The organism is Mesorhizobium sp. YIM 152430 (assembly GCF_029210365.1).
Taxonomy (GTDB): Bacteria; Pseudomonadota; Alphaproteobacteria; order Rhizobiales; family Rhizobiaceae; genus Aliihoeflea.
This window is the reverse complement of record NZ_JARGES010000032.1, coordinates 1-57411: the sequence shown is the minus strand read 5'-3', so window position 1 is coordinate 57411 and position 57411 is coordinate 1. Positions and strand designations below refer to the sequence as shown.

Sequence of the window (57411 nt, the reverse complement as noted above, 5' to 3'; positions counted from 1 at the left end):
GGATCTTGACACTTCGTTGAAAGAGGCGATCACCAAAGCCTTCATCGACCTTAAAGACGAAAAGGTATTGGCATCCTTCAAAGCCGATGGGTTCGCTCCGATCGATGACAAAGCCTACGACGTCGTCCGTGAGCTCGGTAAAGTGCTGAACTTGGACCTGAGTCAGTAAGGCGCGTTCGAGACAGTTTCTCACCTTTCGACGCAGGCGCTGGCCTGCGTCCTTTCTTCCAGGATATGTGATGACACAGCCGTCGGCCGACTACGACTCTATCCTTCAACATCAAAACAAAGCTTGGACCAGAGCTGGCGTGATCGCGTTGGCAATTGCGTGTGTGATCATTGTTAGCAGTTATCACTCCGGTCTTCTTGATCTGGAGCGTCTGGGATCTGGGTTTCCTGCGCTCTGGCAGCTCGGTACGGAAATGTTTCCCCCGGATTTCAACCGAGGCTTGGAGTGGATCAGCCCTCTCATCGACACTCTGGCGATGAGTATAGCTGGGACTGCGATCGCGGTACTGATATCACTTCCAGTTGGCTTTTTCGCCTCAGGGAAAACAGCACCCAACGCTGTCATCTATATGATCTCGCGTGGATTGTTGAATGGTCTACGGTCGATCCCGGAGCTGATTATGGGCATCGTCTTCGTGGCGGCAGTGGGATTTGGAGCGCTCCCAGGCGTGCTGGCTCTTGGTCTTCACTCGGTTGGCATGGTGGGCAAGTTCTTTGCGGAGGCGATCGAGCATTGCGATAATGCGCCTATAGAAGCCGCACGCGCAGCTGGTGCGTCGCCGTTCCAGATCGTGACGCGGGCGATCTTGCCACAAGTTCTACCGCAATTGGCCGATGTGACCATCTATCGGTGGGAGTACAACTTCCGCGCCTCGACAATCCTGGGCACTGTGGGAGCTGGTGGTATCGGTTTCGAGTTGATGACATCCCTCCGGATCATGAATTATCAGGAGGTTCTTGCGATCATGCTCGTTGTCCTTCTGATGGTCACCATCGTTGACCAGGTCGGCGCTCTCCTCCGCCGCCAGCTGCAATAGAAGGATAAATTAAATGCTCCCAAAGGTAGTAATCACCCATCGCGTCCACGAGGAGATTATCTCAAAGCTATCTCCCCACGCTCGTTTAGTTTGCAACGATACTGATGATACATGGCCCCGCGAGAAACTGCTCGCAGAATTGAGCGACGCCAAGGCGATGATGGCGTTCATGCCGGACATGATCGACGCGTCTGTACTCGCGCACGCTCCCGATCTTCAACTTGTGGCATGTGCGCTGAAAGGCTTCGATAACTTCGACATCGAAGCCTGCACGCAGCGTGGAGTCCACGTCACGATAGTGTCCGATCTTCTCACTGACCCGACAGCCGAACTTACAATCGGTCTGATGATTGCTCTTGGGCGGCACATTCTGCCAGGCGACAAGAGCGTCAGGAGGGATTACAAAGGTTGGCGCCCTCGGTTTTACGGCCTTGGGCTGCAGGGCACAGCAATCGGCATTTTAGGGATGGGAGCGATCGGAAAAGCTATAGCACAGCGCCTAAGTACCTTCGGCGCCATTGTGTCGTACTGGGATCGTCAATCCCTGGACAAAGCCGATGAGATCAGACTGAACGTAAAGCCTCTTGAATTTGACCAGTTGATCTCGTCGTCTACCTTTCTTGTGTGTGCACTCCCGCTTTCGGCCGAAACGAAGCATCTCCTCGGCGCTGAACAACTCGCCAAAATGCCCAAAGGAGCACTTCTTATTAATCCTGCACGCGGAAGCGTGGTTGATGAAGAGGCTGTTGTCGCTGCATTGCAGGCGGGGCGCTTGGGAGGCTACGCCGCTGATGTTTATGAGATGGAGGACTGGGCCAGACCCGACCGGCCTGACAAGGTCCACGGGGGTCTCCTCAATCGCGAACATGATTCGATCTTGACACCCCACATAGGCTCAGCAGTGGCGAAGTCGCGTTTGGCTATCGAGCACGAGGCTGCTGACAACATTATAGATTTTGTCCAAGGCCGAAGACCTCGTGCGGCAATTAACGAGGTTCAACTAATTCCTTGATTAGAGAAAGTAATGTTTAGCCTTTCGCATGTCGCAGCATTCATAGAGGTAATCGAAACTGGCAGCTTTCACGAGGCGTCGCGACGGCTTCAGATATCCCAACCGACTGTCTCACATAATGTGAAACGATTGGAGGATATACTAGGGGTGCGGCTGGTCGAGAGGAGGAAGGACAAGTGTGTGCCGACTCGGCAAGGGCTCGTATTCTTGCCATTCGCACGCAGCCTTTTGACCGTCACGAAGAGATCTCTGGACCGCCTGCACAGCGGCCGGATTACGTTGGGTGCCAGTACTAACATCGGTACCTATATTTTGCCAGTCCACTTGAAGCGTTTACAGGATGCTCAAGGCCGGCCACCTGAGGTGGCCGTTGCCTCAAATCCTGAAATCATCGAAAAGCTCTTGAGGAAGGAGATTGATCTAGCCTTTACCGAATGGTGGGACGATCGAAAAGGATATCAAGCCCGCCTTTGGCGGAAGGAAAAGCTGGTAATAATCGTATCCCCACAGCATAATTGGAGGACGCGAAAAACAATTGAAGCGGCAGAGTTATTTCAAGAGTCCCTCATTGGCGGAGAACGTGGAACCGGTACCGGATCCGTGCTCCGCGAGGCCTTCGGCCAAGCGGCAGAGCAATTCCCAATCTCATTCAATGTCGGGAGCACTGAGGCTGTGAAGCATGCAGTTCGAGCTGGTCTCGGCATTTCGATCGTGATGAGGAGCACTGTCCTCGATGAGCTCGCGTCGGGTAGGCTTTATGAGGTTTCTGTTGAGAATGTGGTTCTCGAAAAGTCTGTGTGGGCTGTACATCCCGTACATATGGAGGATGGTTCACCGGAAGCAATCGCGCTTAAGGTTATACTCGATGCGAGCGCCCCTCTGGGTGACCTAGAGCACGTCCACATTACTCGGGGTCATATCCGCAAGATTTGAAGTAGTTGGCGCATTCCTGCGGCTCGAACATGGTAACGGCCTGGCCGACCGCATCCTTTGGTATCGCCGCCTCAATTCCCGGAGTATCCCATACAAGGGGGACAAGATCGGGGACCGCCCGATTTTCGATGCGTAAGGTTCCCTGCTCCATGTCGCGAATATTCGGCCGTCAGACACATAGTTGGTTTCCATGGATCGTTTGTCATAAACGAGGGTTTTTGAGCATGCCATAGCGCATGCCGTCACGCCCCTTGAATGGCGCGATGGAATCTTCTCAAAACTGTTATAGAAACGGTTGTCGCAAAATGCTATGTGTCCAACGACTTTCAAGAACATTTGGATGGCTATGCGGGTCGGGTACGCCAGGGTCAGCACGATCGATCAAAATCCGGAGCTTCAGCTTGAGGCGCTGAGACGCGCCGGTTGCGAGAAGGTGTTTACCGAGCGCGGGTCAGGCGCTCGCGATGACCGCCCGGAATTGGGCCGAATTCTCTCCGACGTGCTTCGCACTGGTGACACGCTCGTTGTCTGGAAACTCGATCGGTTGGCGCGATCGCTAAAGAAGCTCATCGCGACGGCGGAAGAGTTGGAGCGCGCGAAGATCGGGCTCGTGTCCTTGACCGAGAGCATTGATACGACGACGCCGGGCGGCATGCTGACCTTCCATGTCTTCGGTGCGATCGCCCAGTTCGAACGTGCTCTGATCCGCGAACGCACGACGGCTGGACTGGTCGAGGCGCGGCAACGTGGCCGCAAGGGTGGCCGCCCGCCCGCGATGCGCCCGGGCGATATTGCCGCGGCGCGCGCCCTGATGAAGGAAGGCAGCATACCGGTACGCAATATTGCGCAGCGCATGGGGGTTTCTGTTGCAACCCTCTATCGTCATATCGGCAAGAAGGGTGGCTCTCCCAAAACAGTGGAATCCGAGGACGTCCATGGCTGAGCGGAGAAAGCGGCCGCCCGGAGAGGCTCTTGTCGATCTTCGACGCCGATTGTCGCTGCTTTCTCCCCGTGATCCAGGCCGTACCGAGATTGTTGCTCGTGCCGCCGATGCCTACGGCATCTCGATCTGGACCCTGTATCGGGCGCTGCGGGAGTTGAACCGCCCGAAATCCGTACGGCGCGCCGATCACGGAACCTCCCGGATCGCCCCGCAGCCGGAGATGGAAACCTATGCCGAAATCATCGCGGCCCTGAAGATCAGAACGGCGAACCGGAAGGGGCGGCATATCTCCACGGCGCGCGCCATCAAGCTGCTTGAGGAAGACGGCGTGGTGACGCCCGATGGCCTGGTCCGTGCACCGCCCGGCATCTTGAAACGCGCAACGGTCGATCGGCTGCTGCGTGTTTCCGGCCTGGATTATGCGCGCGTCACCCGCCCGGTGGCTGCCGTCCGATTCCAGGCGCGGCGTTCCAACGAACTCTGGCACTTCGACATGAGCCCGTCCGACCTGAAGCAGGTGGAAGCGCCGCTTTGGGTCGAGGAAGGGCGCGGCCGGCCGACGCTGATGCTGTTCTCCGTGGTCGATGATCGCTCCGGCGCGAGCTATCAGGAATACCGCTCCGTCTACGGCGAGGACGCGGAGTCCGCCTTGCGCTTTCTCTACAATGCCTTCGCCGCCAAGCCTGAACCGGAACTGCCGCTTCAGGGGATTCCAACGACCATCCATATGGATAACGGGCCGGTGAGCCGCTCGCGCGTTTTCCAGTCCGTCATGGGTAGCCTTGGTGTCCGGGTTCTCACGCATATGCCCCCGTCGGACAGCGAGCGGCGCACGCCGGCGCGAGCGAAAGGCAAGGTCGAGCGGCCGTTTCGCACGATCAAGGAAGTGCACGAGACCCTCTATCATTTCCACAAGCCGAAGGACGAAGAGGAAGCCAACCTTTGGCTCAGGCGCGCCTTGGTCACCTACAATAACGGCGACCATCGCACAGAGTCTCATGCACGCATCGAGGATTGGCTGCGGCATCTTCCTCCTGACGGGGTGCGGGCGATGTGCTCCTGGGAGCGGTTCTGCGCCTTTGCGCGCGAACCGGAACGACGGACGGTTGCTGGAGACGCGACCGTATCGGTCGAAGGCGCATCCTATGAGGTCGAGCCCGAACTTGCCGGCGAAACGGTGACCTTGCTCTGGGGCCTGTTCGATCAGGAACTGTTCGTCGAGCATGAGGGCAAGCGCTTCGGTCCATTCCAACCTTCGCGCGGGGCGGTTCCCCTCTTTCGCTATCGCAAATACCAGAAGAGCAAGCTCGAAGAGCGGCTCGACAAGGTGGTGCGCCTGGCAGACCAACTTGGGCTCCCCCGCGCCGCGGTCACCGGCGGGGATCGTCCATTGCCTTCGCTGCCCCCGACCACGGCTGGGCTGAGTGTACGGCGGACACCGTTTCCGGAACCCGCAATAGAGACCGCTTATCCAAATGGCCTCGCAGCCCGTGGGGCCATCGCCGACCAGCTCGGCCGGCCGATCGGCGCGATGAATGCCGGTGACCGCGCCTTCATCAATGAACTGCCATCGAGCACGATGTTGGCGTCGATGGTTTCCGGCACGAGACAACCAGCCAGAAGCACTGCAACCGCAACCGTCGCGGCGGCATTGCGGGCGAGCGAAAACAGCTCAGCCATCAGCGATAGGCTCCCGGGAAAATGATGTCCTGCTCGACAATGATGTTGAACCCATAGCCCGGGCGGATGGTGAGGGTCGGCTGGACATTGAGATTGCGGGAGATGGTTTGGTCCGCGACCCGGCCGAAGCTTTCCGCGAAATTCCGCCGCGCTGCATCCGAGGCGGTATCCTGCGTCGCAAGCGTCGAGCTTTCCGGCACGGCCATGTCGATGCCGGTACCGATCAAGGCGATGAGAATCGCCGAGCCGAAGGTCTGCAGGTATTTGTTGTCGACCTGGTCGCGGAAGCCGCCATAGCCTTGCGCGTCGACGCCGGCCATGCCGCCGATCTGCAGTGTCGATCCATTCGGGAAAATGAGATCGGTCCAGATCACCAGCACGCGACTTTGCCCGAACGAGACGTTGGAATCGTATCGGCCGAAGAGTTTGGCCCCTTGCGGCACCAACAGCCGGTGGCCGGTGGCACTGTCGTAGACGTTCTGGCTGACCTGAGCGGTGATGCGGCCAGGAAGGTCGGAGTTGATGCCGGTCACAAGCGTTGCCGGGATTACCGAACCGCGTTTGAGCTCAAAGGGCGACTGCTGCGGCACGACGCGGTTCGGCAGATAGCCGAGATCGGCGATGTTCTGATTGAAGAAGTCGGTCTTGCCGGCCTGGTTGTTCGGATCGGCTTGTTGCCCGGCGCCGCCGGCGCGCAGCGCGGCCGCATAGAGATCGGCCATGCCGGCGCGATCGCCAAGCGCCCCCTGCCCTGTCGTCGCCTGTGGCGTTTCCGCTTGTGCCGCTTGCCCAACGTTGCCGATATTGACCGCGATCGGGCTGTCATAGGCGGCATCGTCGGCCTGGAGCCGGGCCATACGCTGCTGATGCAGCAAGCGAAACATCTGCTCGTCCTGTTCCCTTTGCAGCCGCACGCGCCAGTCGACCTCGCTTTCAACCGGCGTTGCCTGTTGCTGTTGCGGTGTTGTCGGCTGGCGCTGGAAAGGATTGGTGGACTGCGGCTCTTGTTCCGTTTCCTCGACGGGCTGCACCACCTGAATCTGCTGCGCGGGGCGCGGCTCCTCGATCACGCCATCCGAAACGCCGCGCTTGAGCTGGTCAGCGAAATCGGTTGCCGGTGCGCCGGTCGAAGTATCGATCGCGCCGCCGCTCCGGTTGAGCCCTCGGATTGACAACCCCCAAATGATAACGCCGAAGAAAAGGACGACCAGGCCGATGAAGAGAAAGACCGGCAGCTTGTTCAGGCGCCGGATCCTGGGCTTCTCGTCGCCGCCTTCGGCGCCGGGGGAAAGATCGAGCGAACTCATGGGCCCTCCCCTCAGCTCACACGCTGCATCACGGAAAGCGGGCTTGTCGGCGTGGCGCCGGTCGCCGACATCGCATAGGTGCGGGTCAATTCGACCGAGGGTGTCGAAATCCGGGTCATGACCGCGCCCTCGAACGTGTCGAGGACATAGGCTAGCGGGATCATATTGTCGCCGGGAGCCTCCTGGTTCGAGGCGACGGCATAGCCCCAGCCGCGCAGCGACTCTTCGAGCGCCAGGCCGAAGGCGGAATCGTCGGGTTTGATGACGATCGTGCCGGTGCCCGGGCCGACATGCTCGGCGAGCTTGGCGACCATGTCGCCGGCGACGGCCGAGGCTGCGACCGGCGAGAGATTGGCGGCATCGGCACTCACGGTCGGCGTGAAGTATCCCCCGCCCGTGGTGGTGCATGCGCTCGTTGCACCTGTGAGAAGAACGAGTGCCAGAACATGGGAAAGTCGGTGGATGGCGCGCATGGTCAGCCCTTCCTCGAAATGGTGATCTTCTGCTGGCGGGAGCCGACGCCGGAAAGGAGCACGGCGCGATCGAACACATAGTCGACGATCATCATCGTGCCGTTGAGCCGGTAGTTGACGATGCGGTTTTCGCCGCCCGATACGACGAACAGCACCGGTGCATCGCCGCTCATCATCTGGCCGGGGAACTGGATGTAGGTTTTGACGCCATCGGTGTAGACGCGGGTCGGGCGCCAACGGGCTTGCCCGCTGATAGCGAAATTGAAGCTCAGGTTTTCGGCCGGGATGCCGGCGCCGGGAATGATGCTCGCCTCGACGCGCGCGTTGAGGGCATCGAACTTGGCCTGCACGTCTTCGGGATACTCGAAGGCAACGCGGGCCATGTAGTCGCGATGATGTGACCTGAGCCGGATGTGGTAGGTGCGCCGCGATGTCGTCACCACCATGGAGGTCTCGAGCCCGGGCTCCGAAGGCTTGACGATCAGGTGGATTTTCTGGCCTTCGGCCGAGCCCGAGGTTGCCGGCTCGACCTTCCAGCGAACCGTGTCGCCCACCAGCACGTCACGCACGGCTTCACCGGCCTGCAGTTCGATTTCGCAAAGCTGGAGAGGCGAGCAAACGACGGAGGGCTGCGTTTGGCCGTAGAGGTAAATGACCTTGCCGTCCGGCCCGCGCGTCATTACCGCGGCCGTGCCCTGCCACTGAGTGGAAAGGCCGGTCCCCCGCGCTTCGTTGCTGCTGAGGCCCTGCTGATCGGCCGCAACGGCGACATTGAGGGCGAACGTACCCAGCAACAGGGTTGCCGCACACACGCCCGCGTGCATTTTCTTGAGGTTGAACATTACTCTGACTCCGCGAGCGTTTCTCAAAGCTGGGCCGTCCAATCGAAATCCTTGAGGTAGAGGCCGATCGGGTTCAGACGAATGACCGCCTCGTCCTGGGGCGGCGAAAGGGTGACGGTGGCGATGCCGCGAAAGCGGCGGGTGCGCAGTTCCTTGCCCGCGCGGTCGCGCTCGATCTCGCTCCAGTCGACCTGGTAGCTCTGGTTCGAGAGGGCGACGACGTTGTTGACCTCGATCGAGACCGTCATGGTGCGCGCGCGATCGAAGGGTGAGTTGTTGCGGAACCAGTTGTTGACCTTCTCGGTCGCCGGGTCCTGCTGTTTCAGCATCGCGTAGGTGCGATCGATATAGCCCTTCTGGACAGTGGCATCCGGAGTGATCGACCGGAAGTTCGACACCCATGCGCCGAGCATCGAGCGCACAACGCGCTCGTCGGCATATTCGATCTGCGCGGGGAAGCCGGCCAGGACAGCCGCCCCGAGCTTGTCTACCTCGACCACATAAGGAACAAGCTTGACTTGTGTGGACTGATAGAGGGCATAGCCGAACCCGATCACCGCCATGCTCATCGAAAGCAGGCCGACGGTGCGCCAGGCCGAGGCCGCGCGCATATAGCTGCCGTAGCGCTCGTTCCACTCATAGCGGGCGGCCAGATACGGATTGTCGGGGTATTTGCGCTTCGCCATCTAGCCTCGCCTGATCGATACGGCCGGCCGACCTCACGAGTCGGCGTCCATCTTTTTGTTTGAACTTCTCGAACTGGTGCCCGGATTGTTGCCTTGCCGCAGCTTTTCGTTGGCGAGGCCGAGGGTCGAACCCATCCTGGCGCCGGGGATCCCCATCAGCTTGTCGGTCGCCGCAGAGCCGACCGCGCCACCCGCGGCTCTCAACCCGGCCATTGCAGCCGCGCCACGCGATGCGCCGGCTTGCGATGCCGCCGAGGCGGCAGCCATCCCACCTTTGACGACGCCGGCGCCGCCGGCCGCCATGCCAGCACCGACCGCCGCGAAGCCGGTAATCTGGCCACCGCTGCGGATGGCTTCCATGCCATTGCCGACGGAAACGCCTTGGACGACGCCCTGAATGATGTTCGGCACGTACATGGAGATCATGAAGACGACGACCGAAATGCCCGCGATCGTCAGGGTAGTGAGGAATTGATCGTCGGAAGCCGTATCGTTCGAAAGGCCGATCAGCACCTCGGAGCCGATGCGCGCGATCATCACGAGGCCCATCAGCTTCATGCCGACTGAGAAGGCATAGACGAGGTACCGGACCGCGAAATCCTTGGTAAAGGACGAGCCGCCAAGGCCAAGCATGATCATGCCGGCGAGCAGACCGACGTACATTTCGACCAGCACGGCCACGAAGATCGCCGCTACGAGGGCAAAGCAGATGACAACGACGATCATCGCGAAGACCGAGGCCATGGCGAGGGCATTGTCCTCCCAAAGACCGAACCGGGCGTTTTCTGAAAGTTCGGATGCCACTTTGACGCCGGCATTGAAGACGTCGGCCGGCGAAGCCGAACCACCATCCGCGCCGAGCTGAAACAGGCTATCGACAACCGACTTGGCCAAGTCCGGACCCTGCTGCAGAACAAAGAGGAAGAAGCCGATGAAGAGGATTCTCCGCACAAGCTCTGCAAACCATGTGTCGAGCGACGGAGCCTGGATCGCGAGCCAGATCGCCGCGATACCCACTTCTATGCCGGCCAGTATCCAGAACAGCGAGGTTGCCGCATTGATGACGGTGTCCTGCCAGCCCTGCGATGCGCTGGCGACCTGGTTTTCGAGATCGGTCAGGATCGAACCGTCCTGCGCAAAGGCCGGATCGACCATGGCAAGCGCGGCGATCACCAGTCCAGCCAATCTCAAAAGCATCGAAGCGCGCATGACTCAGGCCTTCAGTTGTCGCCCCAGCGGGGGGCCATCTGTTGGCCTCCCGACGTGGGGTAGTCGTCGGGATTGGCGTTGAAAAAGTCCTTTGCCCGCTCGGCGGCTTCCTCGCGTGCCGCCGCTTCTTGCTCGGCAAGTTCGACCTGGCGCTGGAGGAGCGCCTTCGTTTCTGGATCGGTGTTCGTGATGAACACATAGGACGCCGCGCCGCCTGCAAGGGCGGCAACGATCGCGATCACGACGACGATGGGGAGTTTGAGCGTTGCCATGGGTCACCACCGAGGCTGCATTTGTTGGCCGCCGGAGGTGGACGGAGCCGTAGAGCCGAAAAATGCGTCGCGGCGAGCCTGAGCGAGATCCTTTTCAGCCTGCTCCGACTGATACCAGGTGCCCATCATCGTCATCTGCTGAGAAACGAGGCCGCGAAGCTTCTGCATCTGCTCGACCTGTTGGGTCGCGATCTGATGCCCGACCTGCAAGGCCTTCATCTGGCCATCAGCCGACTCCGATTGGGAGCGTAGTTGCGCCATGGTGGATTCTTCGGTTGAGAACAGATCGGCCGTGAGGCCAGCCGCCGCCAGCGTTCCACCGATGGTGTCACGGTTGGTGTCCGACCAGGACTGATAGCTCGACGAGAAATCCTGCCCGTTCGGAAGACCGTTCTTGAAATCGGCATAGCTCTGAAAACGCTGCTTGAGCACATCGTCGAGGTTGCCCATCGAGAAGGCCATGCCCTGCCCCTGCTGCACAATGCCTTGCAGGCTGGCGAGGTCTTGTTGCGCCTGCCCCCACACGTGATCCGGAAGCTGCATAGTGTTCTGCAGCATGTTCTCGTAGATGCGGATCTGGTTGGCGATCTGCTCCACCTGGTTGGAGATCTGCGTCACCTGATTTGCGATCTGCTCGGCATTCTGCCCGCCGAGCGCGATCAGTTCCCCATTGTTGAGGATCTGCGTGAACTCGGTCGCGCCGGTGAGCGCTCCGCTGGCTTGGGCCGGCGCCGCAAGGCTGACAGCGATCAGGACGCTTGCGAGCGAACTACGCAAGAAGAGCTTCGGCATTTTCGATACCTCTTTGCTTGAGCCAGTGGACGGGCCATTCGTCGCCGTGGTGGACGCGCAGCTCATCGATGCGCTTGATGTCGTCCTTTCCGGACGCGCCGATGAAAGACAGGGTCATCGGCCCGAGGGCCATGTCGAACAATCGTCGGCCGTCAGGCGAGGCGACGTAATATTCGCGCTTGGGCAGAGCGGTGGCGACGATCTCGATTTGCCGCTCGTTGAAGCCGATGCGCTCATAGAACTCGCGCGTGCCGCTTTCGCGCGCCGCGCCATTAGGCAGGCAAATCTTGGTCGGGCAGCTTTCCTTGAGCGCGTCGATGATGCCGGACTTTTCCGCGTCAGAAATCGACTGCGTTGCCAAGACGACGGCGCAATTGGCCTTGCGCAGCACCTTCAGCCATTCGCGGATCTTCTCGCGGAAGGCTGGATGGCCGAGCATCAGCCAGGCTTCGTCGAGGATGATGAGGCTGGGAGCGCCGGTCAGGCGCTTTTCGATGCGACGGAACAGGTAGAGCAGGACCGGCACGAGATTGCGGTCGCCGAGGTTCATCAATTCCTCGACCTCGAATGTCTGGAAATCCGAGAGGGTCAGGCCATCCTCCTCGGCATCGAGCAGATGCCCCATGGGACCGTCGACGGTGTAGTGGCGCAGTGCGTCCTTGATCTCCCGCATCTGCACGCCCGACACGAAATCGGAGAGCGACCGGCGGGACGATGCGGCCATGAGCTCGATTTGCTTGGCGATCGCATTGCGATGGTCGGGCGTCACCTTCACACCCTGCAGTTCGACAAGGGTTTCCAGCCATCCGGCCGCCCAGGCCTTGTCGCCATCATCCTCAAGTTGGGAAAGCGGGCAGAAGGTCAGCGCCTCCCCTGCCCCGACATCGTAATGATCGCCGCCAACAGCCACCGTCAGCGGGTACATCGACTTGCCCTTGTCGAAAGCAAAGAGCTGCGCGCGGCCGTAACGGCGGAACTGTGCCGCGATCAGGGCCAGAAGCGTCGACTTGCCCGATCCGGTGGGACCGAAGATCAGGGTATGGCCCACGTCGCCCGAATGGAGGTTCAGACGGAACGGCGATGATCCGCTTGCGACCTGCATCAGCGGCGGTGAGCCATCGGGATAGAACGGGCACGGTGCAACCGGCGAGCCCGACCAGACCGAGTTGAGCGGCACCAGATCGGCAAGGTTGCGGGTATTGATCAGCGGTTCGCGGATGTTGGCGTACCAGCTGCCGGGCAAGCTCCCAAGGAAAGCCTCGGTGGCGTTCAGCGTTTCAATGCGCGCGGCAAAGCCTTCGGCCTGGATCAGCCGGCGCACGCCTTCGGTCTTTTCGCGAAGACGCGCCTCGTTGTCATCGAACATGACGATGACCGGCGTATAGTAGCCATAGGCGACAAGCTGTGAATTGGTCTCGGCAATGGCGTCCTCGGTCTCCGCCACCATCAGCGCAGCGTCCTGGTCGATCGCGCCCGAATTGGTCTGGAATAGCTGGTCCATGAACGGCCGCACCTTTTGCAGCCACTTTTTGCGCGTGCGCTCGAGCCTTTGGCGGGCCTCGATCGGATCGAGAAAAACGAAGCGGCTCGACCAGCGATAGGTGAGCGGCATCAGATCCAGAGAGTTGAGAATGCCTGGCCAGCTCTCGGCCGGAAAACCGTCGATTGCCACGACCGCCAGATAGCGGTTGTCGACCAGCGGCGAGAGACCGTGGTGGAATTCGGCCGTGACGACGAAATCGAGATACATCGGAATGTCGGGCAGGCGGACCGGATGGTTTTCGCCGACAATGCAGAAGCGGGCGAACTGCAGCAGATCGTCATATTTGGCGATACGGGTTCCGCCGCGTTCCTCGGTCTCCTGTGTGACCATGCGCCGGATCGAGACGACGTTTGCCATATACTGCTCGAATTCGCGGATCGAACGCCGGAAGTGATCGAGCGCGCGATCGGCAAAGGTTGTCGCGCGGGACTCATCGTCGGAATAGACATATTTGACGAGGCCGGACTTGCGTTTCTCCGGTTCGCGATAGGTCAGGATGATGGCATGCTGGCTCTCATAGTGCCCGTCCGCCGCCTCGAAACGCTTGCGCCGCTCCTCATCGATCAGCGCGCTCACCTTGTCGGGGAAGTGGCAGTTTTCCCGTGTCGGATAGGCCGTCGCCGGCACGCGCACGGCCTCGACCTGGATCATCCAGCCCGATCCGAGGCGGGCGAGAATGGCATTGATCTGGCGGCTGACCTCGTTGCGCTCGAAATCGGTCGAGCTTTCGCTATCCGGACCGGCGAAATACCAGCCGGCCATCAGGCTCCCGTCCTTGAGCAAGAGCGTACCGTTATCGACCAGGGCCGCATAGGGCAGCAGGTCGGAGAAGGACGGGCCGGAATGACGAAATCGCTTGAGCGCAACCATGAGTCAGAACGTCCGCCAGGGAGTGGAGGTCGGCCGGTAGTAGGGCCGGTATTTGATGTGGCGTAGGTAGACGCGGCGCATCAGCGGATCGGCTTTCGCCATCATGCGTAAGAGCCCGACAACCACGATCCAGATAACCGTGCCGAGCAGCGCCGATATGGTCGTCAAAACGACGAAGACGAGAATGATCGCGGCGAGCCCGGTCAGAAGCACGAGCTCACGGTCAGCCCCAAAGAGAAGCGTCGGACGCGAAAGGGCGCGGTGTATCCGCGCCGTCGCCAGCCGGCTTTCCCTTTCAGCCATGCGGGGCAACCACCGACGCTTGTTCGTGCGCCTCGAGCGGCACGCCGATGGATGAGCCGCTGGACCCGAAGAGACCGACGATCTGCGTTGCGCCGAGCAGGATGCCGGCGACGAGCACGATGTAGCAAAGCCGCCGGGCGAAATCGTTCAGCTCGCCGCCGAAGATCAACATGCCGCCGGCAATGGCGACCGCCGCGAGCGCGATGGCGCCAGCAACCGGGCCGGTGATGGATTCCTGAATTTGCTCCAGTGGCCCTTCCCAAGGCAGGCCCCCTCCCCCGCTGGCGAGCGCCGGTTCGATCATAACGAGGGATGCGGCCGCGAGGCCGAGGAGAAGTGTGAGAGCCTTCTTAGACGACATGAAGATTTCTTCCCTGGATGGATTCCGATTTCGACGCGCCGACCGGCATGGTGAGGTATCGCCCGTCGCGAAAACCTTCGACCCTCAGGATCTCGCGAACGGTTCGCCCGCCAGGAGCGCGTTCGATCGAGACGATCAGGTCGACCGCCTCTCCGATGACTTCCGGCATCGGCTGGGAGCTGAGTTCGGCAACGAGCTGTTCAAGGCGGGTAAGAGCGGCGGCGGCCGAGTTCGAGTGAACCGTCGCGATGCCTCCCGGATGGCCGGTGTTCCACGCCTTCAAGAGAGTGAGCGCAGCGCCGTCGCGGACCTCGCCCACGATAATGCGGTCCGGACGCAGCCGCATTGTCGACTTCAATAGACGGCCCATATCGACGGTGTCTGTGGTGTGCAGGATCACATGGTTTTCCGCCGCGCACTGGATCTCGGCAGTGTCTTCCAGGATCACCAGCCGATGTTCTGGCGTCGTCTCGACCAGCTCCGCCAGGATTGCATTGGTGAGCGTGGTCTTGCCTGTTCCAGTGCCTCCCGACACCACGATGTTGAGGCGGTTGACGATCGAATCGCGAATCACATCAACCTGCTCGGGCGTCATGATGCCATCGGCGACATACTGATCGAGTCGGATCAGCATCGAGGCGCGCTTTCGGATCGTGAACATCGGCGCGGGCGAGGCCGGTGGCAAAATCCCCTCAAAGCGATGTCCGCCAAGGGGCAATTCGCCGGAAATAATTGGTCGATCCTGGTCGACTTCGGTCTTGAGGGCGTGGGCGACCTTGCCGATGACGGTCTCGGCGTCATGGGGGGCCATCCGCCCCGCCGACGCTATCCCCTGCCCTACCCGCTCGATGAATAGATTGCCGTCGGGGTTGAGCATGACCTCCACAACGTCCGCGTCATGCAGCGCTGTCGTAACCGCGGCGCCAAGTGCGTCCTGCAGACCGAGGATCAGCCGTCGTTTCGACTCGCTCATAGACCGCCCCCTTCCTGGCTGCTGGTTAGGCCGCGGCTTCAACAGCGGTCGGGAAGAGGGGGACGTAGCTCGACGGCCGCACCAACTCGAGACTGAATTCGTCGGCAGGTAAGAGACCCGCGACAGCAATGGTATTGCCAACAGGATGTGGAGATCCTAGCCGCTCCAGCGGCCATTTCGCCCGGTTGAGAATGCGCTCGAACCGAACGTCGGTAACAGTGACGATCCGGTCGAACCCATTGGCCATCGACCATTCGATGATGCCAGCAAATAGAGTGTGCGTGGCGTCGCGCAGGCCGCTCGCGGAAACGATGTCGCTGCGTTCGGTGTCGATGCAAAAGCGCGAGCTCTCGACAACGCGGCCCGATTGGGGCACGCGAGACGCGCTAGCCAAGAACGGAAATGTCTGGCCGAGCATCGTTGGTCCGGTGGACGGCAGCAGCCGAGCGCAACCGACCACCTGGCCATCGTTGCCGACGAGCACAAGATAGGTCGGATCGAGTCGGTCGTACTCGTCCTTTTCCTGGTTGTGCTCGACGTGGACGTCCCAATCCAGCCTGTGCTTGAAGACCCTTGCGCGCAGCTCGTGCATGCGCTCGAGCAGACGTTGCTCAGTTCTTGAGGCACTCGTACGGCAGATGGCGACGACGCGCATGACCAAATCCTCAACCCGTTGAATTGCGGTCTCTTGAATCCGGTACGGCTGCGCACCGCCAGCTGTGAAAAGTCACAGGGGATGGAGAGTCGTCGCTGTGATAGACAGTTGAGATTCCGAGGCGCCGCTGCCGCACTTATGGCTGAATTGCCATGCAACTCGGAATTGAAACCACTCGACTTGAGGACGAAAACACCCGGAGAGGACACTTGCCGAGCAGAGCCTTCGACGAACTGCGAGACTCACTAGAAACAGCCCGAGGCATAGCCCCGGTCAAAGCCGCGGTGAAGGAATTCGCCGGCGAATTGGGATTTGACTGGTTCGCCTATCTCTCGGTTTGTGGGCCGGAGATCGACACGTTTTCGACGTACCCGCGCGCATGGCAAGGCCACTATATCAACAAGAAATACGCGACGATCGATCCCGTCGTGCAGGAAGCCCGCCGTTCTGAGCGCTGCTTTGCGTGGTCCGAACGCGACCTTGCACGGGCATTGTCGCCGGACCAGGTGCGCTTCCTTGGAGAAGCCGGGGATCATGGCATCGCATCGGGGATATCTGTGCCGGTGTCGGCCGGATTCGGCAGGACAGTATTGTTCACGCTCGCGTCGTCTAGCCGGTGTGACAATTGCCTGGTGGAATGCCCCTTCCTAGCCGCTTCGATTGCATCGCACGTGGATGTCTATGCGCGGCGCTGGATGCTTGAGGCAATGCCTGCTGTCGCCGTCAAGCTAAGCCCCAGAGAGAGGCTCTGCCTGAGCTGGATGGCAAAAGGCAAGCGCATGTCCGAAATCGCGCAAATCGTCGGGACCAAGGTCCGGACGGTCGAGTATCACCTGCAAAATGCTCGGCGGAAGCTCGATGCCACCAACGTCACCCACGCCGTCGCGCTTGCAGTGCGTCAACAGTTGATTTGATCCCGTTCGCCCGGCGAGAGGGCCTTTCCGCCTCTACTCAGCCGTGTAAGTTGTGCTTTGCCGGCGGTAGGGAGTTGTCCGCGATGGCGCCGACGCCCCCTACCCTGCCCGTCCGGCCGTTTGAGGCTTATTCGGTTCGCGTCCTGATCGGCGGCCGATATCGGCAGGGGCGATCGGCAACTAATATCGGCAATTGTGCTGACTCGTTGCTTCCAATGCCTTACATTGCAATCCGTTGAGGCACGATTGAGATCGGCAAAAAAATGCTTGAAACCCCTGCCCGCATCGAGCCGCTGTTTTTTGACGACGCGGTGCCGACCGTTCTGGCCGATCTTGCGATCGAGCTGCAGAAGGCTGCCGATGAACTCGGCCGAGGTCTACATCCGGAGTCGGCTGACGAATTGGCCGATCTCGTACGAGTCATGAATTCTTACTATTCGAATTTGATAGAAGGCCACAACACACGACCTCGGGATATCGAGAGCGCCCTGGCCGGCGCCGAGATAGATCCCGAACGTCGTCCCCTCGCCCTCGAGGCCAAGGCCCATGTCGAAGTTCAGAGGATGATCGACGGTCTCGGGTTGCGCGGCGAGTTGCCGAGCCCGACTTCGATCGATTTCATAAGGTGGGTTCATCGCGCCTTTTACGATGAGATGCCCGACGAATTCCGGTTCATCTACAAACCTAACGGCACCAAGACCGAGATTGTGCCCGGCGAGTTCCGGTTGTCCGCGGATCATGATGTCGCTGTCGGCCGCCATCAGCCACCGTCGTCTGACAGGGTGGTGACTTTTATGGAGTATTTCCAGAAGCGGTTTGCCATGGCCGAAAAGCAGGCTAGCCTGCGGATCATCGCGATTGCGTCAGCTCATCACCGCCTCAACTACATCCACCCGTTTCCAGACGGCAACGGCCGCGTCAGTCGGTTGATGTCTCACGCCATGGCGCTCAAGGCCGGTATTGGAGGCAACGGCCTGTGGTCGATATCTCGTGGCCTCGCTCGTGGCCTGAAAGATCGTGGCGAATACAAGCGCATGATGGATCACGCCGACAGTCCTAGACAAGGCGATCGTGATGGACGAGGAAATCTTTCGGAATCGGCACTCAAGGATTTCGTCGAATGGTTCCTTACAGTCGCGCTCGACCAGGTGCGGTTCTCGACCGCAATGTTCGACCTCGGACGGCTCGATGCTCGCTACCGCGCCCTAATAAAAGATGTCGTCGACGATAAACGAGCACCTGATCTGGTGGCGGCCGTGTTGCGGCACGGCAGGTTGCCCCGTGGCGAGGCCAATTTCGTGCTGAAAACATCCGAGCGCACGGCACGGAGCACGCTGTCGGATCTCGTCGAGCGCGGTTTTCTGAAATCTGAAACTCCGAAGGCACCGGTACGTATTGCCTTCCCCCTCGATTTCAGGGAACGGCTGTTTCCGAATCTCTTCACCGATGTCGAACCCAATGTCCCGGAACCGCCCTCACTGTCTTTCAGATGAGTGGAATTTCAGGGGTGACAACCGGAACGACTCCGGCCGTCCCCGCTCAGAGTGTAGAACACTGCCTTCGGTCAGCCGAATATCGACAATGCCGGTCCTATGCTGCTGTGCAAGCCCGTTGTAGCCGCGGCAACAATTGCCGTGATTATAGGCCCCTGGACTGGAATGTGACCTTGGCAGTGACGGGCGTGTAGCCCCGTCGGACCTTACGGGCGAGCCAGGCCTCGAGCGCTTCGCCGGCTTCAGCGGCCGACGCATAGAGGTCAAGGCGTTGTCGGCCGAGCGAGCCGATCCGCCCCCACGCGCGCATAAGCGCCGCATCACCGTACAGTGACGGTTCTATCGCGAGTACATAAAACCGCGCAACGTTGCGAGCGCAATCGCGGCGCTGAAGGACAACTTGGAGCTTCGGCTCGACCATGTCTGATTGTCACCGACTCCGGTACCCACGTCCAATTCATTGGCTGAATCGTTTGGGCGTGAGGGATTCACGTCGATGATAATTGCCTCTCTGCCGGGAAAGACGATCAACCGGAGGGAACTCTGGTTCTAGTCACTTCCGTTTCCCGTCGGCCCATGGACTTGTGGCAGCCTGACAAATACGCTTTGGGCAATTTGAGCCACCACGCTGGGCGCTGCATAGCCGGCTAAGAGCCATCTGTTCATGCGTGAAGGTGAGTCGCCCCAAAGGAGCGGTAGTCACGCCCACTCACTCGATTTGACGCCATCCACCACTGTGAAACTTCTCAGGGTGCTGCATGGACCGAGCCGGCGGCATGTGGCATTGAAGGTTCTCGCGGAACGACCAACCGCGGAGCAACTAAGCGATTGAAAAATCGATGGAAAATGTACGCGCCGACGCCGGGATTCCGGACTGTGAGGCTCCGCTGAGTGATCTTGTTGGCGTGGACCTGAGCATGGCGTTAAGGTTTCGTTAACCTAAAATCCCTTGCCAGAGAACGGGAATCGCTCATACTGGCGCCAGATTGGCCGAAAGGTCGAATATGGCGCTATTTTCTCGTTCGGGGGACAAAGCGGAGATGGCATTTCTCCCAAGTTTTGAGTTTGACGACAAGATCCTTGCCCAAGGGGCCGAGATTTCGCGCAAGCTCGACCAATTGCGCGTCGAGAAGTTTCCGACCGAGGGGCAGAAGACCCTTCGGCGGTTCTCGATGGCCGAGGTCGCCCACTATCTTGGTATCAGTCCGAACAATCTGAAGCGCCTCCATCTTGAAAAGAAAGGTCCTGAGCCTTTCGTCGGTGCCGGCGGACGGCGCTTTTACGCGGCCGAGCAGATGACCGAGCTTCGGGACTATCTCGACAAGCACGGGCGATCGGATTCCAAGAAGTATGTGCCCTACCGCAAACCTGGCGAGAAGCTGCAGGTCATTGCGGTCGTCAACTTCAAGGGTGGATCGGGAAAGACCACCACCACGGCACACCTCGCGCAGCATTTGGCGCTCACCGGTCACCGGGTCCTGACGGTGGATCTCGATCCGCAGGCTTCGCTTTCAGCCCTCCATGGCTTCCAGCCGGAGCTCGACAAGAACCCCTCGCTCTACGACGCGATCCGGTACGACAACCCTGCCTCGACCGAAGATGTCATCCGCAAGACGAACTTTCCCTTGCTCGATATCATCCCGGCGAACCTGGAGCTGCAGGAATATGAGTACGAGACTCCGCTTGCCATGCAGTCTCCGTCTCAGGAAGGAAAGCGGTTCTTCACGAGGGTCGCCCGGGCGTTGGATTCGGTCAGCGAGCGCTACGACGTCGTGGTCGTCGATTGCCCTCCGCAGCTTGGCTATCTGACGCTGTCGGCACTGTCGGCCGCCACCTCGGTTCTGATCACCGTCCACCCGCAGATGCTGGACCTGATGTCCATGAGTCAGTTTCTGCTGATGCTGGGCAATATCATGAAGTCCATCAAGAATGCTGGCGCGAAGGTCCAGCTGGACTGGCTGCGCTATCTCATCACCCGATACGAGCCCACGGACATTCCCCAGGCGCAGATGGTCGGCTTCATGCAGTCGATGCTTGCCGAGGAAATCCTGAAAAGCCCAATGCTCAAATCCACGGCGATTTCTGACGCCGGCCTCACCAAGCAGACGCTCTATGAGGTCGAGCGATCGAACTTCAATCGCGATACCTATGATCGGGCGATCGACAGCATGGATGCCGTGAACTTCGAGATTCAGGGACTGATCCACCAGGCATGGGGGCGGTTGTGATGTTGACTGCCGTCAAAACCGCCAAAAAACCCCACGGTTTCAAGCGCATAAGCCGCATAAGGGGGTGCTAGTCAAATGGCGCGAAAAAATCCCTTTGCCAGCATTATGGACAACGGCGACGCTCCCGCCGAGCGCCCAGTTGCACGAGACTACACCTTCAAGGGGGCATCACGCTCGCTCATAAGCTCGATCGACGAAATGGCGGCCCAGGCAGGCAAGCTGCTCGAGGGTGAGACGATAATCGAGGTTGACCCCGACCTGGTGGACCAATCTTTCGCCAACGACCGGCTCAACGTCGATCAGGAAGATTACGAGGCCGACTACGCTCAGGTGATGGAGTCGATCCGCAGTTCCGGCCAGAACTCCCCGGCGCTCCTTCGCCCTCACCCGCAGCGGCCCGGCCGCTACATGCTGGTCTTCGGTCGCCTCCGCTGGCGCGCCGCAAAAGAGCTTGGTCTCAAGCTTCGCGCTGTCATCAAGGATATCTCCGAGCGCGATCATGTGATCGCCCAGGGACAGGAAAACAACGCGCGAGCGAACACGTCCTTCATCGAGAAAGCACTGTTTGCCGCCGACATCGTTCAGCGGAAATTCGACGAGGACAACGCCACAGCCCTCGCCGCAATCGGTGTCGATCGGCCGACGCTTTCAAAGATGCTCTCTGTCGCCTCGATGCCCAAGGATCTACTCGCAGCGATCGGCCGCGCGAAGGCTGTCGGTCGTGATCGCTGGTATGAGCTCAAGCTCCTCCTCGACAAGCCGGGCAATGTCGACACTGCCTTGGCTCTGGCATCGAGTTCCGATTTTCATGGGATGCCAAGCGAAGCGCGGTTCGATGCGGTCGTCGCGAAGCTGAAGGCATCCAAGCCGCGCCGCCGTGCCGCGCAGGCGCCATCCAAACGCAGCTGGGCGCCGTCTGATGGGCGTGTCGCCGCGGAGATGGTGGCCAGTGGCAAGAAATTCACCATCGCCCTCAAGGCGAAGGGGACCGACGCAGCAGCGTTCGGTGACTACCTCTCGGAAAATCTCAGCGAGTTGTATGAGGCTTTCCGTCGGGAAAAACGAGCAACCACGAACGGAGATTGAGCGCAAAAGAAAAAGGCCCCCGAAACGGCAATTCCGGAAGACCTTCTCTTTAAGTTTGGCGACTGAGAGAATCCCACTTCCGCGAATCATAGTCAAGACCATTCAGGTCGGTTTGAGCGCCGATTCGGTGAGCCGGTTTCTTTTGCCTAGCGATAGGTGAAGGACAATGCAGACGCATACCCCAACGACGCCCTTTGGGCGGCGAACGATGTCGCTTGGCATGATGGCAAGCCAGGCCGTGGCGAAGGCAGTCCCGGAAGGGGCGCAGGTCCAGAAATGGAAAGTGTTCCAGACGATCCGGGAAGCGCGCGAGCTGATCGGCGCTACGGACCGCGCACTCGCCATTCTCAACGCCCTGCTCTCCTTTCATCCGGAAACGGAACTCACAGGCGACGGCGAACTGATTGTCTGGCCGTCGAACGAGCAGCTCATGGCCCGTGCAAACGGAATGCCGGCGACGACACTGCGGCGCCATCTGGCCGTCCTGGTCGACTGCGGGCTGATTATCCGTAGAGATAGTCCGAACGGCAAGCGCTTCGCCCGCAAGGGCAGGGGGGGACAAGTCGAACAGGCCTATGGGTTCGACCTGTCCCCGATCGTTGCCCGGGCCGAGGAATTCAAGGAGCTGGCGGACACCGTCCGGGCCGAAAAGAACGCCTTTCGGATCGCCAAGGAGCGTCTCACGCTCCTGCGCCGCGATATCGTCAAGCTCATCGAGACCGGCATTGAGGAGAACGTTCCAGGTAATTGGGGCAGGGTCCACCAGACCTATCAGGCCATCGTCGGCCGGTTACCGCGCTCAGCGCCGAGGCAACTCATCGAGGATATCTGCTGCGATCTCCACGGCCTCTACACAGAGATCCTCGAGGTACTGGAATCATTTGTAAAAACACAGAATTCGGACGCCAATGAGTCCCATTCCGGTCGCCACATACAAAATTCAAACCCAGACTCCATATTTGAATCTGAAGAAGGCTCTGGAAAAGAAGAGGAAGCGGGCGGCAGCGCCGCGGAAACCGACAACGTACGGAGCTTGCCGAAGCGGGAATTGCCTTTGGGCATTGTGCTGGATGCCTGCCCGAACCTGCGAGAATTGGCCCAAGGCGGCGAAATCCGTCACTGGCGCGACTTTCTGGCCGCAGCGGAACTGGCGCGGCCGATGCTGGCGATCAGCCCCAGCGCGTGGCGAGACGCCTGCGAGGTCATGGGCGAACAGCATGCGGCGATCACGCTCGCTGCGATCTACCAGCGATCAGACCAGATCAACAGCGCTGGCGGCTATCTACGCAGCCTGACCGACAGGGCAAGGGACGACAAATTCTCGACCTGGCCAATGATCATGGCGCTGCTGCGCGCCAAGCTGGACGCCGACAAATCGGCGGTGAAGGCTGGCCACGAACCGCCAAGCGGCGGCGGGGAAGGGCGGCTTGAGGTCTCGGAAGCCCTTCTGCGGTCGCTGAACAAGCCCAGATCGTGATGACTGTTCGATCTGAATTTCGCGGGTGGCACCTCGGTCAGTCGCTGTCGTCGTCGATCAAACCGTCAAAGGTTTCGAGTAGTGCATCGATGATCGCCTGGCCGAGGGCGTTTGCAGCTTCGCCCATCCGGGCATTGTCTCCGCATCGCGCCGCGGAAGCGAGATCCGAACCCTGGTCGGTCAGGATCGACCTGGTTCGCTCGATGGCCCATTGCGCGAAATCGTCTCGGCTGTTGACGGTCATGGCTTCCACTGCTGCGCGCTCCATATTCTGGCTACAATCGAGCCCCGCGAATTGTACTTCGTACGGGCCATAATATCAGTCCTCGGTTGCGTGTTCAGGCCACCTCAAGCAAGCCGCTGCGCTTTGCCCTGTCGATGAGGTTCTTGACGGACGATGGTGCCCATTTCGTACCGCCACGGGGCGTACGCTCATGAAGGCGTTCGAGCTGGTTGGCTATATCGCGCAAGGTCAGCTCCGGATTGGAGGAATGGATGCCCGCCACGAGGGTCATCAGACGATCCTCGGCTGGCCGAGGCGGCGACTTCCTCAGAAGCGACTTGTCGGCCATTCCCTCGCTGACAATCCATTTCACCGCGCGCCGTAAACGCTCGGGAGTCCAATCGAGACCACGTTGCCTGAGAACGCGGGAGATATCGTCCCATGTGTGGTCGGGTCGCATGCGCCGCACAATGGGAAGCCACTGGTTCGCGGATGACTGGAGACGCGCTCCATAGGCTGCCTTTTGCGCGGCCGTCATCTTGGCCAGCGCGTCCGGCCGACGTTCGCGGATCCCTGGATTGCCCGGCATCCGGCCTTTTGCCCTGGCGGCTTTGATGCCTGCCTTGGTCCGCTCGGAGTTGAGAGCCCGCTCCAGCTGGGCCACGGCGCCAAGAATCTGCAGGGAAAACATGCCCTGCGGCGTCGTGGTGTCGATCGGGTCGCTGAGCGACCGGAAATGCGCACCTTTTGCCGTCAGGTCCTCAATGACATCGAGCAGATGGCTTACCGAGCGCGCCAGGCGGTCGAGCCGAACGACGACAAGCGTGTCGCCGGCGTCGATCTCGCGGACAATCTTGGCAAGGGCAGGGCGGGCTCGTGAGGCCCCGGAGCCGTGCTCCCGGACGATTGTCTCACATCCGGCCGACCGCAACTCCATCTCTTGGGCTTCTGTAGCCTGCTCGTCTGTCGAGACTCGCGCATAGCCGATTTGCCGGCCCTGTGGTCGACGGGAGGAGTGGTTGTGCGGTGTTTTGGCCATTTGGAGCGCCTGAGAACCGTATCGGAGACGAAATTACAAACGTAGAAGATACGGATAACCGATCGTTTGTAAACGTCGCTTGAGGGCCTTTCTGACAACCGAACGCTCCAAAAACCCCGGAAAAACAGGCTCTCTCGTCGATCTGAGCGCTGAGTGCCGTGTCCCTTGTTCAATCCTGAAGGCCGCAGCGCTCATTATATATAGAGGCGCCAGAAAATTACCGGTGTGACAGAAGCGAAACGCATGATAGCTTCCGTATCGAATTCGAATCACCGTGTTTTCAATGGCTTATGAAATCGGAAAATTGACCCATGAGACCCTCCTGGGGCCGATCGCGGCCGCGGAGGACGCGCTTGCCCGGCTTGATGAGCGCGTGGCCCGGTCGGAGGTCGGACCGGGCTTTTCTAAGCGGGCAGATTTCTTCGATTCCGTTTCCAGTATGTGGGTCGGCGGCGAACTCGTCCATATCGAGGACCTGGTTCTCCACGATGCACAGATGGACATTCGGGCGCCCAGCCATGAGCTTGTTATTGCGCACCGCATTGTCCGGGCGCGGCGCCGCGTGTCACGGAACGATCCCGGCTGGTCGATTTCCCGGGCGGGGATCATGGCGCTGGCTGGCGTCGCGGAGGAACCTTCCGCCGAAGCCGAACCGGCCGATAGGGGAGGGGAGGGAGTGGAGCTCGACTTAGTCGATCACGATGCACTATCGCCCGAGCTGGCGGAGATCGACGAGGTACTCGCTCGCACCCAATGGCTGGTCAATGGCAATGCGGCTGTCGAACAAAGGAAGCGGGTATCGGAAACAAGCGTCGGAGAGCTGGTCATTCGCGATCCGGATTGGGATGAGGGCGAGCGGATCGGCGAGTGGCTCGATCTGGTCAAGAAGGTTGAAGGGCTTCCGGCCACACTCGCCGCAGCGGTTCTCTGGGATGCATGGGAATATCTCGAACCCCTACAGCGCCAGCACTGGCTCGGGCAGGTGCTCGTTTCGGATTTCCTGCGATCGCGCGGAAAAGTGCGGTCTCACCTGCTGGCCTATGCGGTTGGGCTGCGTGACATACCGCGCGAGCGTCGGCGAGCCCGTGATCGGACGACCAGGCTGATTGCTTACCTCGACGCGATGAACGCAGTTGCCGCCGCCGGAATGAAGGACATCGATCGATTGACACTCGCCAAGCGTCAGCTAGAGCGCCGCGCGATTGGCAAGCGCTCAACGAGCAGTCTCCCTACTGCTATTGATCTTCTCCTTTCGCGGCCAATCGTGTCTGCTCATATGGTTGCAAAAGCCGCGAAGGTCACGCCGCGCGGGGCCTTGAACCTGGTTAGCGAGCTCGGCGTGCGGGAGATGACGGGGCGAGGGCGGTATCGGGCGTGGGGGATCCTGTGACTGGTTTGCGCCCTCCTTCCGGTCGTTGGGTAGTCTCAAATGAATTCCCAAGAACTGCTGGTCCGGTTAGTGCCTCATGTGGATCATTGAGCTTTGGGGTGGCTGCGCGACTGTCGTTTCTGGTTGGGATGGGCGCCGGCGGCCACGGAGCGGAGTCTTCTACTGGAGGGCTCGGCGATCGCGGAGATGATGAGCGACTACGCGGTATTGCGGGAACAGGCGCGGGTGTGCTGATCCTCCGGCACTTGTCGCGGATTACGCGTCGCGCCCGGCGCCGAACCCGGGGCTATCGGTCGGCAAAATGAGTGATGCCTCGAAACCGGAAGATGCACCAGGCCGCGGCGATCTCAGAACGAGAGAGCTTCCGATCCGGTTCGCGATGGCCGCGACGATGGCTAGGCCAAGCCCGCTGCCATCGGTGCTTGCGTTCGCCCGTTCAAAGCGTGCCGTCAGGCGGTCGAGCATCTCGCGCGCCACGACGGGACCATCGTTCGCGACAACAAGGCGGCCGTCCGCAGTCAGCGTCACCTGGACAGCCAAATCTCCGGCTCCGTGCCGAAGGGCGTTTTCGACGAGGTTTCGGCACAGAATCCCGAATGCGTCGGGATCGAGGTCCGACATCACTGGCACGTCGGGCAGGCTCAGAACAATTCGATGTTCAACACTTGTTTTCGCCAGCTCATCGGTCACGACGCGGGCCACGGGGCGCAGATCCGACAGTTGTTCCTGTCGAAGACGCCCGCCTTCAGCCCGGGCAAGCTGCATGAGGCGTTCGGAAAGCCGGGTCAGGCGCTTGAGCATCGCCTCGATTTCGGCGGCCCGCGCTTCGGTGGCCGGCTCCTGTGTCTCCGCCCTCAGCCGCTGCGCCTGAGCGAGGGCGCCGGCCAACGGCGTTCTCAACTCGTGAGCCGCGTTCGCAGCAAAGCTGCGCTCGGCCTCGAACGCCTCGCGCAAGCGGGCCAGAAGGCCGTTGAGCGTCTTGGCCAGAGGACTGATCTCCGTCGGCAGCCCCTCGGCAGGAACCTCCGACAGGTCGCGGGCGCCGCGCGCCTCCAGCCGAGCGCGGAACCGACGCAGCGGATCGAGGCTGAAGCGAACGGCAAGAATGATCACCATCAGCGCGATCGGCAGCATGATGAGCAGCGGCAGGCCGAGGCCCATCTGGATCTCACGCGCGACCGACGCGCGATGGGCCAGCGGCTCGGCCACGGTGATCCGGATCGTGTCCTGAAGCGCTGCGTCGCTGTAGAACCGGTGGGTGGCGGTCTGCCGGAACCCGGGTCCGTCCCAGGGCGGGAATACCGCCGCATCGGCCGCGTGGGATTGCAGCAGGATGCGCCCCTCGGCATCCCGCACGAGGTAGGTGAAGAACTCGTCGTGCTCCCGGATGGGCGCGAGCCGCTGCGTCACGCCCTGATCTTCCCGCCCGACGATATCGGTGACGGCCAGCGGCAGGATCCGTTCCGCAGTCTCTCGCAGAGCGCTGTCGAAGACCTCGTCCAGCTCGCCCCTGACGATGACGGCCGTCACCGTCGCCGCGACCAGCCACAACACCGTTAGCGCCAGGCCGAGCGACAGGCCGAGTCGGCCCTGAAGGCTGGCCGGCCATCTCATGGACGGCCCAGCCTGTAGCCCATGCCGCGCTCGGTCTCGATCACCGTGCTCCCGAGCTTCTTTCGCAGGCGGCTCACATGGACCTCGATGGTGTTGCTCTCCACCTCGGCGTCGAAGGCGTAGAGCTTTTCCTCCAGCTGCGCCTTGGACAGAAGCTGACCGGGGCGCGCGAGAAAGGCTTCGAACAGCGCCCATTCCCTTGCGGTCAGTTGCACCGCCTTGCCGTCGCGATGGACGCTGCGGGCGGAGAGATCGATGTCCAGCGGCCCGTGTGTGACGATGGGGTTCGGGTTGCCGCTGTAGCGTCGAGCGACAGACCCGATCCGCGCGGACAACTCAGCGAGATCGAAGGGCTTCACGAGATAGTCGTCGGCGCCCGCGTTCAGCCCCTCGATCCGGTCCGACACCTGGTCGAGCGCAGTCAGGATGATGACCGGCGTTACGTCTCCGCGCGCGCGCAGGCTCTTCAGGAAGCCGATCCCGCGACCGTCCGGCAGCATGAGGTCGAGCAGGATCAGGTCATAGGCCGTGGTTTTCACAGCGTCGCCGGCCGCATCTAGGCGCATCACCCAATCGACCGACTGCCCATCGGCCGCGATCTGGTCGCGCACCGCAGCCCCCAGCACCGTGTCGTCCTCAATCAGTAGGATGCGCATGCTCGTCCCCGTCCTCTTGCGATGACCCTCCATGATCCGTCTGGCTGACACGAAGCTGAAGCGGCGGGGTACGTCCCTTCAGGCTACCGTCAGCTTCGCCGCGCATGAATTGCGTCACGATGGCCGTAGCGAGGAGTTTGGCCCATGAAGAAGACATTGACAATTCTCGGCTTTCTCGCGGTCCTTCCGGCCGGTGTCGCGCTGGCTGACGACGACTGCTTCGTGCCGATGGCCGACTGGCAGCCGCGCGACGCCGTCGCCCGTCTGGCCGAGGAGAACGGCTGGACGGTGCGCCGGATCAAGATCGACGACGGCTGCTACGAGATTGACGGCCGGGACGCCGGGGGGCGCCCGATCGAGGTGACCGTTCATCCGGCGACGCTGCAGGTGATCGAGTTCGAATACGAGGACGACGAGGGCGATCGGCGCGACCGGGACCGAGAGGGAGGCGACGATGACTGATGCAGTGCATCGCGCCAGTGATGTCCCGGCGCCCGGCTTTCCGACACTGCCCATGATGGGCCCGTTGCTCGTGGCGTTGCCATGCCTGCTGGCCGCACTGCTCGGGTTCAACAGCTATTCGCCCTATGGCGCGGATGCCGCGCTCGGCATTGCCGTTGGGGCCGCGGCGGTCGTCGCAATGGCGCAGACCCTGATCCTCGCCGCACGGCCGCCTCTGGTGGAGCCATTGTTCGGCGGACTCGACCGCATGTACCGGGTCCACAAATGGCTGGGCATCTCCGCGATGGTTCTGATGATTTTGCATCAGCAGATCGAGCCGGACTTCGAGCGGACAGTTCGTGAAACCGGCCTTGGTGAACTGGGTGAGGAGGCGGGCGAGTTCGCCTTCAACGCGCTTCTCGCGCTGATTGCTGTCAGCTGGTTCCGGCGGTTGCCCTTCATCGGGCTGGAAATCCCCTATCAGATCTGGCGGTTCAGCCATCGTTTCATGGGCGCCCTATTTGCCATGGTGGTCTTTCACCAGTTCTTCGTCGACATGCCGACGGGGGTAGATCCATCGCTCTCGATGCTTCTGAACACATTCGGCATCGCCGGAGTGATCGCGTGGATCTATACCGAATTGATCGCCCCACGCCTGCGGCGTCGGGCGTTCACCATCACAGAGATCAGCCAGACCGGGGACACCACCACGGTGACCCTCCGCCCCGAGGGGCGGGCCATGCGGTGGCGGCCGGGGCAATTCGCCTTCGTCCGTGCGCCGGAGGCGGGGCTGTCCGAGCCTCATCCTTTCACGATCGCCAGTGCCCCGCGTCCTGACGGCACATTGGCGTTTTCGGTCCGGGCCCTCGGCGGCTGGACACGGGATCTGCCTCGGGCGCTCCGCGCCGGGACGCGCGTGCAGATCGAGGGCCCCTATGGACGGTTCGACTTCCGCAAGGGTGGTGCGCGCCAGATCTGGCTCGCCGGCGGTATCGGCATCACACCCTTCCTCGCCTGGGCGGAAAGCCTGACCGAGGCGGAGAGGCGCGACATTCACCTCGTCCATTGTGTCCGAACGCAAGAGGACGCGATCGGGGTAGAGACGCTGCGCGCTGCGGTCGCCCGCAACCCGAGGTTCAGTTTCGAGGTGGTCGTCACGACGCGCGATGGCCGGCTCACGGCCGAGCGCCTGATCGGCGCGGCGCCGTTCGCGGTCAAGGATGCCGATCTGTGGTTCTGCGGCCCGACCGGCCTGAAGGACGGGATCCTCAAGGGCCTGAAGGCACAGGGCCAGATGCCGCGGCGGGTCCGCTTCGAGCAGTTCGAATTCGTCTGAGTAAGGGCCTGTCACATCGCCACGCCAGCCGTGTGGCTCTCGCCTGCGCCTTTTGGCCCCGCTCTCACCCGCGGGGCCTTTTCTTCCTGACGGCAAGCTGAAGCGGGAATCGCCGACGCGTCAGGAAGCCCTCAGGTCGGATCTCCAGATTGTCTCCAGCAGACAAAAGGAGACCCTGCCATGAAGAAGACCCTGACACTTCTGGTCGCGTCCACGGCGCTGACCGCCGCGATCGGCGTCCCCGCCTGGAGCGCGATGCAATCCCCGCCCGACGTCCTTCGGTCCGTCGCCGCTCTCTTCGATGACGCCCCGCAAGCGATGCCGCTCGTTCTCGCAAGCGACGATGACGACAACGATGACGACCGTTGGCGGGACGGTTCTCGTCGCGGCCACGACGACGACGATGACGATGACGACGATGACTGCGACGACGACGATGACGACGACGACTGCCGCGGTGGCGCTCGCAATCCAGCGCCCGCCGGCACGGTCGCCCCTCCGCAGAACGGCCTCTTCGGGAACGGCGCTCCGCCGCAGGTTCAGGTGAACTGAACCGCTCTCGAGCTCCTCTCCAAAAAGGATCAACCCGATGAAATCGCTTCTTGCAACGCTCGCGCTCACCACCGCGCTGACGCTCCCCGGCCTCGCCATGGCGAGGCCTGTGACGCTCACCACGACCCTCAACAATTACGGCGGCGACGGGGCCTATCTCGCGCTCTACGTCACCGACACCTCGGGCGCCTATGTCGGCAGTCTCTGGATGGCTGGCGGCAAGTCCAAGTACTACGAGCATCTGAGCGACTGGTACCGAGCCACCGGCGGCGACACTGCGCAGGTCAACGGCATCACCGGCGCCAGCGTCGGCGCGGGCCGCACGCTCGAGATCACGCTCGACCTCGCCGACGCGCTCTTCGACGCGGGCTACACGCTGCACATTGACGCCGCCGTCGAGGACATGCGCGACAGTCCGAACGAGGTGGCGGTGCCGCTCACGACCGATGGCGCGGGCACGCCGGTGAGCGGCCGCCGGTACATCGCCAGCTTCGCCTACGACATGTGAGGATCGGGGCCATGATCCGTGCACTCCATCGCTGGCCGGGTCTTCTGGCCCTCGCGCTCGTCACGATCCTCGCGCTGAGTGGCGCGGCACTGTCGGTCTTCCCTGCGGCCGAACGGCTTGCCGCCCCGCAGCCGGAGACCGGGCTCACGGTCGCCGCCCTCGCGGACCGCATCGAGGCCGTCTATCCGGGCGTCGAGCAAATCCGGCGGTCGCCCTCCGGTCGGATCACTGCCTACTGGTTCGATCAGGGCGCGCCGGGTGCCGCCGTGATCGACCCGGCGACGGGTGAAGGCGTGGCCTCGGCCGACCCGAACCAGGCCGAACGCTGGCTCACCAACCTTCACCGTTCGCTGTTCCTCGGGGACGGCGGGCGCATCGCCACGGCCGCAGGGGCTGCCGCGATGCTGATCCTCTCGCTCTCCGGCGCGGCGCTGGTCGCGCGGCGGGCGGGCGGCTGGCGACACTGGTTCGCGCGCTTGCGCGGACCGCTTGCCGGGCGGCTGCACGTCGAGATCGCCCGGATCGCCGTCGTCGGCTTCGTTCTGTCTTCCACGACCGCCCTCTGGATGACGGCGTCGACCTTCGATCTCCTGCCGGATGGCGGCGCCATCCCGGCCATACCGACCGAGGTCAGTGGAGCGACGGGGTTTGCGCTGGACCGGATGGCCACGCTGCAGCAGACGCCCGTCGCCGAGTTGCGCGAACTGAGCTTTCCCTATCCCGGCGACGCTACGGACGTCTTCACGCTGAAGACCGACCGTGGGACCGGGTATCTCGATCAGGGCACCGGGGCGCTGCTGGCCTGGACTGACCTGACCGGGTGGGAACGCGTTTCGGAAACCATCTACATGCTGCACACCGGACAGGGTGCGGCGACGCTTGGCCTCGTTCTGGGCCTGATGGCGCTCGGCGTCCCGGCCATGGGCGTGACTGGCGTTGTCGTCTGGCTCGCGGGACGGAGGGGGCGGCCGCGCATCCGAAGCAATCAGCCCGCGGGACGTGCCGAGACGATCCTGCTCGTCGGCAGCGAGGGCGGCAGCACCTGGGGATTTGCGGCCACGCTCCACACCGCACTGACGCAAGCCGGGCAGAAGGTGCACACAGCACCGATGTCGGCCTTCGCGCCAGAACGCTACGCTACGGCCCAGCGGATCATCCTGCTCGCCGCAACCTATGGCGACGGCGCGGCGCCCGCCTCGGCGAAGGGCTTTCTCGACCGGCTGAACGCTTCCGACCGGGCGCCGGACATTTCTCTGGCGGTGCTCGGCTTCGGCGACCGCAGCTTTCCGGCCTATTGCGCCTTCGCAAGGGACGTCGCGGCAGCGGCGCAGGCGAAGGGTTGGCCCGAGCTTCTGCCGCTCGACACAATCGACCGGCAATCGCCGCAGGATTTCGCCCGTTGGGGCCGTGCGCTGGGAGACGTTCTCGGCATTGCGCTCGAACTGTCGCATCAGCCGGTTCTGCCGAAAACCGAGACGCTGACCCTCGTATCGCGCCGCGACTACGGCGCTGAGGTGCAGGCCCCGACGGCGATCCTCCGTTTCGCGCTTCCGCACGTCTCACTCTGGCAACGGCTGCGAGGCGACGGCTTCGCGCGGTTCGAGGCCGGTGACCTGATCGGCGTCCTTCCGGAGGGAAGTCTCGTCCCGCGGCTCTACTCGCTCGCCTCCGGACGCCGCGACGGCTTCATCGAGATCGTGGTCAAGAAGCTTCCCGGCGGCCTCTGCTCGGGTCAGCTCACAGCGCTGGAACCTGGCGACACGGTGAGCGCCTTCTTGCGCCCCAACCCCGGCTTCCGTCCGGGCCGAAGCCGGGCGCCCCTGATCCTGATCGGCGCAGGGACCGGCATCGGGCCGCTCGCGGGCTTTGTGCGCGGCAATACGCGCCGCAGGCCGATCCATCTGTTCTTCGGCATGCGCCATCCCGATAGCGATTTCTTCTACGGCGAGGAGTTCCCCGGATGGCAGGACGAAGGGCGTGTAAGCCGGCTGGTCACGGCCGTCTCGCGCGGGGCGCGTCCCCATTACGTCCAGGACGCGCTGCGCAGCGAGGCCACTCAGGTCGCAGAGCTCATCCGCAATGGCGCGCGCGTGATGGTCTGCGGCGGACGGGACATGGCCGCCGGCGTGGCCGAGGCGCTGGCCGAGATCCTCGCGACCTCCGGGCTGACGCCGGCGGTCCTGAAGGCGGAGGGGCGGTATGTCGAAGATGTCTACTGAGCTGACGAGGCACGCCCTGAATGGGGCGACCATGGGCACGCGCTGGTCGGCGCTATTCTTCGCGGAGCCGGACTTCGACCCGGCCCCGATCCGCGCGGCGCTGCAGGCGGCTGTGGACGAGGTGGACGGACAGATGTCGACCTGGAACCCGGGCAGCGACCTGATGCAGCTCAATGCGGCGCCGGTGGGAGAATGGGTGACGGTTCCAGCCCGTCTCGCCGAGGTGCTGCGCCTCGGCCTCGAGATCGGGCGTGCCTCCGGCGGAGCCTTCGATATCGGCATGGGCGATGCGGTGACAGCCTGGGGCTTCGGACCGGAGGCCGCCGCGCCGGATGGCATCCGCGCCGCGATGGAAACCTCGCGCCGCCCGGCACATGAGGTGCTGGAGATGGACGACGCCCGCGTGCGCAAGGCCGCAGTCCTGAAGCTCGACCTCAACGGCATCGCCAAAGGCTATGGCGTCGACCGGCTCGCCGAGACGCTGCGCGATCATTGGATTTCCGATGCCCTCGTCGGGATCGATGGAGAGATGCGTGCAATGGGCCTCCGGCCGGACGGTGAGGCGTGGACCATCGCGGTCGAGGCGCCGGACGCCGAGCGCCGGACGCCGCATTCGATCCTCGCGCTGCAGGATGCCGCCGTCGCCACCTCGGGCGACTACCGTCACTGGGTCGAGGTGCAGGGGCGCCGCCTGTCGCACACAATGGACCCGATGCGGGGAGTGCCGCTGATCGCGTCGCCGGCCTCCGTCACCGTCGTGGCCCGCACCTGTGCCGAGGCCGATGCGTGGGCGACGGCCCTCATGGTGCTTGGGCCGGACAAAGGTGCTGCGCTCGCAAGACGAAGCGGGCTCGACGCCCTGTTTCTCTTGCGCGATGATGATGCCAGCGCACGGGGCGTGGGAGTCGGACGACTATTTTCCGAAGAGCCAGCGGCAATCGCCTCAGCCGAGGGGAGATGAGCCGCATGGAAACGACACGGACCGACCGCTTCAAGACCGCTATCCTGCTCATTGCCGCGACCGGCCTGATTGCGGGACTTGCCTTCTACTTTTCCGGCCGACCCGAAGCAGCGAACCTGATCTGGATCGCCGGCGTCGTTCCCGCGCTCGCTGCACTCGTGGTCGAGATTCTGCGCAGCCTGCGCTCCGGCGAGGTGGGCCTCGATATCGTCGCAGCGCTGTCGATGTCGGCGGCGCTCGTCTTCGGCGAGACCCTCGCCGCGGCGGTGGTCGCGGTGATGTATTCCGGCGGCACATTCCTCGAAGCCTTCGCCGAAGGCCGCGCCCGGCGCGAGATGCACGACCTCCTCTCCCGCGTGCCGCGGACCGCGACCCGCCACCGCAACGGCGGGCTGGAGGAGATCCCGCTCGACCACATCGCGCCCGGCGACCGCCTCCTGATCCGTCAGGGCGACGTGGTGCCGGTGGACGGCACGGTGGCCTCGGAGACGGCCTTCGTCGACACCTCCGCGCTGACGGGCGAGTCCCTGCCAGTGCGCCTCGCCCACGGCGCCGAAGCCATGAGCGGCTCCACAAACGCAGGCGAGGCGTTCGATCTGACGGCGACGAGAGAAGCCAAGGACAGCACTTATGCCGGGATCGTCCGGCTGGTCGAGGAGGCGCAGGCCTCGAAGGCGCCGATGTCGCGGCTGGCCGACCGTTGGTCGCTGGGGTTTCTGGCGGTCACGGTCAGCATTGCCTTCGCTGCATGGTGGTTCACCGGCGACCCGATCCGGGCCGTCGCCGTGCTCGTCGTCGCCACGCCCTGTCCGCTGATCCTGGCCGTGCCTGTGGCGCTGGTGGCCGGGCTGTCGCGTGCCGCGCATTTCGGGGTGCTGATAAAGGGCGCGGGACCGCTCGAGACGATGGCGCGCATCCGAACGCTGATCCTCGACAAGACCGGCACGCTGACGGACGGCCGGCCGCAGATCGTCTCGATTGATAGCCACGACGGGATGGCGGAGGACGACATACTGCGCCTCGCTGCGGCGCTCGACCAGGCGTCCAAGCACCCCGTGGCGCAGGCCATCGTTGCGGCCGCGAAGGCGCGCGGCTTCACGCTGCCGGTTCCGTCGGACGTGGCTGAGATCCCGGGTGAAGGCGTCGTGGGCCATGTCGAGGGCCGGAAGGTCATCGTCGGCGGCGATGCCTTCGTCGCCTCCCGCGTCGGACGGAGGCCCGGCGATCATTCGGCCATTGCCGCCGGGTCGGTCCTCGTCGCGGTCGCGGTCGACGGGCGCATGGCGGGGCATCTCGTGATGTCCGATCCCCTGCGCGACGGCGCGGGCGCCATGCTCGACGGGCTGCGCGGCGAGGGGATCGCGCGAATCCTGCTCGCCACCGGCGACCGCGCCGACGTGGCCGAGCGCGTGACCGAGGGGCTTGGCCTCGACGGGCTGCGCGCCGGGCTCACGCCCGACCAGAAGGTTCTGCTGGTTCTCTCCGAGCGCAAGCGCGGGCCCGTGATGATGGTTGGCGACGGCGTCAACGACGCGCCGGCCCTCGCGGCGGCCGATGTGGGTGTCGCGATGGGCGCACGCGGGGCCGCTGCATCGGCGGAGGCGGCAGACGTCGTGCTGTTGGTCGACCGTATCGACCGGCTCGGGCCGGGGATCGAGATCGCGCGCGGCGCGCGGCGCATCGCTGTTGAAAGCGTTGTCGCCGGGATCGGGCTGTCGGTCATGGGCATGATCGCGGCGGCTTTCGGCTATCTCACTCCGGTGCAGGGTGCGCTCCTGCAGGAGGTCATCGACGTTGCAGTTATCCTGAACGCCCTCCGTGCGCTGCGCATCGCGCCCCATGAACCCACCCCTCCGAAACCAAAGGCTGTCTCCTCCGGGCAGGACGACATCGCGCAAGGAGCCACGCCATGAGCCGCCTCTCGCATTCCGAAATCCACATGGTGCATCGCATCGGCTGGCTGCGGGCCGCCGTTCTCGGCGCCAACGACGGGCTCGTCTCGACGGCAAGCCTCGTGGTCGGCGTCGCCGCGGCAGGATCGGGAAAGCCGGAGGTCCTGATCGCGGGGCTGGCTGGCCTCGTGGCCGGTGCGATGTCCATGGCCGCAGGCGAATACGTCTCGGTCAGTTCGCAGACTGATGCGGAACAAGCCGATCTTGCCCGCGAGACCCGCGAGCTGGCGGAAACGCCTGAGGCAGAGCTCGAGGAGCTCACCCGGATCTACGTAGAACGGGGGCTGGATCGCGACCTGGCGGAAAAGGTGGCCCACCAGCTGACCGAACGCGACGCGCTCGGATCGCATGCCCGCGACGAACTCGGCATCTCCGAGACCGTGACGGCACGCCCGATCCAGGCGGCGCTGGTCTCAGCTCTCACATTCGCCGTGGGTGCGGTCGTTCCGCTGATCGTCGTTCTATTGGCGCCTGAAACGTCGATTGCGCTGTTCGTGGCGGCATTGACGATCGTCGGCCTCGCGGTCCTCGGCGGTCTGGGCGCATCCGCCGGCGGCGCTGGTATCATTCGGGGCGCTGCGCGGGTCACCCTCTGGGGCGCTCTCGCAATGGCTGCGACAGCAGCGGTAGGAGCGTTGTTTGGCGTCACGGTTGGGTAGCAAGTATTGGGTTTCTGGGTGGAGAAGGTTGGATATCAGGCCCTTCCTTTCCACCGATTGAGTGACCGTATTAGGTCAGCTTTCTCATGTTTTTCGCTGAAAAGCGGACGGTCCGCGAACGGCTCCAAATGAGCCGGACAGGAATGCGCCCCCGGTTCAGCCGTTCACTATCCTGGACTTAGTTACCGGAAGCAGTCACTCGTTGCACTAAGCAGCAAGGTCCTGACAGGGCGGAGAACGGACATTTGCTGCGGTCGGCACGAATGACCGAAGAGGGGCCGCTTCCGGACGGTCAGCTTCTGTACGCGGAGCTGGGATAGCAGCCGCTCACCACAGCTGGATGTACGCTAGTGTGCGACCAAGGCATTGGATGGGGACCTAGAAATAGTTGTTCCGCTTGCCTTCAGTAAACAACGCGTGACTTGACGAGCGCGATGCCACAAATGAGACGGGCATCCTTGCCCCAATCTTCTAAGCTGGCAAGGGCTTGGGTTTCACCCTAGCGGCTGGCTTTAGTTTTTGGGCGCGGCCTTCTTCGCAGACGTCTTTTTAGGCGGCTTCGGCAATTTGGGCGGCCGCGACAGGTCGAGCACAACCACGTCAACCCGCGCCTTCAGCTCATCCGTCATCTTATCGAGAATGCGCGCCTTCAGATCGCCGGCCGATGTGACGCTCGCATCAACCAGACCGTTGACCTTTTCGCCGTTGCCAAACCACAGTGCGATATAGACGCCCTGACGCGCAGCGTCGGGGTGAATCGCGTATCGCTGATCCAACTGTGCGGCGGCAGCCGAGTATAGCTCGTCGTTCCACTGGCCCTTCACCTCCGTCACGAGAAGGCGATTGCGTCCTTCCAGAATGGCGGACGCGGTGATGTCACAGCGATTGCCGCCCGCCATGTAACGCTCGATCACGATCGACAAGCCAAGGGCCTTCATTTGCCCTTGCAGTTGATCCACGATCCTGTTGCGCGCGGTGTTTTCATCGACGCGCTTGTCGCCGTAATAGAAGGAAACAAGCGGATCGGTCTCCGAGCCGTTGAGCCAACGCTGCAGCTCTTCCAACTGCTCGACCATCAAGGCCCGAAGGTCCTCGACCGACGCCACGTCGTTTTCTTCGAGCATCTTGTATATCTCCAACGGACGCGGCGCCCTGAAATCTTGAAGTGCGAGTTTTCGCTGGGCTTCGGCCCGCATCGTCAGCATCGCCTCGTGGTAGTCCGCAAAACGCGCATCGGGAAGCATGCGGTCGAGCACCTCTATCCTGCGCTCCGGCGCATCCTCCGCGATCCTCCAGATGCAATCCCGCAGGAAACGATAAGCCGTCTGGTCTTCGGGATCGCCTGTGCCCCAGCTGCTCGGCAGATGAACCTTCGGCCAAACCGGCACGAACGCATCCATGACCTTGTAGATGGTCTCCGCCGTTATAGGCGGATGGTCGTCGTCTTCCCGCTCGTACATTCGGCCAAGGCGGCCTTCGAAACCGAAGATTGCCTGCGGATCAGTCTTGAGTTCCTGCCACGCGGCGTCATGACCGGGCGTCCGATAAAGCACGGCATTGAGCTGCCAGAATTTTCGGCGACCGCGTGCGCGCTTGTCTTCCTCTGTTTCCTTGCCGCTATCGACCAGTGGATCACCGCAACGCCGATCGATGAGCGCAATCAGATCTTCCCGCCGCCCGTACTGCGATGCCATGCCGAACAGCGGCCGCATTGCCTCCTGGGGCATCTGCGGGAAGCGCTCCAGCCATTCCATCGGCAGCGTCGCGCGCAAATCGTGGAAGGCGGGCTTGTTATTTAACCAATAGACATGCTGCGGCGCGTTCTCGGGCTCGGCCAGCTGAGGCTCGATGTAGGCGCGTAAGAACGTTTCCGCCGATCCTGGCTCCTTGAACAGCGCTGCGTCGAGCGCCGCCTCGAACGCTTCGCCATCGGCCTCACTGTCCTTGAACACAGGGTAGGACGATGTTGCTTCGGTCTTCGCCGCCGCCAGTATGCGCGGATCGAGAATCGTCAGGTCGACACCGTCGCGATACAGGACAATCAGGGCCGCGAGCAAAATCTCGGCAATGTTGGTACTCTTGCGCTGGCCCAGCTGTTCGACAGTGGGGATGTGCGGCTCGACGAAAGGCAAACAGTTTCGGAGCGCGCGCAGCGGCGTTTGCGGATTGTCGACCATGCACTCTAGTTCATCCGGGTGATAGAGAAAAGCGCGGGTAAATTCCGTGAGCCACCATCCATGGCGTCCCGCCTCGATTTCCGCGAGGTTGGCGCGAAGATGGGCCCGGTTATTGGCCTCGACCGCCGCTTCCTTCTCCGCCCGTTTTTTCCGGCCGCGTATGTGGGTCACGCGACGCTCGTCGCGCCAGTATTCGCGTCGGGCCCGCTCTCGTCTCGCCCACAGTCGCATGAAATCGGGTGAGAATTGGCTTTGCGCACGCTGCGTCGCGCGAAGCGCCTTCGGCCCTTTCTCCTTGCCCCATAAGTTATGGCCGGAGAGAAGCGATCCCCAAACGTCCACCATGTTGTGGTCGAAAGCGTACTGGCTGAGCGCGTCCGGGTCGCCGACATGCATATGCAGGCCAGAGTGCGCGTGGCTCGAATACAGCTCGATAACCGCGTTCTGCGCCTGCTCGCCGCGTAAGCCCTCGACGGCACGCCGCTGAAGGTCGCGCCTAAGCTCGTCATTGGCGACGAGATGCTTGACCGACGCGCTCCGCTCGGTCGTTGCGTTGCTCTGGAAATGGAGCGATCTGATCCACTGCCAGATGCGAGCCGGGTCGTGCGTTCCTGCTTCCGCAAGCTCGAAATACCGATCAAGGAGCCGACCGAGGATTTTGCTTTTTCCGTACCGGCACGTACACGCATAGGCGTGCTTGGGCGCGCAGGTACAGACGAGGCCCGTCGTCAGGGCATCGAGAAAGTTCGTGACTTCGGCGAGCGTGAAAGACTGCACTAGGCGGTCGATGAAATAGCGCGACGTCCCGTCACGATGCCTGCGGTTTGGCGTGCCGTACAGCACCGAGAGCTTGTCCAGAAGGTCTGCAACCTTGGCCGCGCCGACCGATTCAACGCCGCGCTTGGTGACCCATCGCGCCACGATCTCAAGCGACGTCGCCGAGCCCTCCGCGACCAGAGCATCGAACTCGACCGCAGGATCAAAGGTGCCGGCGGCCAGCAGGACCTCGCCGACCCACTTCCGGGTATCGCTATCGGTCGCCGTATTGAGGACCAATACCGACAGTTCCGGCAATAGACTGGCCGCCGCGTCCGTGTCGATCAGTAGCTCAAGGACAAGCGTGCGAAACTGCCCCGGCTTCCTCAGGATCGTGCGAACCGGACCTAGAATGTCCGGCGTGAAAAACTGACCGACGTTGAAGCGTCGCCAGGTGTCGCTGCGACGGAACAGCGGCTCCAAATCCGCGAGCTTATCCAAGGCCGACAACAGAGCGCGCTTTGCCGCCGTCGTCAGCTGGCTTGGATCGCCGTTCGCCAGCACCGCATAGGGATCAAGCTCGATCAGGCGCAACTGTAGCGGCTGATGTCCCAGCGCCGCCATCCAGCCAGCCATACCGCGCAATTCGTCGCGGGTCACGCCATTCGGTGCGACGACGGCAAGGACCCGTTCCAAGGAGAGTCGGTCCTTCGGATCTTCGATCCGACCCACCAGATACGACGCAGCACAATATTCTGCGACGATCCGATGGATCGGTTCGTGCTCGTCCGGATCGTCCGAGGGCTTCAGCAACCGCGTATCGATCAGGAAGGGTGCGTTCGATGCGTCGCGGCACAGGGCATTGATGTAGGGAAAATCGCGGTCGCTTAAACTCTCGACCGTGGCGATGCCGGTCGCGCCGGACAAGAGGAGCTTGGCGAACACCTCGCCTGCAACTGCGATGATGGCGTCAAGCGGCGGCTTCAATTTCGGTATTGGCCGTTCGGTGTTCGCCTCGTGCGCGAGACGACGTATTGCATCCGAGAAAATCTTCGCCTTCGACGTGAAGACGCGCCCGCTCTCGATGTAGGCCTCGCCGAACAGGATCAGAAACTGTGGATTGCCAAGCAACGGGCCTAACCCAAACTGATGAACCTCCGCAGCGAAGGCCTCGAAATGCTCGCTGGGAAACTTGCTCTCGAAGAGCTGGCGCTGCTCGTCTTCGTTGAAGGGCCGCAGATGCACGACGACGGGCTTCGCACCGAAGCACTGCTCGACATACGCCGTGCGGCTGCGGTCCCACTCCGCCGACCGGCTCGCGAAGACGACCGTCGCCGCCGGTGTCTCGCTCGCCATCGCGATGATCTTGTCGGTCGCGACGGTGTCGATCCGCGCGACCTCGTCCATCGCGTCGATAACGAGCGGGCCGGTTCCCGCGAGCCCCGGCTTGTTCTGGAAGATGCTGGCGCGAGTCCGGTTTGCCTGGAGCAGCCCGGCAAGCGCCTTAAGCAGCTCGGTCTTGCCCGCACCCGGTTCCGCCAAGACAACGAATACCGTCCCCACCTGAAGCAGCTCTTCTTCAGTAAAGGTCTTTTCGTCTACGACGAGCGCGCGGGAAATATAAACTGTTAAGCCTCCCCCGATGGTCAAATTGCGCAGAGACCATACAGTCCACTCGACCGCCAGCCAATCTAGGGACTCAATATTGGCGACCGCGAACAAGCGATTAGCTGTTTAGATCCGCGGGTCATTGCGACGTAGAGGTTCCGTGCGTCTAAGGCATCGGCGTTCAGGATGACGACGGCCTCCGCTTCGAGGCCTTTCAAGAGCAGGGTGCTGCCGACGGCACGTTTGGGGAGGGGGCGGCCAACGAGGCGGTTCTGTTCCCGCATGCGAATGGCTGCATCGTAAAAGGACATGCCTTCCGTGCCGTCGCAGAGCTGGAGGGCCTTGATGCAGGCACGGAGCACGGCAGGACGGTGGGGCGTGATACCACCCTGCTTGCCGATCTCGACAAGGACGTCGACAGCCCGTCGATGCGACGGATCACGGATAAACGCGAGGGCGATCCCCTCGACCTCGGTGGGCTCGGTTCGCGCCGTGCCACGCTGGAGTGCCGAGACGCGCTGGACGAAATCTGCTGCGCCCACGTTGCGCATCACGCTTTGCGCGAACTCGGCGAGGTGTTGCAGCGCCTGTGGCGATGCAAGGTCGAAGCGCCTTGCGAACGCGACGAGGTCTTTCAAGTCGACCGCTTCCACAGTCACCGCTCCGGGCGTCTGACTTGCGAACCGCCGCTGACTGTCGGGGCTTGTGCTCTCGCCAATTATCAGCACGCGGCCGTCCGCGCCGGGCGGTCTGACCCGCGCGGCTTCAAGGCGTCTCTCATGGTCGTTCGTTCCGTCGAGGTGGACCCAGGTCACACCGTCAGGCGCGGTGCGGAGGTCGACCGGCTCTCCCCTCAAATGCTTGCCGCGGACGTCCAGCAGCCATTGCCCCAGCGGTTCGGCGCCTGCGTTGATCCAGCGCCACGGCATCGCGAGCTCTCCCGCCAGCGGAAAGTAGCCGCAGACTTGGTCGTCCCAGGTCGCCAGATTGTCGCCGCCGAACCCGAAGATCGCCTGCATGGGATCGCCGAGTACACAGGTCGGAAGCGTCTGGGCAGCGAAGGCGACGACGGCATGCTGGCGGATCGAACAGTCCTGATACTCGTCTACGATCAACCGCGCATAGCTGGCTTTGAGCACATCGGCGACGTGACCAGCCTTCAGCAGCCTTGCGGCCGCGACGCGAATGTTTGGGTAGTCGGTCCCCGGTCGAGCCAGCTTGAGAAGGTCCGGATCGTGGCCGCTGCGCGTCGGGAAGCTCGAAATGAGCCGCATGGCCCATCCGTCGATCGTCGAAAGCCGATATGCCTTCGACGGCACACCGGCTTTGTCGAGTCGCCCCCGCAAGGCAACGACACCGGCGTTCGTGTGGGTCAGAACAAGGACAGGTTTATCGGCGCTGTGCCGCGTCAGCGCCTCTGCAATCAGGTGCGTCTTTCCGCATCCGGCCGGGGCGGTCACGGTTCCGCGGTCGATGGCGAGCAAATCGATCTCAGGTGCTGGCATTGGCGCACCACCCGAAGATGCTCTCGACAAGATCGCGAAAGCCAGCGTCGGCATGCGCGAGGTCCGGGCCAACGACGTCCCGCGCCACGTCCTCCATCCAAGTCACCGACTTGAACCACCTAGCTCGCTTCGTTCGCGCCGCCGCGCCGAGGGCAGTCCGGCTATCCGGGGAAATCCCACCCGCTTCCGCCTCTGCCAAGATCGCTGCGAGATCCTTTGCGTTTTTGGTCGCCGACTTGATGTGCTCATTCACCAAGTCGTTGCCATGGAGCTCGATTGCGCGGGCCAGCAGCTTCTTGACCCCGTCATCGGACAGGGTCTGAAAGAGCTCGTCCTCCAAAGCCCGACCGTCACGCCAGGCAATCACCTTGCCGCCTTTCGCGATGAAACCGTCTTCGATGGCGGCCGTCGGCTTCTTATCGTCGTCACGGATGACCGCAGCCCGGTACCCCAGCGCGTGAAAAGCGTCCGCTCTTGCGAAAGGTCGGTCAGAATCTCCGCCACCGCAATCGACCAAAGCCGTCCCCAACGCCGTGATGGCGTCCCTCCCAATTGCCGTCCTGTACTGGTCGAGACCCCGGACGAGACCGACCTCGCTTGCTCCTTCACAAACGATCACTGACGGGGCGAGGAAGGCATCGGGATAGAGGCGGATCGTGCTCTGCACGCCGTCAGAGATGCCCACGTTCAACACCTCGTGGCCACCGGGCGACCGGCGTGCCACGAACAACTGGCTGCCCGAAAGCTCGCGCAAAGCAACCGGCGAATGCGTCGTCATGAAGACCTGGAGCGGCGGCGACTTTTCCTTTGCGCCGAGCGACGCGAGAAGCCGGAGTATGCGGTGCGGTTCAAGCCCGTGTTCCAACTCGTCGATCAGGATGACCGTCGACTGCGCAGCAGCCTTTCGCTGAAGGCCGGCGATCAACAGGCGGGTCGAGCCGATTCCCAATCCCCGAAGTGGAATGCCGCCTTCGTCGTGCAGAGAGATCATCCCGCCGCTGAACGACACGGAGTGCGCGTCCAGCATCGCCTTGATGTTCTCGCCGACCGGTATGCCCAGCTCCTTAGCAGTCGTCGCCACGATGCCGAGCGTCTCGCCCAGCTGGCCTTGGGCCTCTTCGCCAAAGGCGGCCCGTGCATCCCGCGCGGCCTTGGCCAGGGCGGCCGAGGCGTCCGCACGCTCCTCAGAGACACGGTTCAGAACCGAATCGCGCCGCCAACCCAGATGGTAGTCCGCCAGAGCTCCGATCCGGGTCGGCGCCAGCCGCACCCGATCGCCCCAACTGAGATTTCGGTCAAGCCCTTGGGCTTCCGCCCTCTCCGACACCAGCGTCCAGCTCGGTTCCAGATCACTGGCGACCGTTAGCCGCAGGCTCAGGACGGTTTCCGCATCCTTTTCCGGTTCATCCTCGATCTTCCCGGTCGCGGGGTCGAAGCTACGGACGAACATCCCGTACGCGTCGAGGTTCTTCAGACCATCATCAAGCTCGCCCAGGGTCACCGTGATGGTGATCGGCGTCTCGACATCCAGCCGATGAAAGTCCGCGTCGGTGAACTGGACGTTTCGGCGCGGGCCCAGACAGAAATCGACGGCGTCGAGGATGGTCGACTTTCCGCTGTCCCCCGGCCCAATCAAACAATTGATGCCGGGCGAGGGATGCCAAACGAGTTCCTTGATGCCTCTGAAGTGCTTTATCTCGACCGCGCGTATCCGTGCCAATGTTCAACCCCTCGATTATTTTCGACTCCGGTTGGCAGACACGGGTCTGCCGTGGAGTGGATTTATTCCGTGTCGATTCGTTCCTGCCGGATAATCGCATGTGCTTGTGGCGGCGCCGAAAGCGCCGCATCCCGCGACAGATTCTTGAAGTTCGGTAGGCAGGAGCACTCAAGCGCACGCTCTCGGCCGATCAATCCAACGACTGCGTCGCCGCATTCCGCTGGAATGCGCATTCGCCCATCGCGCAGCGCCAGATAGACGGCGTCAGCGGCCAGATGCTCGCCAAGGCTTTGCACGACGCTGGGATGTCGGAGGAGGTCGAGGGACCAGCCGGGTTCCTGGCCATCCATCAGCCCCACTGCCCGAGTGCGGCCCTTTCGTTCATCGACGACGGCTCGGAACCCCCGACGTGCCGCGATCGCAATCGTCGCGGCTTCCCCGTCATCCAGAGAAGGAGACCCGCCGGACAGAGTGGCGAACAGCTCGTAGTCCGCGCCGGTCATGCCGGCTTCCATTACCTTGCCGCGCGCAATGAGGCCGCGAAGAAAACTGTGGTCTCCGTTCTTCCGGCTCGTCTCGTGCTCCAACTCCCCGGCCACGATGTCGGGCACGACAATGTCATTCGCGATGGCCGTCAACACCCGCTCGCCGTAGGTACAGGCGTGCAGGTTGATCAGGACGCTCGTGTCGAGAACCAGCGGTCTAAGATCGTCAGCTAGGGAGCTTGAGAAGGTCATCCGTCACGTTTTCCTCGAGCTCAATCTGGTCAATCAGCTCGCGCACCTCCACGCGGCGCATCTTCAGCAGTTCGGCCAACTGCCCTTCCGACATGATGCCACGCTTCCAGGCCCCGTGCGCCATGAGGCTCATCCTGTGGGATACGGGCCGATTGGCGTCGGTCTTGGCCACATCCAGCCGCTCTGCGGCGTCTCCAAGCACCTCGCGTGCGTGGTAGTCTTTGATCCCCCCCTTCGTCTTGAGCCATTCCCACGTCCCCTTTTTCAGAAGCTCCAACTCTTCGAGGCGGCGCACGCACGCCTCGCGGGAGATGTTGTACTGGTGCGCTAGCAAGATGACATGACGACGGGTGAGCATGTCGGCGCCGGCCGTCAGTTGCTTGAAACTCTCCGAGAAGCTCTTGCGCGGCGTCAGGAATGCACGGGCGAAGGCGTTGGCGTAGCGCTCATCGCGGGACAGGAACTGCTCGTCGTCCCCTAAGACCTCGGGGACGCGGCGCGTCCCCACGAAGTGTCCGATTTCGTGAGCAGCGGATTGAACACGCCGCTCCAGCGGGTGATTAGCGTTCAGAAGGATGCAGGCTCCGATGGCGTCATCATAGGCAAACAGGCCAGCGACCTTAGACTTTGAAGATAGCCGTCGCTGATATAGGCGGATGCCGAGATCGAGCTCGATGACTGAGAAGATGTCGCCGATCGGACCCGCGCCGAGCCCGAGCCAGTCGCGAAGCTCTTGCGCATGCTTTTCGGCAAGTTCGACAACGTCGCCCTCGTTGATCCCTTTCTCCGGCGGGTAGTGTCGCCGCCGTTCGATCCCGAGGACGTTTTCAAGTTCCACCTCCGCCTTCACCAGGACATTGAGAAACTCCACGGCTTCGAGCGTATGGTCGTCCTCCGTCTCACGCATCTTACGGAAACGGGGCATCAGATCGGTATGAACCGCTTCCCGACGCAGAAGGCTGTTGACGGAAACTCCATAGTGCCGCGCAAGAAGCTGCAACTCCTGAATACGGACGCGCCGCGTGCCCTTTTCGATGGACACAAGAGTCGGCCGCGACATGCCGATGACCTCGGCCGCCTCATCTTGACGGATGCCCGCGTTCTCCCTCGCCAAGCGCAGGCGGCGACCGATTTCCTGCGCGCTCAGTTCATTCAGATCGGCCATGGCGCCCTCCCTGCGTCCAGCTTCTCAAGAAGCTTTGTTTTCCTTGGGCGGCCATGAAGGCGCGCCATTCCTTTGCATGGGTCAGCAACATGTTCCTGAAGTTCTTCAAGACGTCTTCCTGCGCTTCCCCCGTCGCGCGTGCAATTTCGAAGGCATGAACGTTCAATGCCGCATCGGGCAGGTCTGCCATGACGGCAAGCTGCTGGAAGTGCCGAGCGCCAACGCTTCCGTATTCCGCCATCGTTCGGCTCAAGCGGACTTTCTCCCTGCCTGGAAGGGCATCCCGAAAGGCCGGAACAGTGAGATCAGCGATGATGTAGGTGTGATCCGGCTCTTCTATTCCAGCGGCATGCATGCTCATCCGGCGAAGGAGACATGCAGCGCACAGGCCGCACTGCCGCAGCTTGCCGTCCATTTTTGCGTTCCAACGCTGCTGCCAGCATGAGCGGGTCTCGAACAGCTCGTCGACCGCTTTGTTCGTGGCAAGCCGAAAGGCCGAAATGGTCTCGCCCTTCGTGTTCCACAGGCGCGGTTGGTCATAGCGGATGTCGTGCCCAAGTACCGTCTTGATGAACCGCTCCATCTTCCGGAAGTACGTCGGGTGGTTCCGGTAGTCGGCATACACGTTGTGGAGGGGCAAGAGGACCGGGCCAAGCGCGCCTTGACCGCTTTCGGGGACCACGATCCTGGTCAACCCCGTCAGGTGCGCGGCGATAGCCGTCACAGCGGCGAACTTGAAGCCGCGCGAACGTACGCTGCTTTCTCGCGCCGAGGGGACGTCGACCCGAAACGGGATCTGGTCGAAAGGTTCATCGCCCGCCTTCAAGGTATGGCGATGTTTGGTCACGCGTACACAAACGGCGTCGCTTCCGTTTCCCGATACCTTCGAGACGCAACGCGAATCTAGCCCATCGCTATAGGCGATGACGAAGCTCCGCTCCGTGCCAAACGGAAGCGACCGCTGCCGTGCCCCCAAGACGCTCTGGCCCTGCCATGGAACAAAGCTGAATTGCCAATCGTCGCCCGTGAGGTGCCGCAGCGCTGCCCGAAGGCTTGCTTGCACCTTCGGCTCTTGCCACGTCGCAACCTCGACGACGGGTACGGTGATGTTGAAATCGCGGGCCCACCGACTGATCCGCCTTGCGGTGCGGCGGTCGGCATATTCAACAGCAGCACTGACCACCAGAAGGTCATGGTGGATCGGCTTCCATCCCTCGTAGTCGTAGGTGTCCAGGGCATCGGGAACGAAGGCGATTTCTTTGCCGATTTCGGCGATGGTCTCGGAATTGGGACGAACCGGACGGTGCGTACGGCCTGCCTCGATAACGCGCAGCGTCAGACCGTAACGCTCGGGACTGGTCAAGTGAGTGTTCACAAGCGGACCATCCCTTCGTCGACGCCGTCGCTTCTGCCCAAGTCCTTCTCGAAAGCATCCTTCTTGCCCGCCAACAGAGCGTCACGGACTTTTGCGCTCGCCACTGCGTCGAAGGCGGAATCAATCTTTTCGCGTACCCGATCCGCCGGGCTTCGGCCCAGCTCGCCTGCTTCCTGCGCCCGGATACACTCTTCCTGAAAGCGGTTTCGGGCTTCACTGATCTGAGTGTCGATGGCGGCGTCGAGTGCTGGCGCGATCGCGTCGCCGAGGGGCGTGTCGTTGGCGGCGCGGAACAGCAACTCTTTCTGGAGCGCGTCGAGGAAGGGCGTCTTCTCGCAGTGATCGAAAATAGCTTCGATCGAACCAAGCGGATCGAGTTCCAGCTGACCGCGGGCAATATGCGCATCGACTTCTTGAAGCGCCTGGGCGTGTTCCGTGGTGACGAGGTGGCGAGCCAGCGCGTCCGAAGCGAATGCACCACAGTCTGCTAGAGATGCCGCATCGTTCTGCACCGCCTCGGCAAGCCGCTTCCAGCAGCTCCCAAGCTTCAGATTCTTGAACGGACCATCAGTCATGGCAACCTCCGTGTCTCGCAAGATAGGGAGGAAATCTGACATTGTCAATTGATGGTTCTGATTCTCTGACATTCCACGGTGCACTGATGACTGCTGTGCAAATAGCGGTGGTGACCTCTGTGAACCGGCGGACTGACTAACCCCTCATCGGCTCCCAACAATGGCCCCACTGAAAAGCTCAGAGTTTCACATCGTAGAGGGGTGGCTCTCGAACACAGAAAGGGGATCAGGGCATCGAATAACACAGCGTGAAGCCACACTCGCCCTCCCAGCCGCGAACTCAAAGAACTCGACGAGCAGACTGGACAACTCGCTTACGGCGCGAGCGCCGACAATGTCCGCTTTTGGAGGAGGGTCAAGACCGTGCCAATGACCGAGATGGGGGCGCAAAGCGGACATACATTTGTTGTCCACCAATCGGCAGCTTTGGGCCGAAAATGTCGCCGCAACGGTGCGGTTGAATGTCCGCTCTGCCGTCTGGCAATTTAGAAACCCGCCAGTCCGCTGTCGGCCCCCATTCAGCCATTTGTTCCTTCCGCAGCCAACGACAATCTTTCGTCACGTCGCGTACTGAGGCTGCCGCCCGCTTAGCTGCATTCTCGTTTGCATGAGTAATGAAATGACAACGCGAATATGCAATTCAAGGCGAATTGGTCGTACTGTGCGGTCGAAGAGAGTCCGAAAAATGTCACATTTTTCGGACTCTCTTGTTGGCGTCCGAAAAATGTGACATTTTTCGGACATGACGGATCCAAATCAAGAGACAGATCTGCGTTCCAAACTGCTTGCTCGGGTTGCGTCTCAGCCCGACGAGGTCTGGACGCCTGCCGATTTCGCCGATCTCGGCGGGCGTGCCGCCATAGACAAAACCCTGCAGCGGCTCGCCGCCGCCGGCGAGCTTCGCCGTATTGATCGCGGTCTCTATGATCGTCCGCGCAAAAACTCCCTGACGGGACGGCCCACCGTTCCGGACTATCGGGCCGTGATCCGTGCTGTCACCCGTCGCGACCAGGCGCGGGCCGTTGTCGACGGCATGACCGCCGCAAACGATCTCGGTCTTACCACGGCCGTCCCGGCGCGCATCGAAGTGCTGGTTGATGCACGGCTGAAGCCGATCAAACTCGGCAAGCAGGAAATTCATTTCAAGTTCGCCGCCCCGAGCCGGCTCTACTGGGCCGACCGACCGGCCATGCGCGTCGTCCAGGCCCTGTACTGGATGCAGGACATGCTGTCCCATGACGACGAGCGAGACCGGGTAGGGGATGTGCTGCGCCGTTTGTTCGCTGATCCGAAACACGGAAAAGCGATCCGTGACGACCTTCGCGCCGGCCTTTCAGCCCTGCCGATCTGGATGCAGGAATTCCTGCGCGACCTTGTCACTCCCGTCGATACCAACGAGGCCGAGCAATGAGCACGACCGCCTACAAGCAGGTCGTCGAGACCCCCGCGCGGGACCGGCTCGATCTATTCCTGGCAACCGCTAACCGTCTCGGAGCGCCAGTGGGTAATATCGAGAAGGACTTCTGGGTGTGCTGGACCCTGAACGCGCTCTATCATGAGCGACCTACCGGAGTGCCGCGCCTCCTCTTCAAAGGCGGCACATCGCTGTCGAAAGCTTACGGTCTCATTCAACGGTTCTCCGAGGATATCGACATCACCGTTTTCCGCGATGATCTCCACGAACCGGCGTCGGTCGAAGAACTCGAAGCCCTCTCGAACAAGAAACGCCGTGCCAGACTGGATGCGATCCGGGACGCGTGCCGCGCGTATATCACCGGCCCGCTTCGAGAACTTCTTGCCGAGCAACTGGCCGACCTAACCGGTGGTGTAGGGCGCATCGAGATCGACGAGGCCGATCCCGACGGACAGACACTTCTCGTCTGGTATCCAGAGGTTGAGCCGCGCGACGGCGCATATGTGCGCCCAGCCGTTCGAATCGAATCCGGCGCAAAGTCAGCGCTTGATCCTAATCGGCCCGTCACGATCCGCCCCTACATCGCCGACGAGGCGTCATCATTGGATTTGGCAGTAGCTGACGTAACCACTGTCGAGGCAACACGGACCTTCTGGGACAAGGTTGTCATCGCGCATGGCTTGCGCCGCTGGTATGAGCGGCGTGGCGTCCTTCGCCAAGAAGGTCAACGCGTGTCGCGGCACTATTACGATCTTCATTGCCTCCTAAACTCAGATGTGGGCCTGGCTACCCTCGGAGATTTTGATCTCGGTGCAGATTGCGTCCGACATGCGCGGATGTTCTTCAACCGACCTGACATGGACCTCGCCTCGGCCATGCCGGGTACATTCGCCATTGAGCCTGTCGACGGCATGGTGGCGGCGCTCAAGGAAGACTACGCCAACACGACCGCAATGATCTTCGGAACGGCGCCTGAATTTGAGGACGTGCTTGCATCCGCAGCAGCCATCGAACATCAATTGAACAAGGTCGCAACCTGATGCGAGAACAAGGACGTAAAGCGCCAGAATACAAAGGTGAGAGCTGCGTTGATATTCTGGTGATACGTCCATTGGGAGCAGGACAGACGGAACCATCGGGCGTTGGCAATCCGGAGCACTAGAATTAGTCCCGTGTCCTGCGTTCTGAGACAAGCTGAGGCAGATGATGGATCAGCTCACCCTCTCCTACGTCTGGAAGCAGAAGCAAATACCTGTTGTGCTGCGCCGTACGGGGCGAGGCGAGCGCATTCGCGTGCGACTACCATTCGCCGACGACAATCGGCACTGGCTTCAGAACGGGCGGCGAACTGCTCCCGAATGGATCGGCGGCACAGAAGCTTACTGGGAGTTGCCGAAATCCTGGTTCAATGACCTCGTCGATCGAGCGCTGGTCAGATATGGCAAGATCAACATCATTCAACCCTACCGCGAGCAGGAGATCTGCGCGAGAGCATGCCAGGAAGCGCTCGGTCATGAGTGCCAATGTTCATGCATGGGCGCTAACCACGGTGCCGGCAACGACGGAAGCTGGTTCGAAGTCTCCGATACCTTTTCGACACGTTGGGGCGACCGGGAACTGGCCTGCCGTTTGTTGACGGCACGATAGGCAGCTACTGACCAAAGATTAAATACAATCTTTGGTCAGTAGCCAGAACACACGGGCTATTAACAGGTCTGACCCGACAGAGCGCTGGCGATTGCTACGCGCTTTTGAGGCCCTGATAATTCTCAGTTATCGTAACCAAGCTTTGTCGGCCACGCTGGATTGATGTTTGGCGTCGCCCTTCGGGCCGGGCTGTTGGCAGAGCTGAAGCCCGCAAGCGGTCTTCCCCATACGGGCGGCCATCTCTGACGCGCAGTGCGGTTGAGAGGATTGGAGAAAACCGAAAAGTCCTGGTGCCGCTTGCGCGCAACGGCCGGCAAGGGAAACTGGCGCCGCTTCTGGCAGCGAAACAGGTTCTTCCTCACTTTGTGTGGTTCATCCTGTGTTAGCGACGTTGTCGCTATGGGCGGGCATGCGAACGAAATCGAAATGGTCGCCCGGCCCAGGGGTCAAGATACTGGGTGTCGCGCTCACTGTTGACGACGGTTGGGTTGTCTCCGCTGCCGGATCCGCGATCGGCATTTGCCCGGATTGTGGTCGACGAAGCCGAAGTCGGCATGGCTCGTACTTCCGCAGCCTTCAGGATCTGCCGGTCCAGGGCAAGCCCGTGACAGTGAGGCTCCTGCTGAGCCGCTGGCGATGTTTACATCGTAAATGTGAGCGACGAACGTTCACCGATCGTCTGCCGACGGTTGCGGCTCCTTATGCGCGCCGGACGGCAAGGGTTGTTGAGATTGTCGGCTTGCTGGGCCACAGCACAGGCGGCCGTCCTGGCGAGCGCTTGATGCAGCGGCTCGGCATGCCGGTCAGCGACGACACCATCCTGCGGCAGCTGAAGCGGGATGCCACGGTCGCTAACCGCAGCAGCACCGAGATACGGGTGGTCGGCATCGATGACTGGAGTTGGCGGCGGGCGACGAACTATGGAACCATCATGGTCGATCTCGAGCGCCGCTCGGTTGTCGACATACTGGACGATCGGAGCGTCGAGAGTGCGGCTACGTGGCTTCGGAACCATCCTTCCGTCGAGGTCGTCAGCCGGGACCGCTGCGGCCTGTACGCGCAGGCCGTCCGTGAAGGCGCACCGCAAGCCCAGCAGGTCGCCGATCGGTTTCATCTGATCCAGAACCTTCGTTCGGCCATCGAGGAAGAGATGAGCCTTTCCGGGCGCGCTACCGGCAGGGCCATCCTGTCGGAGGACGCGATTGTTGACGCTGCGACACATCGCCGGCGTGCCCGACTCGCGCATAGGCAATCTCGCCATGAGATACTCGAAACGCTCCGCGCCTTGCGAGAAGAGGGTTTGTCCTACAGCGAGATCGCCCGTCGGACCGGCTATGAACGTCGCAGCGTAGCGAATTGGCTCAAGTTCGAGGCTCCACTAGACAGGCGGCGAGCAGCGTTGAAACCCACATCGCCATGGTATTTTGAAACCTTTCTTGCCCAATGCTGGAAGGATGGGAACCGCCTCGGCCGGCACCTGTTTCATGACGTCAAGCAGCGTGGCTACACCGGCAGCTTCGCCAATCTGGAGCGCTTGTTGGGCGCCTGGCGGCGGGCCGAACGAGAGCAGGCCAGTGATTTACCCCCACTCGTGTTGAAGTTGGAGCCGGTTCGAGATCCAGAAACTGGTCATGCGATCTCGCCGGTGATTGCAGCGGCGCTGTGCATCAAGCCACGAAGCCTGCTGACACACCGACAGGCAAGGAAGGTTGATGCGCTGAAGAAGGGATCCGACGCTTTTGCCGAGATGCGACGCTTGGCGATGCGCTTCAACGGTATCCTTCGTGGCAAAAGATCGGCACCACTGGATGCGTGGATCGACGATGCCATCGACACCGAGCTCATTCCGATCATGCGGTTCGCCCGTGTCCTGCGCAGAGACATCGATGCCGTCAACAACGCGATTGAGCTGCCCTGGACCAACGGACAGGCCGAGGGCCAAATCAACCGCCTCAAGACCCTTAAGCGCGCAATGTACGGCAGGGCAGGCCCCGAACTGCTGAGGGCACGAATGCTCCCTCCGCTCCACACAAAATGAGGAAGAACCTCTTTTCCGGCGCGGTCGAGCTGGGTGCCGCATGGCAAAAGACCTCCAACGAAGGACGCGACTACCTCTCGGTCAAGCTGGACGATCCGAGCTTCCCCGCCCCGATTTACGCCACCCTGGTCGAAGTGGAAGGCGAAGACGGTCTCCAGCTGATCTGGTCTCGGCCTAACCGGGACTGATCACGCCGGCCCGCAGGCCCCGCCGAAACGGCGGGGCCTGCTGCTTGACGCCGCGTACAAAAGGAATGGCCGTCCTTGGCGGTAGAAGGACCGCGCAGACTGGTTTTCGAGCCGAATTTCGGCTATACAAAAGAGCAAGTTACAGGAGCCTGAAACATGACCGCAACGCTAATGGAAAGCCCCGCTGTCGCAGATCGCGCACATGCGTTGCGGCTTGCCAAACAGGTCATCAGAACCTTCGATCAGAAGCCGCTCGAGCCGATCGTCGCAGCAATGCTGACTGATGGTCACAAGGCCGCGCTTTCGGCAATGGCTGTGTCGCGGGACGAGCCAAACCTGTTCGAACAGTTCCTCGTCCTGTGCGAAGAGGCCGGGCTGTTGAGCGAGAAGGATTGCGATCAGCTGGGCGATGCCTATGTCGAAGCAAGGCGTGCCCGTGCCGCTTGATGAGTGACCCCTATCTTTATCCGGGCACCACAGTCCTCATCAATCATTTCAACATCAGGGATCAGGCCAAACTCGACAGCAAGGAGCGTCGGGAGACTCTGAAGACGTTGAAGGGTCTTTACGACAATCCGGTCAAGGGCGATTTTGGCCTCGCCCACCTGCTGGAATTACACCGGCGCATCTTTGCGCCGGTGTATCCGTTCGCCGGCGAAATCCGCCGCATCGATATGGTCAAGGCCGAGGAAAAACTGGGCGGAGGCAGCGTCGAATACGCGCCGTTCCATCTGGCGCGCCTCCAGGCCGAACACCACCTTAAGCAACTCAATGCCTGCGACTGGTCGGGTCTCAGCGATCTGTCGCGGGCGCAGGACATGGCCTCATTTGCAGGCATGATTGTCGACCTCTGGAAAATCCATCCGTTCCGGGAAGGCAATACGCGCACGACCATGACCTTCATGCACCAGTTTGCGGCGGCCAAGGGCTTCGCACTGGACCGCGAGCTGATCCGCGCGAATGCTGAATACGTCCGTCATGCGCTGGTGGTCGGGACCCATGGTGAAACCCATTATCTGACACGCATCCTGACCGACGCGCGCCAACGCGAACATGCGCGCGAGCGGAGCCAGGCGCGCCTGGGGCCCCAAAGCCGCACCGACATTGGGCAGGCAGGGCGGGCTGTATTACTTCCTGGCCGTACCCTCGCCTCGGAAGTTCCCAAGGCCGAGCTGCGAGAACGGATTGCCGCTTCGGAAAGCGCCACCGAGGCGATGAACCGCCTTGTCACCACGGCAAAGACGGTATTTGCCGATCACCGGCCCGTGGTTGAAGCCATCCGGAATGCCGCTTTTGACGGTGAAATCGGCAATCGGCAGGTGATTTCGGAGTTGCAGGATGCTCTGGGAAGATTCGGGCCGCTTGCCGGCAAGGGCGCCATAACTGCCAGTCGTCAGGAGCGGGAGGCGCACCGGCAAGCGATCGCTGCACAGCCCAGCCTTCGCGGGATCGCCGAGAGCTACCTGAAAATCGTGCATGGAATCCGGCAGACGATGCAGCAGCAACGTCACGACCAGGTGCGGCGCGCGAGCACGGAGGTCTCGCGGCCGAGTGACCAGCTCATGAGCGCGCTTGATCGGGGTGATGTGCTGTCGCCCGACCTCAAGGTCGAATTGCGGCAGACCACGAGCGCAATCGAGCGCCGTTTCGGTGATGATCTCGCAGCATTGCGTTCAGGCAAGAATCTCGGTCCACTCGCTACTAGGCACGGCGTCGACGAGAAGCAGCTCGTGGAAGCGAGAGCCGTCCTGAGGGCGCTCGACCGGGCCCAGGCCCAGGAGCGCACCGGGGCACAATTGCGGCCTCTCGATAGGGGCGGCCCCGTCCGATAATTCCTTGCCGTCTGGAACGTAGGAGTCAGCTGTGCCGTCCGACCGGCCCTGCGCGGTCTTCCACCCTCCTTAGCTTCGCCTTTGTGTGGAAATCTGCAGCAAGTCTTCTCGATCTGAACGAGCAGGCAGCGCCAGAACCTGACACTGCCTATGAATGTTCGAACAGCCGAACATGGACGATCGAAAGTTCACGAATGCCTGCAACTCGATTATCAAGGCGGTACAGGAGTACGACGTCACGGGCAAACGTCAAAGCAACTGTTCCGGGGCGTGCTGTTCGACGGTCAACGAGAACCACTGCCGGATCCGGTCTGGGACTGGCATGGAGATCGTCGCATACTACAGTTCGCTGGCGGCGGGCAAAATTGGATCCGGGGGCTCTTAGATGATCTTCGACTGGCTGAAGAGGCGACAAGCCGAGAAGAGCTCCGCAGAGCTCCAGGCGACGATCGCCCCTGTGATGGCGCCGATGGCGCTGCTCGGGGCATACAGCGAGCTGGCTGCCGAACACTGGGCAGGCATCAACTCCGGTAAGATCGCCTATCCGCTGGTCGAGATGTCCAGAACCGCCTCCGTGGTCGAGCTCTGGAATGCCGCCCTGATCGAGTCGATGGGTTACCTGGTCAAATACTCGGCACCGGATCCTACCGTTTTCGCGATGGTACCGAAGCAGATGGAGACGATTACCGAGATCCTCCGACAGTACGACGCCGGCGTCTGGGAGAGGCGCGAGCTGCTCAATCCGGCGTCGGGAATCTGGCCAACCTACGACTTCATGCGAAAGACCGCGATCGACGCGGCCGAGGCAACGTTCGGCGGCCTGAGCAGCACGCAGATCTTCGATACGGCAATACCCGCGCTGCGCGCCGAACTTCCGAAATGGCAGGCAGGACCGAGGACGGCAAATACACTGCCCAGGACGGCGATCGAGATCATCGCGGACGATGTCGAGGCCAAGACGAAACTCATTGCCCTGACGCTCAAGTTCGGCCGAAGCTACGTGAACATGTTCAAAGCCATGACCTCTCAGATCCCCGATGAGGTCGAGCGGCAGAAGGTCGAGGAGTCCATGTCGCTAATTCTCGTCGCCAAGAACCCCGATGAGTACTGGGCGAGAAGGAAGGCCTGATGCCGCCGACAGTGGTACGGACGCTGAAGCCGCCGCCGCCGGGATGGGGCGGGGACCACCTGACGCAGTACCTCGACACGTACCGTCACAACCAGTTCGCGACGTTCCACAACCACCCGACGGTCAAGAAAATCGTCCGGCTCGATGACATGTTCTTCCGCATCCTCGACCGGTCGATCAACCCGCGGCCGATGCTGCCGATGACCTTCATGCTGCGGGCTCACTCGGCCTGGAGAGCGGCCGCCGGCGCCGCCATGGCCGGCCAGGTCTACGAGACGAATGCCACTCTGCGCGCTTCTATCGAAATCTCGGCCTATGGCGTCTACATCGGCGATAACGTCCCTCTATACGAACTCTGGATGGGTCGCCACGACACGGCCACCGGCAAGGAAAAGGTGCGGAACGAGTTCCGGCCCCGCAAGATCGTGCGTCATCTCGAGACCATGTCCAAGCCGATCGCCGCCGACTACGAGGCGTTGTATGAGGAGACCATCGACCAGGGTGCTCACCCCAACGAGCGCGGCTTCTCATTCAGCATGAAGATGAAGGAGGGAGAGGACCGCAAGGAGATCGAGCAGGTCTACCTCCATGAGGGTGGCCTTCAGCTCGACCTGGGACTGGAGAACGTCGTTCGGGTCGGCATGTGGACCTTGCATCTCTTCCGGCTGGTATACCCGGCGAAGTTCGAACTCCTCGGCATTAGCGCGGAACTGAGCGAGCTACGAGCGAACCCGATATGAGGCTATACTACTTCACGAACCAGAAATACGGGCTGGCTTGAACGGCCGACGTCAGGCGGCCAAGGCATAGAGTCCTGTGGCGTCCCTGTTTTCCACCCCGCCCACGGCGGGGCGGAGCGAAGCGGAGCAGGCGAGGGGGCTGAACGCGCTTCACACA

Annotated in this window: 52 protein-coding genes and 1 pseudogene (1 of these 53 only partly in view); 29 read left to right on the top strand and 24 right to left on the bottom strand. The window is 61.9% G+C overall.

From position 1 onward, the window contains the following. The 6 genes from phnD to PZ895_RS11095 all read left to right on the top strand — a co-directional run. Window positions 1–169: the end of a phosphate/phosphite/phosphonate ABC transporter substrate-binding protein gene (phnD, locus tag PZ895_RS11120; RefSeq protein ID WP_003501103.1), read on the top strand. 680 nt of this gene lie to the left of the window's left edge; the window shows 169 of its 849 coding nt (coding positions 681–849); its start codon lies off the left edge, out of view; it ends in the stop codon at window positions 167–169. Between the two features lie 70 nt (window positions 170–239). Next, complete coding sequence (phnE, locus tag PZ895_RS11115; RefSeq protein ID WP_006473411.1) at window positions 240–1046, top strand: phosphonate ABC transporter, permease protein PhnE; 807 nt, start codon at window positions 240–242, stop codon at window positions 1044–1046. A gap of 13 nt (window positions 1047–1059) precedes the next feature. After that, the gene (locus PZ895_RS11110; RefSeq protein WP_003501101.1) at window positions 1060–2058 is read left to right on the top strand and encodes a phosphonate dehydrogenase; all 999 of its coding nucleotides are present in this window, start codon (window positions 1060–1062) and stop codon (window positions 2056–2058) included. 12 nt (window positions 2059–2070) lie between these two features. Continuing rightward, complete coding sequence (locus tag PZ895_RS11105) at window positions 2071–2991, top strand: LysR family transcriptional regulator (protein ID WP_003501100.1); 921 nt, start codon at window positions 2071–2073, stop codon at window positions 2989–2991. A 346-nt stretch (window positions 2992–3337) separates the two neighbouring features. Then, window positions 3338–3934 (top strand): recombinase family protein, encoded by a 597-nt coding sequence (locus PZ895_RS11100; protein WP_024710158.1) that lies wholly within the window; start codon window positions 3338–3340, stop codon window positions 3932–3934. Continuing rightward, window positions 3927–5639 (top strand): IS481 family transposase, encoded by a 1713-nt coding sequence (locus tag PZ895_RS11095; RefSeq protein WP_345803526.1) that lies wholly within the window; start codon window positions 3927–3929, stop codon window positions 5637–5639. Before PZ895_RS11100 ends, PZ895_RS11095 begins: the two co-directional genes overlap by 8 nt. On the opposite strand, the gene trbI is transcribed toward PZ895_RS11095, so the two are convergent. Genes trbI through PZ895_RS11035 form a run of 12 tightly spaced genes read right to left on the bottom strand, consistent with a single transcriptional unit; the run spans window position 5614 to window position 15900 of the window. Then, window positions 5614–6921 (bottom strand): IncP-type conjugal transfer protein TrbI, encoded by a 1308-nt coding sequence (trbI, locus tag PZ895_RS11090; RefSeq protein ID WP_275839066.1) that lies wholly within the window; start codon window positions 6919–6921, stop codon window positions 5614–5616. The genes PZ895_RS11095 and trbI overlap by 26 nt on opposite strands. 11 nt (window positions 6922–6932) lie before the next feature. Beyond that, complete coding sequence (gene trbH, locus PZ895_RS11085) at window positions 6933–7394, bottom strand: conjugal transfer protein TrbH (RefSeq protein WP_275839065.1); 462 nt, start codon at window positions 7392–7394, stop codon at window positions 6933–6935. 2 nt (window positions 7395–7396) lie between these two features. Then, a complete protein-coding gene (gene trbG / locus PZ895_RS11080; protein WP_275839081.1) occupies window positions 7397–8218 on the bottom strand; it encodes a P-type conjugative transfer protein TrbG in 822 nt (273 codons plus the stop codon). A gap of 41 nt (window positions 8219–8259) precedes the next feature. Beyond that, the gene (gene trbF / locus PZ895_RS11075) at window positions 8260–8922 is read right to left on the bottom strand and encodes a conjugal transfer protein TrbF (protein ID WP_046110280.1); all 663 of its coding nucleotides are present in this window, start codon (window positions 8920–8922) and stop codon (window positions 8260–8262) included. Window positions 8923–8955: 33 nt separating this feature from the next. After that, the gene (gene trbL, locus PZ895_RS11070; RefSeq protein ID WP_275839064.1) at window positions 8956–10131 is read right to left on the bottom strand and encodes a P-type conjugative transfer protein TrbL; all 1176 of its coding nucleotides are present in this window, start codon (window positions 10129–10131) and stop codon (window positions 8956–8958) included. An 11-nt stretch (window positions 10132–10142) separates the two neighbouring features. Continuing rightward, window positions 10143–10403 carry a DUF2749 domain-containing protein gene (locus PZ895_RS11065; protein WP_275839063.1) on the bottom strand — a complete coding sequence of 87 codons (261 nt, stop codon included), beginning with the start codon at window positions 10401–10403 and terminating at the stop codon, window positions 10143–10145. A gap of 3 nt (window positions 10404–10406) precedes the next feature. After that, window positions 10407–11195 (bottom strand): P-type conjugative transfer protein TrbJ, encoded by a 789-nt coding sequence (gene trbJ / locus PZ895_RS11060; protein ID WP_275839062.1) that lies wholly within the window; start codon window positions 11193–11195, stop codon window positions 10407–10409. After that, window positions 11173–13608 (bottom strand): conjugal transfer protein TrbE, encoded by a 2436-nt coding sequence (locus PZ895_RS11055; protein ID WP_275839061.1) that lies wholly within the window; start codon window positions 13606–13608, stop codon window positions 11173–11175. The genes trbJ and PZ895_RS11055 overlap by 23 nt, the downstream gene beginning before the upstream one ends. Window positions 13609–13611: 3 nt before the next feature. Next, window positions 13612–13911, bottom strand: a complete 300-nt coding sequence (locus tag PZ895_RS11050; RefSeq protein WP_275839060.1) for a conjugal transfer protein TrbD — start codon at window positions 13909–13911, stop codon at window positions 13612–13614. Further along, on the bottom strand, window positions 13904–14215 hold the full coding sequence (locus PZ895_RS11045) for a TrbC/VirB2 family protein (RefSeq protein WP_275839059.1): 312 nt from the start codon (window positions 14213–14215) through the stop codon (window positions 13904–13906). Before PZ895_RS11045 ends, PZ895_RS11050 begins: the two co-directional genes overlap by 8 nt. Before the next feature lie 46 nt (window positions 14216–14261). Next, window positions 14262–15245: a P-type conjugative transfer ATPase TrbB gene (trbB, locus tag PZ895_RS11040; protein ID WP_275839058.1), complete on the bottom strand. Its 984-nt coding sequence runs from the start codon at window positions 15243–15245 to the stop codon at window positions 14262–14264. Window positions 15246–15270: 25 nt separating this feature from the next. Continuing rightward, entirely contained in the window at window positions 15271–15900 is a 630-nt protein-coding gene (locus PZ895_RS11035) for an acyl-homoserine-lactone synthase (RefSeq protein ID WP_275839057.1), read from the bottom strand. A 152-nt stretch (window positions 15901–16052) separates the two neighbouring features. Here PZ895_RS11035 and PZ895_RS11030 point away from each other — a divergent pair, with 152 nt between their 5' ends. Then, window positions 16053–16814, top strand: a complete 762-nt coding sequence (locus PZ895_RS11030; RefSeq protein WP_275839056.1) for an autoinducer binding domain-containing protein — start codon at window positions 16053–16055, stop codon at window positions 16812–16814. 263 nt (window positions 16815–17077) lie between these two features. Beyond that, the gene (locus PZ895_RS11025) at window positions 17078–18307 is read left to right on the top strand and encodes a Fic family protein (RefSeq protein ID WP_275839055.1); all 1230 of its coding nucleotides are present in this window, start codon (window positions 17078–17080) and stop codon (window positions 18305–18307) included. Window positions 18308–18452: 145 nt separating this feature from the next. Here PZ895_RS11025 and PZ895_RS11020 read toward each other — a convergent pair whose 3' ends face one another. Further along, window positions 18453–18728 (bottom strand): WGR domain-containing protein, encoded by a 276-nt coding sequence (locus tag PZ895_RS11020; protein ID WP_275839054.1) that lies wholly within the window; start codon window positions 18726–18728, stop codon window positions 18453–18455. 619 nt (window positions 18729–19347) lie between these two features. Here PZ895_RS11020 and repA point away from each other — a divergent pair. The 3 genes from repA (at window position 19348) to repC (ending at window position 23098) form a co-directional block, all read left to right on the top strand. After that, window positions 19348–20535 carry a plasmid partitioning protein RepA gene (gene repA, locus PZ895_RS11015; protein WP_275839053.1) on the top strand — a complete coding sequence of 396 codons (1188 nt, stop codon included), beginning with the start codon at window positions 19348–19350 and terminating at the stop codon, window positions 20533–20535. A 75-nt stretch (window positions 20536–20610) separates the two neighbouring features. Then, window positions 20611–21621, top strand: coding sequence for a plasmid partitioning protein RepB (gene repB, locus PZ895_RS11010; RefSeq protein ID WP_275839052.1), 1011 nt, complete (start codon window positions 20611–20613; stop codon window positions 21619–21621). A 166-nt stretch (window positions 21622–21787) separates the two neighbouring features. Then, window positions 21788–23098, top strand: a complete 1311-nt coding sequence (gene repC / locus PZ895_RS11005) for a plasmid replication protein RepC (protein WP_275839051.1) — start codon at window positions 21788–21790, stop codon at window positions 23096–23098. A gap of 37 nt (window positions 23099–23135) precedes the next feature. On the opposite strand, the gene PZ895_RS11000 is transcribed toward repC, so the two are convergent. Beyond that, a complete protein-coding gene (locus PZ895_RS11000) occupies window positions 23136–23342 on the bottom strand; it encodes a hypothetical protein (protein WP_345803525.1) in 207 nt (68 codons plus the stop codon). A 94-nt stretch (window positions 23343–23436) separates the two neighbouring features. After that, on the bottom strand, window positions 23437–24360 hold the full coding sequence (locus tag PZ895_RS10995) for a recombinase family protein (protein WP_275839049.1): 924 nt from the start codon (window positions 24358–24360) through the stop codon (window positions 23437–23439). 283 nt (window positions 24361–24643) lie between these two features. Between PZ895_RS10995 and PZ895_RS10990 the strand changes: the two genes are divergently transcribed. Further along, the gene (locus PZ895_RS10990) at window positions 24644–25750 is read left to right on the top strand and encodes an RHE_PE00001 family protein (protein ID WP_186397944.1); all 1107 of its coding nucleotides are present in this window, start codon (window positions 24644–24646) and stop codon (window positions 25748–25750) included. 255 nt (window positions 25751–26005) lie between these two features. On the opposite strand, the gene PZ895_RS10985 is transcribed toward PZ895_RS10990, so the two are convergent. Both PZ895_RS10985 and PZ895_RS10980 read right to left on the bottom strand, forming a co-directional pair. Next, complete coding sequence (locus PZ895_RS10985) at window positions 26006–27364, bottom strand: ATP-binding protein (RefSeq protein ID WP_174033600.1); 1359 nt, start codon at window positions 27362–27364, stop codon at window positions 26006–26008. Next, a complete protein-coding gene (locus PZ895_RS10980; RefSeq protein ID WP_174033602.1) occupies window positions 27361–28020 on the bottom strand; it encodes a response regulator transcription factor in 660 nt (219 codons plus the stop codon). Before PZ895_RS10980 ends, PZ895_RS10985 begins: the two co-directional genes overlap by 4 nt. Window positions 28021–28164: 144 nt before the next feature. Between PZ895_RS10980 and PZ895_RS10975 the strand changes: the two genes are divergently transcribed. The 8 genes from PZ895_RS10975 to PZ895_RS10940 all read left to right on the top strand — a co-directional run bounded on the left by PZ895_RS10975 (window position 28165) and on the right by PZ895_RS10940 (window position 36648). Further along, window positions 28165–28482 (top strand): PepSY domain-containing protein, encoded by a 318-nt coding sequence (locus tag PZ895_RS10975; RefSeq protein WP_174033604.1) that lies wholly within the window; start codon window positions 28165–28167, stop codon window positions 28480–28482. Further along, on the top strand, window positions 28475–29797 hold the full coding sequence (locus tag PZ895_RS10970; protein WP_208985163.1) for a ferredoxin reductase family protein: 1323 nt from the start codon (window positions 28475–28477) through the stop codon (window positions 29795–29797). The genes PZ895_RS10975 and PZ895_RS10970 overlap by 8 nt, the downstream gene beginning before the upstream one ends. Window positions 29798–29977: 180 nt before the next feature. Continuing rightward, complete coding sequence (locus PZ895_RS10965) at window positions 29978–30349, top strand: hypothetical protein (protein ID WP_186397946.1); 372 nt, start codon at window positions 29978–29980, stop codon at window positions 30347–30349. A gap of 37 nt (window positions 30350–30386) precedes the next feature. Continuing rightward, window positions 30387–30857 carry a DUF2271 domain-containing protein gene (locus tag PZ895_RS10960; RefSeq protein WP_174033608.1) on the top strand — a complete coding sequence of 157 codons (471 nt, stop codon included), beginning with the start codon at window positions 30387–30389 and terminating at the stop codon, window positions 30855–30857. Window positions 30858–30868: 11 nt separating this feature from the next. Beyond that, window positions 30869–33076 (top strand): PepSY domain-containing protein, encoded by a 2208-nt coding sequence (locus tag PZ895_RS10955; RefSeq protein ID WP_275839048.1) that lies wholly within the window; start codon window positions 30869–30871, stop codon window positions 33074–33076. Then, window positions 33057–34037 carry an FAD:protein FMN transferase gene (locus tag PZ895_RS10950; protein ID WP_174033612.1) on the top strand — a complete coding sequence of 327 codons (981 nt, stop codon included), beginning with the start codon at window positions 33057–33059 and terminating at the stop codon, window positions 34035–34037. The genes PZ895_RS10955 and PZ895_RS10950 overlap by 20 nt, the downstream gene beginning before the upstream one ends. A 5-nt stretch (window positions 34038–34042) precedes the next feature. Continuing rightward, a complete protein-coding gene (locus PZ895_RS10945) occupies window positions 34043–35950 on the top strand; it encodes a heavy metal translocating P-type ATPase (RefSeq protein ID WP_174033613.1) in 1908 nt (635 codons plus the stop codon). Continuing rightward, window positions 35947–36648, top strand: a complete 702-nt coding sequence (locus PZ895_RS10940) for a VIT family protein (RefSeq protein ID WP_174033615.1) — start codon at window positions 35947–35949, stop codon at window positions 36646–36648. Before PZ895_RS10945 ends, PZ895_RS10940 begins: the two co-directional genes overlap by 4 nt. A 512-nt stretch (window positions 36649–37160) precedes the next feature. Here PZ895_RS10940 and PZ895_RS10935 read toward each other — a convergent pair. The 7 genes from PZ895_RS10935 to PZ895_RS10905 all read right to left on the bottom strand — a co-directional run bounded on the left by PZ895_RS10935 (window position 37161) and on the right by PZ895_RS10905 (window position 48266). Then, entirely contained in the window at window positions 37161–41303 is a 4143-nt protein-coding gene (locus tag PZ895_RS10935; RefSeq protein ID WP_275839047.1) for a hypothetical protein, read from the bottom strand. Continuing rightward, window positions 41273–42673, bottom strand: coding sequence for a UvrD-helicase domain-containing protein (locus PZ895_RS10930; protein WP_275839046.1), 1401 nt, complete (start codon window positions 42671–42673; stop codon window positions 41273–41275). Before PZ895_RS10930 ends, PZ895_RS10935 begins: the two co-directional genes overlap by 31 nt. 7 nt (window positions 42674–42680) lie before the next feature. Beyond that, a complete protein-coding gene (locus PZ895_RS10925) occupies window positions 42681–44414 on the bottom strand; it encodes an AAA family ATPase (RefSeq protein ID WP_275839045.1) in 1734 nt (577 codons plus the stop codon). Window positions 44415–44476: 62 nt separating this feature from the next. After that, window positions 44477–45151, bottom strand: coding sequence for a DNA-binding protein (locus PZ895_RS10920; protein WP_275839044.1), 675 nt, complete (start codon window positions 45149–45151; stop codon window positions 44477–44479). Further along, window positions 45126–46316: an XRE family transcriptional regulator gene (locus PZ895_RS10915; RefSeq protein ID WP_275839043.1), complete on the bottom strand. Its 1191-nt coding sequence runs from the start codon at window positions 46314–46316 to the stop codon at window positions 45126–45128. The genes PZ895_RS10920 and PZ895_RS10915 overlap by 26 nt, the downstream gene beginning before the upstream one ends. Beyond that, window positions 46300–47679, bottom strand: a complete 1380-nt coding sequence (locus PZ895_RS10910) for a hypothetical protein (protein WP_275839042.1) — start codon at window positions 47677–47679, stop codon at window positions 46300–46302. The genes PZ895_RS10915 and PZ895_RS10910 overlap by 17 nt, the downstream gene beginning before the upstream one ends. Window positions 47680–47687: 8 nt before the next feature. After that, window positions 47688–48266, bottom strand: a complete 579-nt coding sequence (locus PZ895_RS10905) for a hypothetical protein (protein WP_275839041.1) — start codon at window positions 48264–48266, stop codon at window positions 47688–47690. Window positions 48267–49008: 742 nt separating this feature from the next. Here PZ895_RS10905 and PZ895_RS10900 point away from each other — a divergent pair. The 9 genes and pseudogenes from PZ895_RS10900 (at window position 49009) to PZ895_RS10860 (ending at window position 57254) form a co-directional block, all read left to right on the top strand. Then, window positions 49009–49677 (top strand): DUF6088 family protein, encoded by a 669-nt coding sequence (locus PZ895_RS10900; RefSeq protein WP_209181183.1) that lies wholly within the window; start codon window positions 49009–49011, stop codon window positions 49675–49677. After that, a complete protein-coding gene (locus PZ895_RS10895) occupies window positions 49674–50720 on the top strand; it encodes a nucleotidyl transferase AbiEii/AbiGii toxin family protein (protein WP_209181182.1) in 1047 nt (348 codons plus the stop codon). The genes PZ895_RS10900 and PZ895_RS10895 overlap by 4 nt, the downstream gene beginning before the upstream one ends. Before the next feature lie 163 nt (window positions 50721–50883). Further along, window positions 50884–51327, top strand: coding sequence for a hypothetical protein (locus PZ895_RS10890; protein ID WP_275839040.1), 444 nt, complete (start codon window positions 50884–50886; stop codon window positions 51325–51327). A gap of 409 nt (window positions 51328–51736) precedes the next feature. Further along, window positions 51737–53365: an ISL3 family transposase gene (locus tag PZ895_RS10885; protein WP_275839039.1), complete on the top strand. Its 1629-nt coding sequence runs from the start codon at window positions 51737–51739 to the stop codon at window positions 53363–53365. An 8-nt stretch (window positions 53366–53373) separates the two neighbouring features. Continuing rightward, window positions 53374–53553 (top strand): annotated as a pseudogene (locus PZ895_RS10880) (DUF736 family protein); the annotation flags it as partial. Between the two features lie 156 nt (window positions 53554–53709). Continuing rightward, the gene (locus tag PZ895_RS10875; RefSeq protein WP_275838314.1) at window positions 53710–54000 is read left to right on the top strand and encodes a hypothetical protein; all 291 of its coding nucleotides are present in this window, start codon (window positions 53710–53712) and stop codon (window positions 53998–54000) included. Next, window positions 54000–55385: a Fic family protein gene (locus PZ895_RS10870; RefSeq protein ID WP_275839038.1), complete on the top strand. Its 1386-nt coding sequence runs from the start codon at window positions 54000–54002 to the stop codon at window positions 55383–55385. Before PZ895_RS10875 ends, PZ895_RS10870 begins: the two co-directional genes overlap by 1 nt. A 385-nt stretch (window positions 55386–55770) precedes the next feature. Beyond that, window positions 55771–56514, top strand: coding sequence for a hypothetical protein (locus PZ895_RS10865; protein ID WP_275839037.1), 744 nt, complete (start codon window positions 55771–55773; stop codon window positions 56512–56514). After that, a complete protein-coding gene (locus PZ895_RS10860) occupies window positions 56514–57254 on the top strand; it encodes a hypothetical protein (RefSeq protein ID WP_275839036.1) in 741 nt (246 codons plus the stop codon). The genes PZ895_RS10865 and PZ895_RS10860 overlap by 1 nt, the downstream gene beginning before the upstream one ends. The last annotated feature ends 157 nt before the right edge of the window (window positions 57255–57411 follow it).

Coding starts and splice junctions, on each gene's coding strand:
- phnE (WP_006473411.1), top strand. CDS start 240: ATGACACAGCCGTCGGCCGACTACGACTCTATCCTTCAACATCAAAAC.
- PZ895_RS11110 (WP_003501101.1), top strand. CDS start 1,060: ATGCTCCCAAAGGTAGTAATCACCCATCGCGTCCACGAGGAGATTATC.
- PZ895_RS11105 (WP_003501100.1), top strand. CDS start 2,071: ATGTTTAGCCTTTCGCATGTCGCAGCATTCATAGAGGTAATCGAAACT.
- PZ895_RS11100 (WP_024710158.1), top strand. CDS start 3,338: ATGCGGGTCGGGTACGCCAGGGTCAGCACGATCGATCAAAATCCGGAG.
- PZ895_RS11095 (WP_345803526.1), top strand. CDS start 3,927: ATGGCTGAGCGGAGAAAGCGGCCGCCCGGAGAGGCTCTTGTCGATCTT.
- trbI (WP_275839066.1), bottom strand. CDS start 6,921: ATGAGTTCGCTCGATCTTTCCCCCGGCGCCGAAGGCGGCGACGAGAAG.
- trbH (WP_275839065.1), bottom strand. CDS start 7,394: ATGCGCGCCATCCACCGACTTTCCCATGTTCTGGCACTCGTTCTTCTC.
- trbG (WP_275839081.1), bottom strand. CDS start 8,218: ATGCACGCGGGCGTGTGTGCGGCAACCCTGTTGCTGGGTACGTTCGCC.
- trbF (WP_046110280.1), bottom strand. CDS start 8,922: ATGGCGAAGCGCAAATACCCCGACAATCCGTATCTGGCCGCCCGCTAT.
- trbL (WP_275839064.1), bottom strand. CDS start 10,131: ATGCGCGCTTCGATGCTTTTGAGATTGGCTGGACTGGTGATCGCCGCG.
- PZ895_RS11065 (WP_275839063.1), bottom strand. CDS start 10,403: ATGGCAACGCTCAAACTCCCCATCGTCGTCGTGATCGCGATCGTTGCC.
- trbJ (WP_275839062.1), bottom strand. CDS start 11,195: ATGCCGAAGCTCTTCTTGCGTAGTTCGCTCGCAAGCGTCCTGATCGCT.
- PZ895_RS11055 (WP_275839061.1), bottom strand. CDS start 13,608: ATGGTTGCGCTCAAGCGATTTCGTCATTCCGGCCCGTCCTTCTCCGAC.
- PZ895_RS11050 (WP_275839060.1), bottom strand. CDS start 13,911: ATGGCTGAAAGGGAAAGCCGGCTGGCGACGGCGCGGATACACCGCGCC.
- PZ895_RS11045 (WP_275839059.1), bottom strand. CDS start 14,215: ATGATCGAACCGGCGCTCGCCAGCGGGGGAGGGGGCCTGCCTTGGGAA.
- trbB (WP_275839058.1), bottom strand. CDS start 15,245: ATGAGCGAGTCGAAACGACGGCTGATCCTCGGTCTGCAGGACGCACTT.
- PZ895_RS11035 (WP_275839057.1), bottom strand. CDS start 15,900: ATGCGCGTCGTCGCCATCTGCCGTACGAGTGCCTCAAGAACTGAGCAA.
- PZ895_RS11030 (WP_275839056.1), top strand. CDS start 16,053: ATGCAACTCGGAATTGAAACCACTCGACTTGAGGACGAAAACACCCGG.
- PZ895_RS11025 (WP_275839055.1), top strand. CDS start 17,078: ATGCTTGAAACCCCTGCCCGCATCGAGCCGCTGTTTTTTGACGACGCG.
- PZ895_RS11020 (WP_275839054.1), bottom strand. CDS start 18,728: ATGGTCGAGCCGAAGCTCCAAGTTGTCCTTCAGCGCCGCGATTGCGCT.
- repA (WP_275839053.1), top strand. CDS start 19,348: ATGGCATTTCTCCCAAGTTTTGAGTTTGACGACAAGATCCTTGCCCAA.
- repB (WP_275839052.1), top strand. CDS start 20,611: ATGGCGCGAAAAAATCCCTTTGCCAGCATTATGGACAACGGCGACGCT.
- repC (WP_275839051.1), top strand. CDS start 21,788: ATGCAGACGCATACCCCAACGACGCCCTTTGGGCGGCGAACGATGTCG.
- PZ895_RS11000 (WP_345803525.1), bottom strand. CDS start 23,342: ATGACCGTCAACAGCCGAGACGATTTCGCGCAATGGGCCATCGAGCGA.
- PZ895_RS10995 (WP_275839049.1), bottom strand. CDS start 24,360: ATGGCCAAAACACCGCACAACCACTCCTCCCGTCGACCACAGGGCCGG.
- PZ895_RS10990 (WP_186397944.1), top strand. CDS start 24,644: ATGGCTTATGAAATCGGAAAATTGACCCATGAGACCCTCCTGGGGCCG.
- PZ895_RS10985 (WP_174033600.1), bottom strand. CDS start 27,364: ATGAGATGGCCGGCCAGCCTTCAGGGCCGACTCGGCCTGTCGCTCGGC.
- PZ895_RS10980 (WP_174033602.1), bottom strand. CDS start 28,020: ATGCGCATCCTACTGATTGAGGACGACACGGTGCTGGGGGCTGCGGTG.
- PZ895_RS10975 (WP_174033604.1), top strand. CDS start 28,165: ATGAAGAAGACATTGACAATTCTCGGCTTTCTCGCGGTCCTTCCGGCC.
- PZ895_RS10970 (WP_208985163.1), top strand. CDS start 28,475: ATGACTGATGCAGTGCATCGCGCCAGTGATGTCCCGGCGCCCGGCTTT.
- PZ895_RS10965 (WP_186397946.1), top strand. CDS start 29,978: ATGAAGAAGACCCTGACACTTCTGGTCGCGTCCACGGCGCTGACCGCC.
- PZ895_RS10960 (WP_174033608.1), top strand. CDS start 30,387: ATGAAATCGCTTCTTGCAACGCTCGCGCTCACCACCGCGCTGACGCTC.
- PZ895_RS10955 (WP_275839048.1), top strand. CDS start 30,869: ATGATCCGTGCACTCCATCGCTGGCCGGGTCTTCTGGCCCTCGCGCTC.
- PZ895_RS10950 (WP_174033612.1), top strand. CDS start 33,057: ATGTCGAAGATGTCTACTGAGCTGACGAGGCACGCCCTGAATGGGGCG.
- PZ895_RS10945 (WP_174033613.1), top strand. CDS start 34,043: ATGGAAACGACACGGACCGACCGCTTCAAGACCGCTATCCTGCTCATT.
- PZ895_RS10940 (WP_174033615.1), top strand. CDS start 35,947: ATGAGCCGCCTCTCGCATTCCGAAATCCACATGGTGCATCGCATCGGC.
- PZ895_RS10920 (WP_275839044.1), bottom strand. CDS start 45,151: ATGACCTTCTCAAGCTCCCTAGCTGACGATCTTAGACCGCTGGTTCTC.
- PZ895_RS10915 (WP_275839043.1), bottom strand. CDS start 46,316: ATGGCCGATCTGAATGAACTGAGCGCGCAGGAAATCGGTCGCCGCCTG.
- PZ895_RS10905 (WP_275839041.1), bottom strand. CDS start 48,266: ATGACTGATGGTCCGTTCAAGAATCTGAAGCTTGGGAGCTGCTGGAAG.
- PZ895_RS10900 (WP_209181183.1), top strand. CDS start 49,009: ATGACGGATCCAAATCAAGAGACAGATCTGCGTTCCAAACTGCTTGCT.
- PZ895_RS10895 (WP_209181182.1), top strand. CDS start 49,674: ATGAGCACGACCGCCTACAAGCAGGTCGTCGAGACCCCCGCGCGGGAC.
- PZ895_RS10890 (WP_275839040.1), top strand. CDS start 50,884: ATGATGGATCAGCTCACCCTCTCCTACGTCTGGAAGCAGAAGCAAATA.
- PZ895_RS10885 (WP_275839039.1), top strand. CDS start 51,737: ATGCGAACGAAATCGAAATGGTCGCCCGGCCCAGGGGTCAAGATACTG.
- PZ895_RS10875 (WP_275838314.1), top strand. CDS start 53,710: ATGACCGCAACGCTAATGGAAAGCCCCGCTGTCGCAGATCGCGCACAT.
- PZ895_RS10870 (WP_275839038.1), top strand. CDS start 54,000: ATGAGTGACCCCTATCTTTATCCGGGCACCACAGTCCTCATCAATCAT.
- PZ895_RS10865 (WP_275839037.1), top strand. CDS start 55,771: ATGATCTTCGACTGGCTGAAGAGGCGACAAGCCGAGAAGAGCTCCGCA.
- PZ895_RS10860 (WP_275839036.1), top strand. CDS start 56,514: ATGCCGCCGACAGTGGTACGGACGCTGAAGCCGCCGCCGCCGGGATGG.